The 57,671-nt window shown below is 32.1% G+C and carries 61 protein-coding genes, 2 pseudogenes and 1 riboswitch (1 of these 64 running past the window's edge); of the genes and pseudogenes, 8 read left to right on the top strand and 55 right to left on the bottom strand.

Annotated elements, in window-relative coordinates:
- The 23 genes from IDG65_RS01445 to cmk form a co-directional block, all read right to left on the bottom strand.
- Positions 1-468: the 5' end (the start) of a biotin--[acetyl-CoA-carboxylase] ligase gene (locus IDG65_RS01445; protein WP_000049913.1), read on the bottom strand. The gene continues 504 nt to the left of window position 1, outside the view; the window shows 468 of its 972 coding nt (coding positions 1-468); the start codon lies at positions 466-468; the stop codon falls past the left edge of the window.
- Positions 455-1,657, bottom strand: a complete 1,203-nt coding sequence (locus IDG65_RS01440; RefSeq protein WP_000361546.1) for a CCA tRNA nucleotidyltransferase — start codon at positions 1,655-1,657, stop codon at positions 455-457. Before IDG65_RS01440 ends, IDG65_RS01445 begins: the two co-directional genes overlap by 14 nt.
- Before the next feature lie 4 nt (positions 1,658-1,661).
- Complete coding sequence (bshA, locus tag IDG65_RS01435) at positions 1,662-2,804, bottom strand: N-acetyl-alpha-D-glucosaminyl L-malate synthase BshA (RefSeq protein ID WP_000690025.1); 1,143 nt, start codon at positions 2,802-2,804, stop codon at positions 1,662-1,664.
- Positions 2,805-3,041: 237 nt separating this feature from the next.
- Positions 3,042-3,359, bottom strand: a complete 318-nt coding sequence (locus IDG65_RS01430; protein ID WP_000839926.1) for a nucleotide pyrophosphohydrolase — start codon at positions 3,357-3,359, stop codon at positions 3,042-3,044.
- A 336-nt stretch (positions 3,360-3,695) separates the two neighbouring features.
- Positions 3,696-4,376, bottom strand: coding sequence for a zinc metallopeptidase (locus tag IDG65_RS01425; protein WP_001827022.1), 681 nt, complete (start codon positions 4,374-4,376; stop codon positions 3,696-3,698).
- 71 nt (positions 4,377-4,447) lie between these two features.
- Complete coding sequence (locus IDG65_RS01420) at positions 4,448-5,035, bottom strand: DUF1405 domain-containing protein (RefSeq protein WP_000154682.1); 588 nt, start codon at positions 5,033-5,035, stop codon at positions 4,448-4,450.
- Positions 5,025-5,600: a YpiB family protein gene (locus tag IDG65_RS01415; RefSeq protein ID WP_000005212.1), complete on the bottom strand. Its 576-nt coding sequence runs from the start codon at positions 5,598-5,600 to the stop codon at positions 5,025-5,027. Before IDG65_RS01415 ends, IDG65_RS01420 begins: the two co-directional genes overlap by 11 nt.
- Positions 5,601-5,613: 13 nt before the next feature.
- A complete protein-coding gene (locus IDG65_RS01410) occupies positions 5,614-6,858 on the bottom strand; it encodes a tetratricopeptide repeat protein (protein WP_000389524.1) in 1,245 nt (414 codons plus the stop codon).
- Between the two features lie 6 nt (positions 6,859-6,864).
- On the bottom strand, positions 6,865-8,163 hold the full coding sequence (aroA, locus tag IDG65_RS01405) for a 3-phosphoshikimate 1-carboxyvinyltransferase (RefSeq protein WP_000245908.1): 1,299 nt from the start codon (positions 8,161-8,163) through the stop codon (positions 6,865-6,867).
- A gap of 9 nt (positions 8,164-8,172) precedes the next feature.
- Positions 8,173-9,237 (bottom strand): 3-dehydroquinate synthase, encoded by a 1,065-nt coding sequence (gene aroB / locus IDG65_RS01400; protein WP_000776316.1) that lies wholly within the window; start codon positions 9,235-9,237, stop codon positions 8,173-8,175.
- Positions 9,238-9,262: 25 nt separating this feature from the next.
- Complete coding sequence (gene aroC / locus IDG65_RS01395; protein WP_206174015.1) at positions 9,263-10,429, bottom strand: chorismate synthase; 1,167 nt, start codon at positions 10,427-10,429, stop codon at positions 9,263-9,265.
- A 386-nt stretch (positions 10,430-10,815) separates the two neighbouring features.
- Positions 10,816-11,016, bottom strand: coding sequence for a hypothetical protein (locus tag IDG65_RS01390; protein ID WP_000789525.1), 201 nt, complete (start codon positions 11,014-11,016; stop codon positions 10,816-10,818).
- A gap of 209 nt (positions 11,017-11,225) precedes the next feature.
- A complete protein-coding gene (ndk, locus tag IDG65_RS01385; protein ID WP_052997609.1) occupies positions 11,226-11,675 on the bottom strand; it encodes a nucleoside-diphosphate kinase in 450 nt (149 codons plus the stop codon).
- 91 nt (positions 11,676-11,766) lie between these two features.
- Complete coding sequence (locus tag IDG65_RS01380) at positions 11,767-12,726, bottom strand: polyprenyl synthetase family protein (protein WP_001096484.1); 960 nt, start codon at positions 12,724-12,726, stop codon at positions 11,767-11,769.
- 1 nt (position 12,727) lies between these two features.
- Complete coding sequence (locus IDG65_RS01375) at positions 12,728-13,453, bottom strand: demethylmenaquinone methyltransferase (protein ID WP_000774684.1); 726 nt, start codon at positions 13,451-13,453, stop codon at positions 12,728-12,730.
- A 2-nt stretch (positions 13,454-13,455) separates the two neighbouring features.
- A complete protein-coding gene (locus IDG65_RS01370) occupies positions 13,456-14,028 on the bottom strand; it encodes a heptaprenyl diphosphate synthase component 1 (protein WP_000450555.1) in 573 nt (190 codons plus the stop codon).
- A gap of 430 nt (positions 14,029-14,458) precedes the next feature.
- Positions 14,459-14,731, bottom strand: coding sequence for an HU family DNA-binding protein (locus tag IDG65_RS01365; RefSeq protein WP_001043863.1), 273 nt, complete (start codon positions 14,729-14,731; stop codon positions 14,459-14,461).
- Between the two features lie 170 nt (positions 14,732-14,901).
- Positions 14,902-15,900 carry an NAD(P)H-dependent glycerol-3-phosphate dehydrogenase gene (locus IDG65_RS01360; protein ID WP_000161746.1) on the bottom strand — a complete coding sequence of 333 codons (999 nt, stop codon included), beginning with the start codon at positions 15,898-15,900 and terminating at the stop codon, positions 14,902-14,904.
- Positions 15,901-15,916: 16 nt separating this feature from the next.
- Positions 15,917-17,227: a ribosome biogenesis GTPase Der gene (gene der, locus IDG65_RS01355; RefSeq protein ID WP_000165530.1), complete on the bottom strand. Its 1,311-nt coding sequence runs from the start codon at positions 17,225-17,227 to the stop codon at positions 15,917-15,919.
- Between the two features lie 221 nt (positions 17,228-17,448).
- Positions 17,449-18,624: a 30S ribosomal protein S1 gene (rpsA, locus tag IDG65_RS01350; protein ID WP_000133951.1), complete on the bottom strand. Its 1,176-nt coding sequence runs from the start codon at positions 18,622-18,624 to the stop codon at positions 17,449-17,451.
- Positions 18,625-18,880: 256 nt separating this feature from the next.
- A complete protein-coding gene (locus IDG65_RS01345; protein WP_031789482.1) occupies positions 18,881-19,072 on the bottom strand; it encodes a hypothetical protein in 192 nt (63 codons plus the stop codon).
- 116 nt (positions 19,073-19,188) lie between these two features.
- Positions 19,189-19,305, bottom strand: a complete 117-nt coding sequence (locus IDG65_RS01340) for a hypothetical protein (protein WP_001805731.1) — start codon at positions 19,303-19,305, stop codon at positions 19,189-19,191.
- Positions 19,306-19,335: 30 nt separating this feature from the next.
- Positions 19,336-19,995 carry a (d)CMP kinase gene (gene cmk / locus IDG65_RS01335; protein WP_000644390.1) on the bottom strand — a complete coding sequence of 220 codons (660 nt, stop codon included), beginning with the start codon at positions 19,993-19,995 and terminating at the stop codon, positions 19,336-19,338.
- Positions 19,996-20,071: 76 nt separating this feature from the next.
- Between cmk and IDG65_RS01330 the strand changes: the two genes are divergently transcribed.
- Positions 20,072-21,040, top strand: a complete 969-nt coding sequence (locus IDG65_RS01330; RefSeq protein ID WP_052997608.1) for an asparaginase — start codon at positions 20,072-20,074, stop codon at positions 21,038-21,040.
- Between the two features lie 114 nt (positions 21,041-21,154).
- On the opposite strand, the gene ypdA is transcribed toward IDG65_RS01330, so the two are convergent.
- The 5 genes from ypdA to IDG65_RS01305 form a co-directional block, all read right to left on the bottom strand.
- Complete coding sequence (gene ypdA, locus IDG65_RS01325; RefSeq protein ID WP_001174260.1) at positions 21,155-22,141, bottom strand: bacillithiol disulfide reductase YpdA; 987 nt, start codon at positions 22,139-22,141, stop codon at positions 21,155-21,157.
- Positions 22,142-22,301: 160 nt separating this feature from the next.
- A complete protein-coding gene (locus IDG65_RS01320; RefSeq protein ID WP_031789483.1) occupies positions 22,302-22,418 on the bottom strand; it encodes a hypothetical protein in 117 nt (38 codons plus the stop codon).
- A gap of 125 nt (positions 22,419-22,543) precedes the next feature.
- Entirely contained in the window at positions 22,544-23,995 is a 1,452-nt protein-coding gene (gene ebpS, locus IDG65_RS01315; RefSeq protein ID WP_000069285.1) for an elastin-binding protein EbpS, read from the bottom strand.
- A gap of 152 nt (positions 23,996-24,147) precedes the next feature.
- A complete protein-coding gene (locus tag IDG65_RS01310) occupies positions 24,148-25,527 on the bottom strand; it encodes a RecQ family ATP-dependent DNA helicase (protein ID WP_000902100.1) in 1,380 nt (459 codons plus the stop codon).
- A complete protein-coding gene (locus tag IDG65_RS01305; protein ID WP_001163816.1) occupies positions 25,517-26,470 on the bottom strand; it encodes a YpbB family protein in 954 nt (317 codons plus the stop codon). Before IDG65_RS01305 ends, IDG65_RS01310 begins: the two co-directional genes overlap by 11 nt.
- Before the next feature lie 107 nt (positions 26,471-26,577).
- Here IDG65_RS01305 and IDG65_RS01300 point away from each other — a divergent pair, with 107 nt between their 5' ends.
- On the top strand, positions 26,578-26,826 hold the full coding sequence (locus tag IDG65_RS01300) for a ferredoxin (RefSeq protein WP_001151997.1): 249 nt from the start codon (positions 26,578-26,580) through the stop codon (positions 26,824-26,826).
- Between the two features lie 105 nt (positions 26,827-26,931).
- On the opposite strand, the gene IDG65_RS01295 is transcribed toward IDG65_RS01300, so the two are convergent.
- The 13 genes and pseudogenes from IDG65_RS01295 to IDG65_RS01240 all read right to left on the bottom strand — a co-directional run bounded on the left by IDG65_RS01295 (position 26,932) and on the right by IDG65_RS01240 (position 39,346).
- A complete protein-coding gene (locus IDG65_RS01295) occupies positions 26,932-27,477 on the bottom strand; it encodes an ECF transporter S component (RefSeq protein WP_001186912.1) in 546 nt (181 codons plus the stop codon).
- Positions 27,478-27,538: 61 nt separating this feature from the next.
- Positions 27,539-27,673: riboswitch (FMN riboswitch) on the bottom strand.
- A gap of 205 nt (positions 27,674-27,878) precedes the next feature.
- Positions 27,879-28,823 carry a DUF1672 domain-containing protein gene (locus IDG65_RS01290; protein WP_001805730.1) on the bottom strand — a complete coding sequence of 315 codons (945 nt, stop codon included), beginning with the start codon at positions 28,821-28,823 and terminating at the stop codon, positions 27,879-27,881.
- 77 nt (positions 28,824-28,900) lie between these two features.
- Positions 28,901-29,266 (bottom strand): annotated as a pseudogene (locus IDG65_RS15120) (hypothetical protein); the annotation flags it as partial.
- Positions 29,267-29,277: 11 nt separating this feature from the next.
- Positions 29,278-30,186: a DUF1672 domain-containing protein gene (locus IDG65_RS01285; RefSeq protein WP_001805732.1), complete on the bottom strand. Its 909-nt coding sequence runs from the start codon at positions 30,184-30,186 to the stop codon at positions 29,278-29,280.
- A 95-nt stretch (positions 30,187-30,281) separates the two neighbouring features.
- Positions 30,282-30,407 (bottom strand): annotated as a pseudogene (locus IDG65_RS01280) (hypothetical protein); the annotation flags it as partial.
- Positions 30,391-31,326, bottom strand: coding sequence for a DUF1672 domain-containing protein (locus tag IDG65_RS01275; RefSeq protein ID WP_024928067.1), 936 nt, complete (start codon positions 31,324-31,326; stop codon positions 30,391-30,393). The gene IDG65_RS01275 and the pseudogene IDG65_RS01280, both read right to left, overlap by 17 nt.
- Positions 31,327-31,416: 90 nt before the next feature.
- A complete protein-coding gene (locus IDG65_RS01270; RefSeq protein WP_031928815.1) occupies positions 31,417-33,588 on the bottom strand; it encodes a hypothetical protein in 2,172 nt (723 codons plus the stop codon).
- Positions 33,589-33,590: 2 nt separating this feature from the next.
- The gene (locus tag IDG65_RS01265; protein WP_001670353.1) at positions 33,591-34,508 is read right to left on the bottom strand and encodes a DUF1672 domain-containing protein; all 918 of its coding nucleotides are present in this window, start codon (positions 34,506-34,508) and stop codon (positions 33,591-33,593) included.
- A gap of 251 nt (positions 34,509-34,759) precedes the next feature.
- Positions 34,760-36,511 carry a two-component system sensor histidine kinase SrrB gene (gene srrB, locus IDG65_RS01260; RefSeq protein ID WP_200707841.1) on the bottom strand — a complete coding sequence of 584 codons (1,752 nt, stop codon included), beginning with the start codon at positions 36,509-36,511 and terminating at the stop codon, positions 34,760-34,762.
- Positions 36,492-37,217: a two-component system response regulator SrrA gene (gene srrA / locus IDG65_RS01255; RefSeq protein WP_000064078.1), complete on the bottom strand. Its 726-nt coding sequence runs from the start codon at positions 37,215-37,217 to the stop codon at positions 36,492-36,494. The genes srrB and srrA overlap by 20 nt, the downstream gene beginning before the upstream one ends.
- 132 nt (positions 37,218-37,349) lie before the next feature.
- The gene (locus IDG65_RS01250) at positions 37,350-38,087 is read right to left on the bottom strand and encodes a pseudouridine synthase (protein WP_000159577.1); all 738 of its coding nucleotides are present in this window, start codon (positions 38,085-38,087) and stop codon (positions 37,350-37,352) included.
- Positions 38,080-38,622, bottom strand: a complete 543-nt coding sequence (gene scpB, locus IDG65_RS01245) for an SMC-Scp complex subunit ScpB (protein ID WP_000368656.1) — start codon at positions 38,620-38,622, stop codon at positions 38,080-38,082. Before scpB ends, IDG65_RS01250 begins: the two co-directional genes overlap by 8 nt.
- On the bottom strand, positions 38,615-39,346 hold the full coding sequence (locus IDG65_RS01240) for a segregation and condensation protein A (RefSeq protein ID WP_000273371.1): 732 nt from the start codon (positions 39,344-39,346) through the stop codon (positions 38,615-38,617). The genes scpB and IDG65_RS01240 overlap by 8 nt, the downstream gene beginning before the upstream one ends.
- 91 nt (positions 39,347-39,437) lie before the next feature.
- Here IDG65_RS01240 and IDG65_RS01235 point away from each other — a divergent pair, with 91 nt between their 5' ends.
- Positions 39,438-39,944, top strand: coding sequence for a DUF309 domain-containing protein (locus IDG65_RS01235; protein ID WP_001183429.1), 507 nt, complete (start codon positions 39,438-39,440; stop codon positions 39,942-39,944).
- 77 nt (positions 39,945-40,021) lie between these two features.
- Here the strand turns inward: IDG65_RS01235 and xerD are convergent, their stop codons facing one another.
- The 3 genes from xerD to IDG65_RS01220 all read right to left on the bottom strand — a co-directional run bounded on the left by xerD (position 40,022) and on the right by IDG65_RS01220 (position 42,054).
- Entirely contained in the window at positions 40,022-40,909 is an 888-nt protein-coding gene (gene xerD, locus IDG65_RS01230) for a site-specific tyrosine recombinase XerD (protein ID WP_000447732.1), read from the bottom strand.
- A 48-nt stretch (positions 40,910-40,957) separates the two neighbouring features.
- Complete coding sequence (gene fur, locus IDG65_RS01225) at positions 40,958-41,407, bottom strand: ferric iron uptake transcriptional regulator (protein ID WP_000392691.1); 450 nt, start codon at positions 41,405-41,407, stop codon at positions 40,958-40,960.
- Positions 41,408-41,511: 104 nt separating this feature from the next.
- Positions 41,512-42,054: an NUDIX hydrolase gene (locus IDG65_RS01220; protein WP_000365246.1), complete on the bottom strand. Its 543-nt coding sequence runs from the start codon at positions 42,052-42,054 to the stop codon at positions 41,512-41,514.
- Between the two features lie 81 nt (positions 42,055-42,135).
- Here IDG65_RS01220 and IDG65_RS01215 point away from each other — a divergent pair, with 81 nt between their 5' ends.
- Positions 42,136-43,044 (top strand): aldo/keto reductase, encoded by a 909-nt coding sequence (locus IDG65_RS01215; protein ID WP_001171354.1) that lies wholly within the window; start codon positions 42,136-42,138, stop codon positions 43,042-43,044.
- Between the two features lie 215 nt (positions 43,045-43,259).
- Here the strand turns inward: IDG65_RS01215 and IDG65_RS01210 are convergent, their stop codons facing one another.
- Positions 43,260-43,508, bottom strand: coding sequence for a hypothetical protein (locus IDG65_RS01210; RefSeq protein ID WP_000995802.1), 249 nt, complete (start codon positions 43,506-43,508; stop codon positions 43,260-43,262).
- Positions 43,509-43,523: 15 nt separating this feature from the next.
- On the bottom strand, positions 43,524-44,279 hold the full coding sequence (locus IDG65_RS01205) for an SDR family NAD(P)-dependent oxidoreductase (RefSeq protein ID WP_000678231.1): 756 nt from the start codon (positions 44,277-44,279) through the stop codon (positions 43,524-43,526).
- 141 nt (positions 44,280-44,420) lie between these two features.
- Here IDG65_RS01205 and proC point away from each other — a divergent pair, with 141 nt between their 5' ends.
- Positions 44,421-45,236, top strand: coding sequence for a pyrroline-5-carboxylate reductase (gene proC / locus IDG65_RS01200; RefSeq protein ID WP_000779748.1), 816 nt, complete (start codon positions 44,421-44,423; stop codon positions 45,234-45,236).
- A 102-nt stretch (positions 45,237-45,338) separates the two neighbouring features.
- On the opposite strand, the gene rnz is transcribed toward proC, so the two are convergent.
- Positions 45,339-46,259 (bottom strand): ribonuclease Z, encoded by a 921-nt coding sequence (rnz, locus tag IDG65_RS01195; RefSeq protein ID WP_000454065.1) that lies wholly within the window; start codon positions 46,257-46,259, stop codon positions 45,339-45,341.
- Between the two features lie 312 nt (positions 46,260-46,571).
- Between rnz and zwf the strand changes: the two genes are divergently transcribed.
- Both zwf and IDG65_RS01185 read left to right on the top strand, forming a co-directional pair.
- Complete coding sequence (gene zwf, locus IDG65_RS01190) at positions 46,572-48,056, top strand: glucose-6-phosphate dehydrogenase (RefSeq protein ID WP_000105070.1); 1,485 nt, start codon at positions 46,572-46,574, stop codon at positions 48,054-48,056.
- Between the two features lie 229 nt (positions 48,057-48,285).
- On the top strand, positions 48,286-49,152 hold the full coding sequence (locus IDG65_RS01185) for an AraC family transcriptional regulator (protein ID WP_000382585.1): 867 nt from the start codon (positions 48,286-48,288) through the stop codon (positions 49,150-49,152).
- 80 nt (positions 49,153-49,232) lie between these two features.
- Here IDG65_RS01185 and IDG65_RS01180 read toward each other — a convergent pair whose 3' ends face one another.
- The 6 genes from IDG65_RS01180 to IDG65_RS01155 all read right to left on the bottom strand — a co-directional run bounded on the left by IDG65_RS01180 (position 49,233) and on the right by IDG65_RS01155 (position 55,308).
- Complete coding sequence (locus tag IDG65_RS01180; protein ID WP_001041918.1) at positions 49,233-50,882, bottom strand: glycoside hydrolase family 13 protein; 1,650 nt, start codon at positions 50,880-50,882, stop codon at positions 49,233-49,235.
- Between the two features lie 15 nt (positions 50,883-50,897).
- A complete protein-coding gene (locus IDG65_RS01175; protein ID WP_000256325.1) occupies positions 50,898-51,917 on the bottom strand; it encodes a LacI family DNA-binding transcriptional regulator in 1,020 nt (339 codons plus the stop codon).
- An 18-nt stretch (positions 51,918-51,935) separates the two neighbouring features.
- Complete coding sequence (locus IDG65_RS01170; protein WP_075583652.1) at positions 51,936-52,172, bottom strand: hypothetical protein; 237 nt, start codon at positions 52,170-52,172, stop codon at positions 51,936-51,938.
- The gene (locus IDG65_RS01165; protein ID WP_000413426.1) at positions 52,111-52,482 is read right to left on the bottom strand and encodes a VOC family protein; all 372 of its coding nucleotides are present in this window, start codon (positions 52,480-52,482) and stop codon (positions 52,111-52,113) included. Before IDG65_RS01165 ends, IDG65_RS01170 begins: the two co-directional genes overlap by 62 nt.
- A 218-nt stretch (positions 52,483-52,700) precedes the next feature.
- A complete protein-coding gene (gene gndA, locus IDG65_RS01160; protein WP_000193707.1) occupies positions 52,701-54,107 on the bottom strand; it encodes an NADP-dependent phosphogluconate dehydrogenase in 1,407 nt (468 codons plus the stop codon).
- A 67-nt stretch (positions 54,108-54,174) separates the two neighbouring features.
- Positions 54,175-55,308, bottom strand: coding sequence for a tripeptidase T (locus tag IDG65_RS01155; RefSeq protein ID WP_000606687.1), 1,134 nt, complete (start codon positions 55,306-55,308; stop codon positions 54,175-54,177).
- A gap of 262 nt (positions 55,309-55,570) precedes the next feature.
- Between IDG65_RS01155 and prli42 the strand changes: the two genes are divergently transcribed.
- Positions 55,571-55,750 carry a stressosome-associated protein Prli42 gene (prli42, locus tag IDG65_RS01150; protein ID WP_001789875.1) on the top strand — a complete coding sequence of 60 codons (180 nt, stop codon included), beginning with the start codon at positions 55,571-55,573 and terminating at the stop codon, positions 55,748-55,750.
- 126 nt (positions 55,751-55,876) lie between these two features.
- Here prli42 and IDG65_RS01145 read toward each other — a convergent pair whose 3' ends face one another.
- Together IDG65_RS01145 and brxB are read right to left on the bottom strand one after the other, a co-directional pair.
- On the bottom strand, positions 55,877-56,857 hold the full coding sequence (locus IDG65_RS01145) for an aromatic acid exporter family protein (protein ID WP_000916200.1): 981 nt from the start codon (positions 56,855-56,857) through the stop codon (positions 55,877-55,879).
- 13 nt (positions 56,858-56,870) lie between these two features.
- Positions 56,871-57,308 (bottom strand): bacilliredoxin BrxB, encoded by a 438-nt coding sequence (brxB, locus tag IDG65_RS01140; protein WP_000367419.1) that lies wholly within the window; start codon positions 57,306-57,308, stop codon positions 56,871-56,873.
- Positions 57,309-57,671: the final 363 nt, after the last annotated feature.

Genomic DNA, 57,671 nt, shown 5'->3' with positions numbered 1-57,671 from the left:
AAATAAATTAAATTTAGATATCATTGAGAATGCAACGTTAGGTCTTAACACGACAGACATCCAAAGTCCTTGCCCTTTTGAAGAACTCCAATGTCTATTAAATCGCCCACGACCTTTCGTTTGTTCATCACTCAAGATAAAAAATGAAGATTGATTTCCAACAAGTGACTTTTTCGCAGCAAGTTGTGTAGAATCTATTGAATCGTATACTTCACTAAAATCAAACAAAGCAGAACTTTTTGTATATTGGTCTATTATACCTTGATACCAAATATCTGGGAGCTGTTGTAATAAATGCCCTTTATGATTTACTGAATCTATTTTACATCCCTCTAATTTTAATTGGTCAATCACTTTTTTTACTGCAGTGCGCGATATATTAAGTGATTCCGCAATGCTTTGTCCAGATATATAATTCGGTTTATTTTTATAGAGTAATTGAAGTACATCTTGACTATATTTTGACATGATTATCCACCCATTTCAAAATTTCAGTTTCTTCGTTGCTTACTTTACCTGTTACAATCGCTATCTCAATTTGTCTTAGCACATCTTTTAACCATGGACCACTTTTGGCATTTAAATGTGCCATAAGTACACCGCCATTAACCATCATGTCTTTTCTATTATGCATAGGTAAACGATGTAATGTTTCATCAATCGTTTGAAGGTTAACGATTAATGGTTCATGTCCTTGAATATCATTTGCCTTTAACACGTCTGCTGCAACCATTACATTTTTAATGAGATTCGTATCATAATCATAAACAAACATTTTTAATTGTTCTTTTGTAATAATACTTGGTAATGCATTCATAATTTGAATATATTGATTGATATCTTTTACTTGTCGGTTACTTAGCTTTAAAGGCTTCAATGAGTAATTAATATCAAATTTAACTGATGCTATAGCAATCAATAATTCTAAATCAATTGCTTCAGTCACATTAATTTGATTCATATCAAGATGTTCGAAATATGGCATATAATTAAATGCTTTCAGCGATTTTAAATGATTAAAACTCTCTTCAACATTAATACCTCGCATTAATTTAGTTAGTTCAATCACTATACGCTCAATTGATAAAAATTTAATATCTGCCATTTGTGTACGCATCGCTTCGAATGTTTCCGTTGCAATATCAAATGATAATTGTGACTGGAATCTTAAACATCGAATCATACGTAAAGCATCTTCTTGGAATCGTTCCTCAGCTATACCTACAGTTCTTATTATTCGATTATTAATATCTTGTTGACCATCAAAATAATCATACAATTTGTATGCTGTATCCATTGCTATCGCATTCATCGTGAAATCTCTTCGTTGCAAATCTTCGTATAAATCACGAACAAATGTAACACCACTTGGTCTACGGTGATCGACATAATCTTCTTCAGCCCGGAATGTTGTCACTTCATAATTTTCATCATTAAAAACTACATTTATCGTGCCATGTTCTTTACCTACAGGTATCGTATGACTAAAGATTGATTCTATTTCATCCGGCGTTGCACTTGTTGTGATATCTATATCATGAATATTTCTTCCCATGACATAATCTCTTACAGAGCCACCTACATAATATGCTTCAAAACCATTGTCTTGAATTTGTTCTAATATAGGCCTTGCCTGTTCAAATAATGATTTATCCATATTATTACTCGCCTTTACTTTTGTTATGTTCATTTAGCATTTTTTGATAATAATACTCATATTGATCTGTAATGAGTTCTGATCCAAAACGTTCAGCAATATCTGCTAGCATGTTTTTCTGAAGTTTGTTGTATAACGCCTTATCTTCAAGTAATCGGATAGCATAGTCACTCGCTGAATCACAATCACCCACATCTACAACAAATCCAGTTTCACCATGTTTAATAACCTCTTTAATTCCACCGGCATTTGAACCAATTGGAACGACGCCTGTTTTCATAGCCTCAAGTAAAGTTAGTCCAAAGCTTTCTTTTTCACTTAATAATAATACTAAGTCAGATAATTGATAAAATTCACTTACGCAATCTTGCTTCCCTAAAAATAAAACATCCTCTTCTACGTTTAACTCTTTCGTCAATTGACGCATTGGCACTAATTCAGGACCATCTCCAAGTAAAATTAATTTACTAGGTATCTTTTCACGTACTTTTGCAAATGTTTCTATAATAGTATCTATGCGTTTTACTTGTCTAAAATTCGATACATGTATTAACACTTTTTCATCTGGTGCTATACCAAATTGTGATTTTAGTGCTGTGTTATGTTTAGTTGGAAACTCATTTTCACGTACAAAATTATAAATCGGTATAATTTCTTTGTTAGTTTCGATAATTTCATGTGTTTCTTGCGCTAAAGATTTACTCACACTTGTCACAATATCACTTTTTTCAATGCCAAATTTAATTGCACCTTGGAGTGAATGATCATAGCCCAAAACAGTAATATCAGTACCGTGTAGCGTTGTCATAATTTTTATATCTTTACCTGACATCTCACGAGCTAAAATACCACAAATTGCATGAGGTACAGCATAGTGCATATGCAACAAATCAAGATCATATTCTTTAATAACTTCAGCGATTTTAGTACTTAACGTAATATCATACGGTGGATATTGAAATACTGCATATTGATTCACTTCAACTTGATGAAAAATCATATTCGGTAATGGTTTTCTTATTCTAAACGGGATATTTGAAGTGATAAAATGTACTTCGTGACCTCGCTCTGCTAATTTAATTCCTAATTCTGTGGCAATAATTCCAGAACCACCCATGGACGGGTAACATGTTATACCTATCTTCATTCGCTTGCCCATCCTTTCTTTCTATTTCTATTATTCTCGATGCGTAGATAATTGTTTAAATTTAAGTTTATAGTAATGTTGAGTTTATAATTTCAAATATCTAAAAAACAGGTGTTGTATATATAATCATTCATCTAGTTATACTTACTTTAAAAATAATATGATTTCATGCGATGCAATTCATTGATGGATGTTTTTAATCTTAATCAAATCCAAATAAAGCATATATTTTTATATTCACTTTCTTTCGAATCGATTTTTATCTCTTGTATTAAACTTTTCCATAGTTTCATTAAAGCTCTCTGTCATATCTATTCCCATTGAATTCGCTAAACATAACAACACAAATAAATTATCACCTAATTCTGCTTTAATCGTATTTGCTTCCTCTGAATCTTTCTTCTTTTTTTCACCATAGGTATGATTTATTTCACGTGCAAGTTCGCCCACTTCTTCAGTCAATCTAGCTAAGTTAGCTAATGGTGAAAAATATCCTGTTTTAAATTGTCCAATATATTCATCAACTTCACGTTGCATTTCTACCATTGATTTCATTTCTACGTTCTCCTTATATTGCATTTCTAATATAGTATATATCAATTTGAAGTCTCATGCATGTTTAGTGCAATCTACTGACTCTAGCTAAACTAGATGACAAGTTGTTTATTTTAGAAGTTTAATAATTCAGTTTATATAAATGTAATGCATTCCTAACTAAATTAAATCAATTGAAATTGGGATTATAACTTTATGATACGTACTACTACAATAAAATAATATAGTGAATAATCTACCATGAGAAAAATAAGCACAAAAAAACTAGCAACCACACAAAAATGTGATTAGCTAGTTAATAAGTGTCTAATTTAAGTTAATTGTTAATCTATAAGATTAATCACTTGAACGCGCAATCAAAATAATACGTACAAGCTCTGCTACAGCGACAGCAGTTGCTGCAACATAAGTCATTGCTGCTGCAGATAATACTTTACGCGCATGCTTGTATTCTTTTTCATTTACAATGTTCAATGCCGTAATTTGTTTCATCGCTCTTGAACTCGCATCAAACTCAACTGGTAACGTAACAATTGAGAATAATACCGCTAATGACATTAAACCAGCACCAATCCATAAAGCAGTTGAACCAAATGCACTACCTATCGCTGTTAAGATAATACCTAACATGATGATCATATAACTTAATGAACTCCCTAGGTTTGCAACAGGTACTAATGCTGCTCTGAATCTTAAGAACCAATATCCTTGGTGATCTTGAATGGCATGACCAACTTCGTGGGCTGCAATTGCAGTTCCAGCAACTGATGGTCTGTCATAGTTTGCAGGAGATAGTGAAACAACTTTCTTTTTAGGATCGTAATGATCTGTTAAGAATCCTTCACCTTTAACAACTTCGACATCATAAATACCGTTTGCATGTAAAATTTCTAATGCAACTTCACGACCCGTTTTACCACTAGTTGATCTAACTTGTGAATATTTCTCATAGTTAGATTTAACTTTGTGTTGTGCCCATAAAGGAAGCACCATTAATATTACGAAATAAATTATCATAGTAAAAATTGAAGACAATAAACTCACTCTCCTTTATAAATATTTTACTGTCATTTGCCGTTTTTATCAAATCATTTACACTTTAATAATTTGTTTAATTCAATATAAAGCAAAAGTCCAAAAACACTTAGACAACATGATAATACACCAATTTGCCACACATGTGTAGTTATAAAATCATAATATGGAAATTGAAGGTGAAAATAGTCAATATAATCATTCAAAAATACCCAAATCATCGCTACACTGATTCCAATCATAGAACGTTTAAACCTAGGATAGAAGTAAATTGCCTGAACAGCCATTATACTGTGGGAAAACATTAATACCAAACCATTTACTGTAATATCACCTTGTTCAATAATAAATAATATATTCATTATAACTGCCCAAATCCCATATTTGAATAATGTTACAAATGCCAGTGCATCGATAATACTATTTTGTTTTTGAATTAATATCAATGAGATAGAAATAACTAAGTATAATATTGCAGTTGGGCTATCTGGAACAAAAATCTTAAAATGCCACGGCGTATGACTTAATTGTTCACCATACCATATATAACCATAAATCATCCCTAATATATTACAAATGAGTAGCATCATTAACCAAGAACGTTGATAAAGTGTATATTGCCAAAATGTATTAATCGTCATCTGCTAAGTCCTCAAATTGATTATGTTTATTTACTAGCTTGAGTGTATTTAAAATTTGCGTTAGTTGATAAAAACGTTGCTTTTCATTCATCTGTAAACTTAAATCAATATTGTGTAACAAGTAATCTATTAATAACGCATGTTTATGCCGATCTATAGCCATACTATTTAAGTCATGAAGATAAGTTTGATAACTGGGCGATTCCGTTAGTTGAGCAACTATTAAATCATCTAGCCTTTGCTCACGCTTTGACACGTTTGCGAAGTGAATTTGAATATCAAAAGCACAGTTATGATTAGCGATATAATCAAATATTTCATTTGTATTCATTAACTTTATATTACGCTTAGTAAATTGAATTGCAGAAGCGTGACTTCCCACTTCTGCAATTTCTAATGTTTCATGATGATTAATTTTTGTATCTACAAAATGAATGTTTGCCAATTTCGCCTCATTCACTTTTATATAGTTAAGCACCCAAACTGCAATACGCGACTTAAATCGATATTGAAAAAGTAAATATTCAATAAAACTTTCTTTAATTTGATTGAGTGTCTCTGACATCAAATACCCCATTTTAAGATTGCAATCTTGATAATTCGTCATGCCAATTTTCGTTACTTGGCTCTAGTTCCAACAATTGATTTAAAATAGTAATTGCTTGTTCCTTTTGACCAATTTCAATTAAATAGAAATAATAATCACTCATAAAATCAATATTTGTTTTCATCGTTGGATATGCTAATTCAAAGAAATGTTGAGCTTCTTTATCTCGCTCTTCTTGACCATAGGCGAACGCTAAATGCCACATGAATGTAGGATCCAAATCTTCTTCATCTACATATGTTAATAATTCAATGATTGCTTCATAATCTTCTTCATTACGATATAAATCGCTTAAAATCAATAAAGGTTCTTGGTAAGCATTATCAACCTCTAATGCTTGTTTTAACAATAATACACCTTCATTAGCATCGCCGTGTTCTATTTCCAAACATCCAGTTGTATACATTAACTCTTTATAAAATTGACTTAGTCGTAATCCTTCTTTACCCGTTTCAATAGCATCTGGATAATTTTTTTCATTTTCATATAATGATTGTAAATACAAGTAGCCTTGAATATAATCAGGATCTTTAGAAAGTAATGTAGTCATTATTTTAATTGCTTCTTGAGTGATGTCATTTTTATCGTAAGAAATGGCTTTTTTGAGATAATCTTCTGAAGTCATTTCATCTTCATTAATTTCATCGTATAAGCGAATCGCATCACTATAGTTACCACTTTGTAAACTACAATCTGCCATACGAGAGAATAAGTTTACACCATTAACTTGATATTCACCAGTTTCTAAAACGGTTTCGTATTCAGAGGTAGCACGTAAATATTGACCATCATAATATAACATTTCAGCCAATGCAAAATGGATTATTGGATCATTTGGCTCTAGTTCAAGTGCTTCTTGTAATTTATCAATAGCAACTTCCATCATATTAATTTGTTGATATAAATCTGCTTCTAACATCAACTTTTCAGGTGATGGTTCAACATAACTTAAATATTCTAACGCTTCGTCAGTTTGATTTTCAGACATTAAACCTTCAATAAAATAAATCAGCAATTCACTTTCGTCTGGATATTTGTGATATAACACGCGGAATACTTCCAAACCTTGTGGCATTAATCCAAAATTGTAAAGTGTCTCTCCTAGAATAAATAATGCGTCATCGTTGTCAGTAGTTATTGCTTCATTAACACGAGAGTCTAAATTTTCTAGTTTTTGTAGATTGATATCGTCTATTAATTTATAGATATCTTCCATTTTATATTATCCCTCATTTTCTAAAAGCTTTAGTTTTGGTAAAAATCCTGGAAATGATACATTTACGGCATCAAATTGTTTGATTTTGACTGGCTCGCTTGAAAGTAGAGAAGCAACTGCAAGCATCATTCCTATTCGATGATCAGTTAAACTATCAACTGTTGCATTTGTTTTAAATTCTGACGGATGAATAATCAATCCATCATTAGTTGGTTGTAATTCAAACCCTAACAAGTTTAACATATCAGCCGTTGTATCAATTCTATTTGTTTCTTTTACTTTTAATTCCTCGGCATCTTTAATTGTACTCGTGCCAACTGCTTGTGTACAAAGTAATGCTATTACAGGCAGTTCATCAATTGCTTTTGGCACTAATTCTCCTTCGATTGTTATTGGTTGAAGCATTGGTGTGTATTGTATACGAATAGAAGCAGTAGGTTCAGCACCAGTTGTTTGATTGAAAAGTTGAATATTACCGCCCATTTTTTCAACAATATCAATAATACCTGAACGTGTTGGATTGATTCCAACATTATGAATTGTTACATCACTTCCTGGTGTGATAAGTGCTGCAACAATAAAGAACGCTGCAGATGAAATATCGCCAGGAACATGAAAATCTGCAGGTTTAATGTATCGAATTGCTTCAGGGGTTGTAGTAATTGATAACCCTTCTGCTTCAATTGGAATATTAAAATGTCTGAACATCGTCTCAGTATGATTTCGACTTACATCTAATTCTTTAATGATGGTCGGTTCCTTAGAAAATAGACTTGCGAATAAGATGGCACTTTTCACTTGTGCACTTGCCACTTCCATCTTGTAATTAATACCTTTAATTACAGACGGTTTAATGATTAATGGGGTGTAATTGTCTTCAATTCCTTCAATATTTGCATTCATACTTTTTAACGGTCTTAAAACACGATCCATCGGCCTTTTACCTATGGAAACATCTCCAGACAAGACACTTTCAATACCTAAACCACTTAACAAACCTGCCAATAATCGTGTTGTCGTACCAGAATTACCTGTATACAATACTTGATGTGGCGTGTTAAAAGATTGATATCCTGGGGAAGTCACAACTAATTTTTCATCATCTTCTTTGATTTCTACACCTAACAGTCGGAAAATGTCCATCGTACGACGACAATCTTCGCCAAGTAGTGGCTTATATATAGTAGATACACCTTCAGCTAGCGACGCCAACATGATTGCACGGTGTGTCATTGATTTATCGCCCGGCACTTCTATTTCGCCCTTTAACGGACCTGAAATATCAATGATTTGTTCATTTACCATTTCATTCACCTACTTAAAATATGTTTTTAATTGTTCACATGCATGTTGTAATGTTAGTTGATCAACATGTTGTACAACGATATCTCCAAAATGTTTAATCAAGACCATTTGTACACCTTGCTTATCATTCTTTTTATCACTTAGCATGTATTGATATATCGTTTCGAAATCTATGTCGGTTATTGTTTCTAAAGGATAACCTAATTTCGTTAAATAATTAATATAATGTTGGATATCGTGATTAGAATTGAACAATATATTCGCAACAATAAATTGATATATTATGCCTATCATTACGGCATGACCGTGTGCAATTTTGTGGTTATACTCCACGGCATGACCAAATGTATGTCCTAAATTTAAATACTTTCGAACACCTTGCTCTTTTTCATCAGCAACAACGATATTTAATTTTGTTTCAATGCCTTTAGTTATATATTTATCAATTCCATTTAATGATTGTAATGACGCTCGATCTTTAAAATGTTGCTCGATGTCATGTGTAGCAGATTTACCATTTAATAAGGCATGCTTATATACTTCCGCATAGCCACTCAATATTTCATCAAATGGCAAAGTATTTAAAAAGTCTAAGTCATAAATTACAGCATCTGGACGATAAAATGCACCGATAAGGTTTTTACCTTGCTTTGAGTTAATACCCACTTTACCGCCAACGCTAGAATCATGCGCTAGTATAGTCGTTGGCACTTGTATAAAGTGAACACCTCGTAAAAGTGTCGCCGCAATAAATCCTGCAAAATCTCCTGTCGCACCACCACCAACAGCTATAATCGCTGTATTACGCGTTACATGATGTGACAAAATGTATTCTAATGTTTCTTGATATTGCTCAAATGTTTTCGTCTTTTCACCAGCTGGAATAATAACTTTATGTACATTTCCAAAAGATAAAATATCATTAAATTTATCAGCAAAATATTGATTTACATGCTCGTCAATTAATATAAAACTTTGATCAAACTGATCAATATACGTGCTAATATGGTCAATTGCACCATGTTCAACAAATATTGGATAATTGTTTGAAGGATAGGTTGTTTGTAATTTCATGATCACACCTCAATTGTTCTTGTTGTTAAAACTCAATATTTAATTGTCTGCGCTCAATAATTTGTTGTTTAAGTTGCTCAATATGATTTGATTGGAATTCTTCCAATAATGCTTTCGCAATTTCAAATGCTACGACATGTTCGCAGACGATACTTGCTGCAGGAACAGCACAACTATCAGAACGTTCAATTGTTGCCTTAAAGTCTTCTTTAGTATTTATATCAACTGAATTTAATGGTTTATATAACGTAGGAATAGGTTTCATTACACCATTAACGATAATTGGCATTCCATTTGACATACCGCCTTCTAAACCACCTAAGTGATTTGACCCACGATAATAGCCCAATTCAGTATTGTAGAGAATTTCGTCTTGAATTTCGCTACCAGGCTTTTCAGCTGCTTTAAATCCTTCTCCAAAACTTACACCTTTAAATGCATTAATACTAACGACACCCTGTGCTATTCTTCCATCTAATTTACGATCATAATGTACATAACTACCTACACCAACAGGCATATTTTCAACTACAACTTGAACTACGCCCCCTATTGAATCACCATCGTTTTTCGCTTCATCAATTTTATCGCGCATTGCTTGTGCGATGCCATCATCAATTACACGGACGTCATTTCGATCAAGGTTTGCTTTAAATATTTCTGAATCATAAAAATCTTTATCTTTAATGCCACCTATCTCAACAACACGACTGTATATTTCGATATCTAATTGTTCTAATAAAACTTTGCATAATGCACCGACAGCTACACGTGCTGCTGTTTCTCTGGCAGATGAACGTTCTAATACATTTCGTAAGTCACGATGATTATATTTCATACCGCCAACTAAATCTGCATGTCCCGGTCTTGGCTTCGTAATTGTACGTTTCATATTTTCTCGTTCTTCGTCGCTTATTGGCGCAGCACCCATAATTTTTCGCCAATGTGTAAAATCATCATTAGTAACAACCATTGTAATAGGGCTACCTAATGTATAACCATTTCTCACACCCGAAACAATCTCTACTGTATCTTTCTCAATTTGCATGCGTCGGCCACGACCATAACCACCTTGACGCTTGAACATTTCTTTATTAATATCTTCAACTTTAATTTCTAAATTTGCTGGTATACCTTCGACAATAACTGTTAATTGAGGTCCATGTGATTCTCCTGAAGTTAGATATCTCATACACACTCGCTCCTTTCATACTTCCGCAATAACATTATAATATGTTGTTAATCTTATCACATTCATTGTGGATTCATAAATGTTTGTTTTCAAGCTTAATTAAGAAAATGGATGACATCTCATTTTAAATGTCAGAATTATCTTAATATTAAACGAACTAAAATTAATTATAATATATTCGTCTGTAGAAAAGTATCATGAATTTCTAAACAGTTGCATCATATAATCATTAATTAAAAATGATTAGCCGTTTTAATATAATCGTATCGCAACTTTAGCAAATAATATACTGACTACATTTCTTAATACAAAAGAACGAACTGTTAATTATTAATAAAGTTAATCAGTCCGTTTAAAAAAATTATGATATTAAAAATATACATATGTTAAGCGCTTTCGTTATACTTTGACTTCAAAAATATAATCAATTCTTTTACTAATACATAAAAAATATAAATGAGAGTCAGTATAAAAATAATTTTTGTTATAGGATTAAGTGGTTTATCTAAAAATATAGCACCATATAATAATTCCATTGATTTTAAGAACATTAAAATCCCTAAAATAATTGAAATAATATTCTTCATTCTATCAACCCCTTCTTTTAGTTTAGTTTCATTTGATAAAGAATATTCCTCTCTTTTTAATACGTGTTACCAAAAAAACTATAAAATTTTTCAAGTAATTTACTACAACATAAAAAACGGGCCTTGTTATGTATAATCATAATGACTAACCACATAACAAAACCCTTTCTACCTTTATAAATAAATCGTAAAGGTTTACAGTTTAAATTTTATTCATATAACCATGCATCACGTGGTGAAGCATAGCTAGTAATTTCATTTTCATTAAACCATAGATTAATTTCACGTTCAGCAGACTCTAATGAATTTGAACCGTGAATGATATTTCTACCAACAGTTAAACCTAAATCACCTCTAATTGATCCTGGTGAAGCTTCTGAAGGATTTGTGCTGCCAATAATATGTCTAGATACATTAACTGCATCTTCACCTTCAACTACCATTGCGAACACTGGTGCTGATGTAATAAATGAAATTAAATCATTATAAAATGGTTTACCTTGGTGTTCACCATAATGTGTTTCAGCAAGTTCCATTGGTACTTGCATTAATTTACCACCGACAAGTTTTAGTCCTTTTCTTTCAATTCTTGAAATTACTTCACCAATTAGATTTCTTTGTACTGCATCTGGTTTAATCATTAAAAATGTACGTTCCACTTTATGTATCCCCCTGTGTTTAATAGGTTTATGTATATTACTATTATATATTAACAGGTTGGTAAAGCGCTTTCAATACTTTTCATAAATACTACGTGTTTCTTGAACCCATTTTTTTCGTCAAACTTAAAAGTAGTGATTTCGGATGTCCATCTGGTAACTCAGAAATCAAATCCAAAGCTTTACTTAAATACTTCGAACTTACTGCCTTAGCCTCATCGATGCTGTCAGATTTTCTAATGATTTGGATACATTCTTCAAATTCTTTACGTTCACTATCACGTCGTAATTGCTCAATTTTCACTTTGAATTCTGGATTTTTTCTCATTTCCAATAAAATAGGCAAAGTAATATGACCATTCAACAAATCACTTCCGACCGGCTTACCTAATTTCTTTTCGGTACTTGTGAAGTCTAATACATCATCAATGATTTGGAAGCTCATACCTATATAATGACCAATCATTTTCAATTTTCGTACAGTCTCTTTATCAGATTGAGATGTAATTGCACCAACTTCAGTTGATAATTGAATTAACAGTGCTGTTTTGCGATTGATACGTCGTAAGTAATTGATAATTGTCTGTTGACTGTTAAATTGGTCTTGAAATTGGAAAAGTTCCCCTCTACAAACATCAACTATAGATTCAGATATTAATTGATGTACACGATTATCTTTAACGGCCATTAAGTGTTCAAGTCCTAATGCCAATAAAAAATTCCCAGTTAAAATAGCAGTTGTCTGATCCCATTTCTTTGATATGGTTAACTTGCCTCGACGCTTGTCGCTTTTATCAATAACGTCATCATGAACAAGTGTTGCCATATGAATTAACTCTAATGCGACTGCAACTTGATACGTTTGTTCAGACGTTTGTTCATCTTTGCCAAATTGGCTACTCAGAATTACAAATGCTGGGCGTACTCTTTTACCACCAGAAGATAATAAGTGTAATGATGCCTGTTCTAATACAGAATCTTTACTTTTTATTGCCTTTTCAAGTCGTTGTTCCACTTTCTTAATTTCATTGTTCATGTTTAACTTTGCCACGTTAATCACCTTTGGTATTATCTTTTTCTTTATAGCCAAGGTGCATTGCAGCAACGCCCCCTGTAAAACTACGTACTCTTACATTTATGAAACCCGCTTCTTCAAACATGCGCTTCAACTCTTCTTTTCCAGGAAAATTAAACGTAGATTGCTGTAACCATTCATATTCTTCTTTTGATTTTGCAAATAATTTCCCAAAAATAGGCATAACAAATTTAAAGTATAATGCATACATTTGTTTAAAGACTGGCAAAGTTGGTTGGCTCGTTTCAAGACATACCACCATACCACCTGGTTTAAGTACTCTATTCATTTCTTTTAACGCGACTAAATAGTCTGGCACATTCCTTAATCCAAACCCAATTGTTACATAATCAAAAGAATTGTCTTCAAACGGCAATTCCATTGCATCACCATGAACAAGTTTAACATTTTCCATTGAAGCAGTTTTTTCTTTTCCTACTTCTAACATATTCTCACTAAAGTCAATACCAGTAACTTCACCTGTTGGTCCTACAGCTTTGCTTAATGCGATTGTCCAATCACCAGTACCACAACAAACATCTAATGCTTTCGTCCCTTTTCTAACACCCATGTCTTTCATGACGCGTTTTCTCCATACTTTATGCTGCTCAAAACTAATAATATTATTTAATCTGTCATATTTTTTTGAAATATTTTGAAAAACGCGATGTACTTGCTCTTTATTTGCTTTATTGTCAGCCATGCTTAATTACCTCTACTTTTTAAATAACTTTTTTGGATATCGTGTAAGTAATGCTTTACTTCACTTTGATTATATTTCTTGAAGTATGATGGATAGTAATCAGACATATCTTCAAATAAATAATTATATATTTCCGACTCATCAATATTGATACCGAAATGAGATAACGTAATATATGGGAAAAGTGTTTCAATTTTTACTATTGCTTGAGAAATTTCATAATCATTTAAAGCTTGATGATGTAATGAAGATTTCAATTCATTAATTTCAACAATTGCTTTACTAATTTCATTTTGAAATGATAAATCATTGATTTCTGCTAGTAGCGTATAAAAATGTGCACTAATTAAATCTCCAATCAAAATGGAATGTTTAGACAAATGATTATATGTAATGTCATCAAGGTGTCTCATTGATGTGTCAATTGTGAGGCATGCTACTTTGGCAACATCTGGAATATCATATGAATCAAGTAACTTACCTAACCGATGATTAATATTAATGGATTCATATTCTGATACACCCTTTAATCTTTCTTCTATTTGTCTTTCCAATTTGCTAACAGTTGTTTCCATGTCTACACCTCACGATATTATCACTATTCATATTAACATTATATGTAAGAAATTAAAATCTTTTGAAGCATTAAGATTACTTATCATTTTTAAATTTCAATTTAAACTAACAGTAATTTATGTAGCTTTTGTAATTCTCATAATAACCTTTACTTCATTTACATTATTCATCTTTTTAAATAACGTAAAATACTATAGTAGACATGGTTACCTTTTAAGTAAATTCAACGCTAACAATTAATCTCATTATTCATATGTATATTTTGTAGTTGCTATTTTTATCAAAACTATTATGTCATGTAATATTTTGAACGCTTAAACAATGAATGTTCCAAAGATTAAAAACTTAGAAGAACATTACAAATTATGTACAGGTTGTAAGTATTAAAAGCAAAATAAAAAGCCCTTATTCAGGGCTTTTTAAGTAAAATTATTTTACAGCATCTTTTAATGCTTTACCAGCTTTGAATGCTGGAACTTTACTTGCTGGGATATCAATTTCTTTACCAGTTTGAGGGTTACGACCTTTACGTGCAGCACGTTCACGTACCTCAAAGTTACCGAAACCAATTAATTGTACTTTTTCACCTTTAGCAAGTGAGTTTTGGATTGATTCGAATACAGCATCTACTGCTGAACCAGCTTCTTTTTTAGTTAAATCAGCTTGCTCTGCAACTGCATTGATTAAATCTGTTTTGTTCATTAGACATTCACCTCCTGAGGTTTGATAATGATATGTTTATATCATTATGGTAAAACTTTAACACAAGCATTACATAAATCGCAATCATTTATGTGGCAAAAACGTTGAATTTAAGCCATTTCTATTCATTTTACGTAATTATTAGCCGTATATGTGTAATAATACACATTTTATTCAGATTTTTTATCGCGCTCCATTAAATCTTTTACGCATTCTTTTACTGAGATATTTTCAAATAATACTCTATATAATGCATTTGTAATTGGCATATCGACATTTTTTTCTTTAGCTAAATGATAAACTGATTTAGTTGTATAAATACCTTCAACAACCATATTCATTTCAGATAATGCTTGATCCATTGATTCACCTTGTCCAAGTTTATATCCTAATGTGAAATTTCGAGAATGTGTTGATGTGCAAGTAACGATTAAGTCACCGATACCACCTAAACCTAGAAATGTCATAGGATCGGCACCTAACTTTTCACCTAATCTACTAATTTCCGCTAAACCACGAGTCATTAACGCAGCTTTTGCATTATCACCGTAGCCAATTCCAGCTACGATACCACTTGCTACTGCGATGATATTTTTCAATGCACCACCAAGTTCAACACCAATCAAGTCATCATTCGTGTACACACGCAAATAATCATTCATAAATAAATCTTGCGTTAATTTACTTACACTTTTATCTTTTGATGATGCAGCAACTGTAGTTGGTTGCTTGACTACAACTTCTTCCGCATGACTTGGCCCTGACAACACGCCAATACCTGCATTATATTCGGGTGAAATAGAATCTTCAATCATTTCTGACACACGTTTAAACGTCCCATTTTCAATACCTTTAGCAACATGTATAAAAGTCTTTTTAGAGGTCAGCTTATCATTAATTTGAGTAGCAACTTCTCGCATTGCTTTAGTAGGTAAAGCCATTAAGTAAATATCTGCAAATTGAATTGCTTTGGTCATATCTGAAGTAGCGATGATGTTAACATCTAATTTCGCGTATTTTAAATACTTTTTATTTGTATGACATGTATTTAATTCATCAACAGCATCTTGATTTTTACCCCACATCAAAACATCATGTCCATTTTCTGCAAGAACATTGGCAAGGGCTGTCCCAAAACTTCCCATACCAAAAACGGTAATTTTAGTCATTGTTATCCCCCAATCGTTAATTTCTCTTTCGAGCTATAATATGAATTGGTGTACCTTCAAAACCAAAAGCGGCACGGATTTGATTCTCTAAATAGCGTTTATAAGAAAAATGCATTAATTCTACATCATTAACAAATACAACAAATGTCGGTGGTTCTATAGCAACTTGTGTTGCATAAAAGACATTCAAACGTCTACCTTTGTCTGTTGGTGTAGGGTTCATGGAAATTGCATCAGTAACGACTTCATTTAAAGTTGAACTTTGAACACGTTTTTTATGGTTTTCACTTGCTTCATTAATGTAAGGGAATAATGTACGTAATCTTGTGCGTTCTTTAGCAGACACAAAAGCAATTTGTGCATAATCTAAAAATTGGAATTCTTTACGTACTTCATCTTCAAATTTCTTCATCGTTTTACTATCTTTTTCCACAGTATCCCATTTATTTACGACAATCACGACTGCTTTACCTTGTTCATGTGCATATCCTGCAACGCGTTTATCTTGTTCAATGATGCCTTGTTCTGCATCAATGACCACTAAAACAACATTTGAACGTTCAATCGCTTTTAAAGCTCTTAGTACTGAATATTTCTCAGTTGATTCATATACTTTTCCTTTTTTACGCATACCAGCAGTATCGATTAAAACATAATCTTGTCCATCATAACTATACTCTGTATCAATAGCGTCTCTCGTTGTCCCTGCAACATTAGAAACGATAACGCGATCTTCACCTAAAATAGCATTTACTAAACTTGATTTACCTACGTTTGGTCGTCCAATAATGGATAGTCGAATTGTATCTTCATCATAAGGATCTTCTTCCTCTTCACCAAAATGAGAAACAACTGCATCTAACAAGTCACCAAGACCTAAACCATGTGACCCTGATATCGGATACGGTTCACCAAATCCTAATGAATAGAAATCATACACGTCTGTACGCATTTCCATATTATCTACTTTGTTAACCGCTAATACGACCGGTTTTTTAGATTTGTATAAAATTTGAGCGACCATTTCATCGCTTTGTGTCAATCCTTCACGCACGTTAACCATAAAAATAATAACATCCGCTTCATCTATGGCGATTTCTGCCTGCGCTCTAATTTGTGTTTGGAATGGTGCATCACCAATTTCAATACCACCTGTATCAATAATATTGAAATCATGTGTTAACCATTCACCTGAAGAATAAATACGATCTCGTGTTACACCTGGCGTGTCTTCCACAATCGAAACACGTTCTCCAACTATTCTATTAAAAATTGTAGATTTACCTACATTAGGCCTACCTACAATAGCTACTATAGGTTTAGTCATAAGCTAACTTCCTCTCTTTCTTATATCTTTTTAATAATATCACATGAGACTGTGTATTCAAAATGAGTTTATTACTGTAATGATAAAAATCAGCACTTAAAACTTTATCTCTTTAAACACTTAGTTAAATTTGTCCACGTTATCATTCCGAGTATATTTTGGTACAAAAAAATACTCCACATGCAATCATAAACATGTGGAGTTGACTATTAAATATTAAATTATAGTTTAAGATTTTTAAGTTTATCACCAATCATATCGCCAATTGTTGGATTATCTTCTTCTTCGTTTTCTAAGTACGCCTTAGTCGTAGAAGGATCACTTTCAACAACATCTTCGTTTGGTAATGTTGCTTTAATAGATAGTGATACTCTTTCATTCTCTTCATCAATACCTAATATTTTAACATTTACTTGTTGACCAGGTTCTAACACTTCACCTGGCGTACCAATGTGTTTGTGTGCAATTTCAGAAATATGTACAAGTCCTTGTACACCTGGTGCAATTTCTACAAATGCACCAAAGTTTGCCAATCTTACTACGACACCTTCAATGACATCATTTTCGTGGAATTGACCTTTAATATTTTCGAAAGGTGTTGGTAACGTATCTTTGATTGATAATGAAATACGTTCTGTATCTCTATCAATAGATTTAATTTTAACTTTAACATCTTGACCAATTGAAACTACTTCTTCTGGTGTTTGAACATGTTCGTGAGAAAGTTCAGATACATGCACTAAACCATCAACACCGCCAATGTCTATAAATGCACCAAATTGAGTTAAACGTGCTACTTTACCATCAATAACATCGCCTTCATTTAAAGATTGTAATAATTGATCTTTTTTAGCATCATTTTCTTCTTGTTCAACTGCTTTACGGCTTAAAATGACTCTATTATTTTCAGGATCCAATTCTTCAACTTTAATATGAATTGTTTGTCCATCAAATACAGAGAAATCCTCAATGAAGTCTGTTGAAATTAGTGAAGCTGGAACAAAACCTCTTTGTCCTACATCAACAACCAAACCACCTTTAACTACTTCTGTTACTTTCGCTTCGATGATTTCATTATTATCTAATTTTTCTTGTAAATAACTATAAGACTTCTCAGTTTCAAGTTGTCTTCTAGATAAGATGTAAGCTCCAGTTTCATTTTCTTCATCAAACTCAACTTTAGTGACATATGCTTCAACTTCGTCGCCCTCTTTTACAACTTCACTTGGGCTATCAATATGATGCGTAGATAGTTGACTAATAGGAATAATCCCATTAAATTTACCACCGTTGATATGAACAACAACTTGCTTGTCTTCAACTTGCTGTACCTCGCCAGTGACTTTGTCACCTTCTTTAATATCGTTAATCATTGATTCATTGAATTCTTCAGTCATCTTGTTTGCCTCCTTATACACTACATATTTATAACATCTTATAAACTGACAGAATTGTCAAGAAATTCTACCTTTATTACATTTAGTAAATTAGTTGTATCCATAAATATGTCACTTAATCTCATTCTGTGAATTAGTTGGACATATATTTATTACAACCATATATTCAAACAAGTAATAAAGTCCGCTATGTTTATACATATTTTTTGTATAAAAATTAGCATAGCTTACTATTTTGTTTTATAAGTCTGTCATTTCATTGTTCTCTACAAGATATATTATAGTAAAATTTTATACTTTTATAAAACAAAAAGCCACGCAAATAAGCAACTTTTACATTTGAATAGTAAGAAGACTGTATATAGTGCATCTTTCTCGAATTATTACATAGGACATTTTTTGTGACTAAATCAGCTTCTTTTGCAATATTTAGATTTGTAACACTCATTTTCTTACCATTTGTAAAATGCTTTATGAATGTAATGAATTATTTTTGGAATTCTAATAATTCACCTTTATTATTTCTTTTTACTTTTTGAAAAACTTACACAATTCACTGACGCATTAACTTTTACCAAAAATAAAAAGGCAACTTTCATTCATCATTGAATAAAAATCACCTTTTAATTTGAGTAAATCATTCTCAGCACATTCATTTTGTATATGCGTTAAGCGTTGCACATTACAAATAGATAGTTATGACTTATTAGATTATTTAATTTTACTCACCATCGCTAAAATTTCGTCAGTAACTTCTTCAATCGACTTGCCTGTCGTATCTAATGTCACTGCATCATCTGCTTTTCTTAATGGTGATATTTCACGGTTCATGTCATATTGATCACGAGCTTCAATATCACGTTTTAAATCTTCAAAATTTGATTCGATACCTCTTAATTGATTATCTTTATATCTTCTTTCTGCTCGCTCTTCAACTGATGCAATCATATATACTTTTAAATCTGCATCTGGTAGCACTACAGTTCCGATATCGCGACCATCCATTACGATACCTTTTTCTGCAGCTAACTCTTTTTGTTTTTTAACGGCGAATGAACGTACTGGCTCTTTAGATGCAACGTATGAAACATGTTGCGTCACATCATTATTTCTTAAAAAGTCTGTTACATCTTCGTTATCTAAAATGACACATTGACCTTTATCTGCTTTATAAGTTAAATCTAATGTTGTTTGGTCAACTAGTTTTGCAAAGTCCTCAGTTTTGTTTAATTTTAAATATTTGTATGTTAATGCACGATACATTGCTCCTGTATCGACATAAATCATTGATAGTTCGCTGGCTACACGTTTCGCAATTGTACTTTTTCCGGCAGCAGCTGGACCATCTAATGCAATATTAATGGCTTTCATGCGTCATTTCCCTTCCTTGTCGTTTTATGAATAATATTTTATCATAATTAGGTAAATGAAATATAGGAGGAAATATATGAAACATCTACTGGTTATTCATACTGGTGGCACCATTAGTATGTCACAAGACCAATCTAATAAAGTAGTAACAAATGATATCAACCCTATTTCAATGCATCAAGATGTCATAAATCAATATGCACAAATAGATGAATTAAATCCTTTTAATGTACCATCACCTCATATGACAATCCAACATGTTAAACAATTAAAGGATATTATTTTAGAAGCAGTATCAAATAAATATTATGATGGTTTCGTTATCACGCATGGTACCGATACGTTAGAAGAAACTGCCTTTTTACTTGATTTAATATTAGGTATCGAGCAACCTGTTGTTATTACTGGCGCAATGCGCTCGTCTAATGAAATTGGTTCTGACGGATTATATAATTATATTTCCGCTATTCGCGTTGCCTCTGATGAAAAGGCTCGTCATAAAGGCGTGATGGTTGTATTTAATGATGAAATTCATACGGCGCGTAATGTTACCAAAACACATACGTCTAATACAAACACATTTAAAAGTCCAAATCATGGTCCGCTAGGTGTATTGACAAAGGATCGTGTGCAATTCCATCATATGCCATATCGCCAACAAGCATTGGAAAATGTCAATGAGAAACTAAATGTACCATTAGTAAAAGCATATATGGGTATGCCAGGTGACATTTTTAGTTTTTATAGTCGTGAAGGTATCGATGGTATGGTTATTGAAGCGTTAGGACAAGGCAACATACCTCCAAGCGCATTAGAAGGCATTCAACAATTAGTATCTTTAAATATACCTATTGTGCTAGTTTCACGTTCCTTTAATGGTATTGTGAGTCCAACTTACGCATACGATGGTGGTGGTTACCAACTCGCACAACAAGGTTTTATTTTTTCTAACGGTTTGAATGGTCCAAAAGCAAGATTAAAATTATTAGTTGCGTTAAGCAACAATTTAGATAAAGCTGAAATCAAATCATATTTTGAATTATAATGATTACGTAATATAAAAAGGTCTATGTACAATAATTAGTCATCAACCTCATTTGACATATCATGAATGTCAGTCGTTGTAAAACTAAGTTATCTAGTACATAGACCTTTGTTTTTATGATTCTAACGGCGTTTGTTTCTTAGCTAGCATGCTTTGAGCAATAATGCCACCGTGGAATTTACCATTTTCAATAAAAATGGTATTCGCATCATTCCCTGCAGCAATCACACCTGCAATGTAGCAATTTTCGATATTTGTTTCGTATGTTTCTTTATTATACATAGGCGCTGTTCCAAATTCATTTGTATTAATTTGAATGCCTACAGATTTTAAAAATTCATAATCGGGATGATAACCAATCATCGCAAATACATAATCATTGTGTATCGTTTTACTTTCACCATTTACTTCATAAGTCACAGTATCTTCAGTTATTTGGGTAACATTAGCATTAAATTCCATGTCAATTTTTTCATGATTTACTAATGCTGTGAAATTTGGAAGTATCCACGGTTTAATTGAAGGTGAATAATCTCCACCACGATATAGAACCGTCACGTTAGCACCAGCTTTTTCCAACTCCAAAGCAGCATCGATAGCCGAATTCTTACCACCAATAATAACAACATCTTGATCAAAATACGGATGTGCCTCTTTAAAATAATGGAACACTTTAGGTAAATCCGCACCTTCAACTTCTAATGTATTATGCTGACCATAATAGCCTGTCGCGATTGTTAAAAATCGACATTCATAAACATCTTTCGTCGTAGTAATTGTAAATTTATTATTCATTTTTTTAACAGTTAATACTTCTTCAAATGCATTTACTTTTAATTGATGATGTTTTACAACTTCTCGGTAATAAACTAGCGCTTGATTACGTCTTGGTTTACTTTCTTCAACGATAAACGGTACGTCCCCAATACTTAATTTATCACTTGATGAGAAAAATGTTTGGTGAGTAGGATAATTGTAGATTGATTCAACGACATTACCCTTTTCAATAATTAAGGTATCAATACCTTTTCTTTTTTGTTCAATAGCCGCACTTAATCCGCATGGCCCTCCACCAATTATGATACTTTCAACTTTTTGCATTGTTTCGGCCTCCTTTAATCCCAAACTATTATAACAGTTCAGTGATTGATACGCTAAGTCTGTGCTTGAAGATTTATGATATATTTTTGACAATTTGTTTAATGTGCATAGAGAATTGTTAGCTACGGAGTTGAATAACACTACAATTTAATATGTTGATTTATTTTTTATTCTTCCTCGTTAAATTTGTTGATTGTAGTGTTTTATCTTTTTGATGACTATTTGAAAAGTTTAATTTATATGTCAATATCCGAGACAACACCTTGTTAAATAACAAACTTTGAAAAAGGAAAAAACCGCTACATACTTATAAGCGCAATTTAAGTTCTCTAAAATATTTAGAGTTACTTTATATTATGCACGTTTGTATATAGCAGTTCAGTTACAATTTATATAGTTATATTATGGAATAACGATTTGTTGACCGTTTCTAATATTGTTACCACTTAAACCATTGGCACGTCTAATTTTTTCAACATTTTCCGGTGAACCTGAACCGTAGTATTGAATTGCGATACGGTATAAGTTTTCTTGACCATTCACTGTATGTCTTTGGCCACCACCTTGACGTTGTTGTTGCTGTTGTTGATTTTGATTAGCTTGTTGTTGATTTTGATTATTTTGTGCTTGGTTGTTCGCTTGATTAGCGTTGTTTTGATCATTATCAGTTTCATCTTTAGTCGCTTTGTCTTGATCATCTTTTGATTTATCACTGTCTGTAGATTTTGATTTATCTTTAGAAGCGTCTTTAGATGTGTCTTTGTCTTTACTTTCATCAGCATTATTTTTATTTGTATTCGCGATTTTATTTTCTTTTGTACCATTATTATGATTGTTTAATGCCATGCCTCCAAATATCGCTAATGCACCGATAATTAGTACAGCTGCAATTAATGGTAACAATACTTTGGCCATGCCACCTTTTTTACGTTCTTTATCTCTGTCATGATGGTCATGTTCATCATGGTTTTGGCTTGCATTATTAGAGGCATGTGGTTTTGAAGCGGCAGAAGCACTTTTACTTGCTGCGCCTCCAGCCAAACCTGCTGTTCCAGCACCGATCGCTGCACCTTTTTTGCCATTATGATGATCTTTAGACTTATCTTGAGACGCTTTATCCTCAGTCGAGTTATTCGCCTTGCCAGAATTACTTTTGTTTTGAGCGTCATTTGAATGTTTCTTAGCTTTAGAAGCAGCCATTGCACCTGCTACACCTGCTGTTCCAGCACCAATAGCTGCTGCTTTTTTACTATTATGATGTTCTTTAGGTTCATCTTGATCTTGTTTTACAGAATCATTATCATGTTCATTTTTTGATGTTTCTGATTGGTTAGCACCTGTTGTAAAATATGGTTTAGGTTGCTGAGATTGTTCAACTTCACTCTTATCAGAAACTGTTGAATGCTCAGTGTTATTTTCTGCATTTTTAATAGTATCGTGTTTATCATTGTCTTCGATTGGTTCTGGATGTGATTTATCCATTGCAAAAGCATTCTTATTATAATATTCCTCTTCATGTTGAGGTGTACTGTCTTGATGGCTAGGTTCTTGACTTTCAGTACTGTGTGATGATTCAACTTGACGATCATCTATTGTGCCAGCCTCATTTTGAACATTGTCTTCAGATGTTTGTGATTCATTGTGAACTTGTTTATTATGATTCGTTGCTAAATCACGGCGTCTTTTTCTTCTTTGGGCATTTCTTGGCGGAAACTGTTGCTCCGTATTCTCTATTGTATCCTGATGTTCTAATTCTGATTGGTCTTTTTCAACATCTTCCGTATGGTCTTGATGTGAATTTGTGTCTATCGATTGACGATTTTTTTCAAAGTCATCTTTAAAATTATTAGACATAGCCATCTTCCTTTCTATTCTATTACAATGATTTTACATAAAATATACCCACATGACATATGTTTATGTATATTTTTCAAAATTATTTCAATCATTTTTCAATTGTGTATACACTAATTATAGCTTGTCAATTTTCTTTTAGTAAAGTAATACTATCTGAGAAATAAATTTTGCAACTTTTCATCAAATCCAATACTTCTAATTACCTTCTTCTTATTTAAAATTACGATATCAGTTATATTAGAATCATTGTCACAACATCGATCTTGTGCCGGTGGATATTCACCGAAAAATTCTAATAAATACTTTCGTCTACATTGATCTAATTTGCAATAGCCAATCATGCGAAAGAATCCTAATTGCTTTCGTTTAAATGATTGCTTAAATATCTGTTTCAAGGCGCCGATACTATAGAATGAATGCAACGTTGTCAAAACGTCTTGTTTATCGGGTGCTAAAAATTCTCCTATTTCGAAATTTTGTACATCTTCTTCTGTTATCATATCTGCAAATAATAATGTTTCTAAAATGTATTTATCGTCCGGTTGAAATAAACTAATTGCCTGACTTAGTTCACCATCGCGACCCGCACGGCCAATTTCTTGAATGTAGTTAGAAGGACTTGTTGAAAGATGAAAGTGAATGATTGTGCGAATATCTTTTTTATTAATTCCCATACCAAAAGCACTCGTTGCGACTATAATCGGAATATCATTATTTAAAAATTGTTGTTGAACTGTGTGTCGCTCTTGATAATTCATATCACCATGATAAATGCCTGTAAGAAAACCTGAATCATAAATAAGGTGCGCTAAATTCAGACACATCTTTTTCGATGAGACATAAATAATCGTTGGTCCCGACTGTTGTAGAAACGGCAGCAACCATTCAATTTTATCTTCATCATCATGAAAATTAAGATGCTTAAAGCTTATGTTTGGGCGATTCATTGTAGTTTTAATAACTTTGAATTGAATCGCTAACATTTCCGTCAAATCATCTTGTAAATGCGGTGGTGCAGTTGCTGTCAATGCTAAGACAACCGCTTCTTTAAAATGCTTTGTTACTTTTCCTATTAGAGCATAATGTGGTCTGAAATCATATCCCCATTCAGATAGGCAATGTGCTTCATCTAGAACAATCATGCCAAAGTCTATCATAGATATTAATTTAAAATTTGACGGTTGCAGGAGAAATTCTGGACTTAGAAAGATGAAGCGGCTATGTCGTAAACATTTAATATTATGCTTTTTCTCAATTTCATCCATACCAGAGTGAATACATGTTACACGTTTTTCTCCATTTATTTTCAACTGCATAACTTGGTCATCCATTAAAGATATTAACGGTGAGATAATTAATGTCGGCTTACCTGATAAATACGTAGGTATTTGATAACACAAACTCTTTCCACTTCCAGTTGGAAGAATACCTAGAGTGTGTTGTTGAGACATTATACTTTCTATAATTTCCTGTTGTCCCGGTTTAAAATTCTCGAAGCCAAATTTGTTTCGTAAAATATCATGCAACATTCAGATCACCTCTTTCAAATCCAACGATTAATACTTTTAATTGAAAATATGATAACGTGTCAAATTGTTCTTTGTAAAATTTTAATCGTTCACCACGATGTTGTTGATAAAAATTTAAAAATTGCAGTTGATCTTCTTGTTCAACATAATCATCGTAATTAGACATATAACCTTTGATTAAGATTTCAAGTACATGATCTTCGATAGTATTGATTTTAACTTGTTGTTGAGCCGCTATATCTTCCATCGTGAATTGTTCAAGCAATCTTGTATAAGTAATATAAGTTTGGTTTAATAATGTAGGTTTCATTATTATTTTTGATAAAATAGTATATTCTCCACTTTCTAATTCAAACATCATTGTCACTAAATTATTCATTTCGTATTCAAACAATTGCTGTTGAGATAGCTTTTCTATTAAACTAACTTGCTGTCTCGTATACATTGGTTCATCATAGCCTTGCAAATAATAATGTAAGTAACATGGCCCTTTTAAAGTTATTGCTTTAAACAAGTTATGTAGTTCATTTTCAAAATCAATTTGTAATTGGTTTTCTTTAATATAGTTATAGACAATCTTTACAGTTTCTTGTATCTTATTATTTTGAGAGATTGGTACGAAACGAAAATCTTGCTGCATAGTATTAGACATGGTTTGCACTAATAGTTGAATTGCTTGAAATGTTTGCCCCATACTTTCAAATGTATATCTAGGATGCAACATGATTTCCATTTCAGCATTAAATTCAGTTATATTTTCTAAAAATAGCTCAAAAGACGGATATTTTAATAGTGGTAAACTGTGATATAATGACAACTGTTGTTGACTACAAGCGTCAAAAAAGGTTTGGTGAGATTTCTTACCAACTAAGATATTGTAAATACTTTTATTTGTTTTATAGTTAAATGTTTGTTGTAATGCTGTTTTTATAATGTGTTGCAAGTTTAACCCTCACTCTGTAAAACGGATAATTTGAAAATAAAAATGATGCTGTCTAAAATTTTAGTCACATTACTATTTTAGCATTTTTATCAAAGGAGGCGAAGACATTGGCAAAATATACAATCGTTGATATGGATACTTGTATTGCATGTGGTGCATGCGGTGCAGCAGCGCCAGATATATATGATTACGACGACGAAGGTATTGCTTTCGTAATCCTTGACGATAACCAAGGTACTGCAGAAGTGCCTGAGGAATTATATGAAGATATGGAAGATGCAATTGATGGATGCCCTACAGATTCTATTAAAATTGCAGACGAATCATTTGATGGGGACGCTTTAAAATTTGAATAATTGATTTTTTAGACAAATGTTCCATAGAAAAAGCAGGCAAGCTATCGTTTATTGATAGTCACCTGCTTTTTATTATTATGTGTATATTATTTTGCTTTAATTTGATTAAATTCTTTTCAAGAAATTCGCAAGCCTTCTATATAGTAAAATAAATACAATAGAAATAACGATACCTTTAATAATATTGAATGGTATAATTCCTGAAACAATGATTACTTTAAGATTATTTGCGATATCAGCTAAGTTAAATATCATACCGTACAAAGGTAATAGAACGAAATAGTTCAAAATACTCAACACGATAGTCATAACGATTGTTGCAATGATTAATCCAGTAATCAAAGATTTTGTTGAACGTTTATTTTTATAGATGGCGTAAGCAGTTAATAAGAAACTTGCGCCTGCTAAAAAGTTAGCAAATGGTCCAACTGGATCGCCCATACTAAATAAGTAGTTCAATAAATTTTTAACCAGTGCAACTACGATACCGGCAACTGGTCCAAACGTAAATGTAGCTAGTAGTGACGGTACATCACTAAAATCTAAAGTTAAGTATGGTGGCAAAAATGGTATAGGAAACTTGATAAAAGTTAACACAAACGCAATCGCGCTCAACATACTTATTGTGATAAGACGTTTATTTTGTTGCATATTCAATTTTCTCCTTCCATTCATCTCGTAAGAATAGGAGGATTATTGCACAACAAAAAACCTCCATCTTCTCCCATCCAGACTATACTGTCGGCTCTAGAATCTCACTAGATCAGCCACTAATATGATACATACTAGCAGGTCGCAGGCTTTATTTACTGCCGGTTGGGAATTACACCCGACCCCGAAGATGAATTTTACATTATTAAATTTAATTCTCATTAATTTTATACTATATATCACAAAACCTCAATAACTATGCTTAAATAAGATCATAGTTACGTTATCGGAGAGTGATGCATTGGTGATTTGAGTTCATTGGTTGGGTAGGTTTGATTGGTTTGTGGTTTTGTCTGTTGTTAGGATGGCTTTTTTGAACCTATCTTTTTATTGTTTTTAGTTTAATCATTCGTGTTAGCTTTTTCATGATTAAATACACCTATTTCTATTACATCCTTCTTACTATAATTAGGTCTTTTTGTATTTATATATTTATTAGAAATTTGAAGAGAAACATTCAAATCACGAGGAATATTCTTTTTCTTTTTTAGTACTTCAGAAAAATCAATCATCTCGTCTATTGTATTATCTTTAGTAAAATTATCTTTAGTACTAAATAAAGTTGTAACAATATATGGACGAGATTTATCTTTAAGTTGTTTTTTTGAGTTTTTCATACCGTCCCTAAAAGACTTATCATCCTCTTTGATTAAGGGTTGAAAATACTTTTTATATTCATCTAAAGTATATGGAATTGCAGTCAAATAATAATACTCATTTCTAAAACCACTATTCTGCGTTTTCATAATTGCATTTTCAGTATAACCAGTATATTTATATTTACTTTTATATTCTTTTAAAACTTCTGTTAAATTATCCAACTCTTCCTTATGTGCTCGATATTCAAAGCCACTCAACACTGTACCAACTAAAGTACTCATATCATCGCCTTTATCCTTACTTCTTAATGAACTATCACTGTCAATAATTGATTTATCAAATGGAATACTTGCATTAAATACGATGTCGTGGTCATCACAATGCACGAATACTTCTACACCGTCGCCACTACCTATAACATTTGTAGCTTTAACTTTTAGACCGAAGTTATCCATAAAAAATTGTTCGCCTCGCTTAGCAATTTTATCTTTATGCTTCTTCGAAAATTCAATCGCATCTTTTTCTGCAGATGGTTGGAATCCTTGTCCTACATATTTTGAAGCATCCATTTCTTCTGGTACAGATTTAGTTTCTGTATTCGTGTCTTTACTTGATTCATTTTTCATCATGGAACATCCTGATAGTAGAAGTGTTGCTATTAATATTAATTTTGCTTTTTTAAGCATATATCATCACCCATTTATGCGCTTTTAAAACTCTCATTTTGCAAATAATTATACTCTCTTAATTTATTTACGTCTTATAGTTTCTCTCTATATAAATCTTCAAATACATCTACTTGCGTTAAACAATGTCTGATTTTTATTTAATTATCCGTTGATTTAGCATTTTGAAGCCAATCATCTCCATTACCTAAAGATTTCAATGGGTTATTAGGATTTACTGCCTCATTTGAAGTTCCTTGATAGATTATTATCTGTTGACAAGTTAGATTCCCCTGATCATCAAGAAACTCGTATATTTCTATATTAAGGTATGCCTTTCATATTATGATTTTCTATTTGTTTGAACCGTTTTTCATTTACTTTAAAATCTATCATTCATTTATATCTTGATAAACCCAATAACCGTTCAATTCTGCTATGTCCCTATCATTTATTTTATTCACTTTATATTCACTTACCCTTCAATTGGATTTATATCGTCATAAAATGGTTTTTTAGTATTTATACTAGATTTTCCTAATTGAATAGTAACTTGAGATTTTTGAGGCATATTGGGTTTATCTTTTAATTTATTACTCAATTCAATCACATCATCTACTGTATTATCTTTAGTAAAGTTTTTCTTAGTAGAAAAAAGCGTAGAAACTACATCAGTATTTGCAGTATAATTTAGCTCTTTTCTGGCTCGTTGCATACCTTCTTTAAATTCTTTATCATTTTTACGAATCAATGGTTCATAATATTTACGATATTCTTTTAAGTTTCTTGATAAATATGTAATATAAAAGTATTCATTTTGATACCCGACGTTTTGTGTCTTGTTAATTGCCTCGTTTGTAAATCCTGTATATTGATATTTCTTTTCATTCTCTTTGAAAAATTTATATAAATTGTCATACTTTTCTTTTTGCGCTCGATATTCAAAGCCACTAAGCACTGTACCCACCACCATACTCATATCATTACCATTGTCATTACTACGCATTGATCCTTTTTGATGGATGGCATCTTTGTACAAGGGCAAACTTGCATTAAATACAATGCCATGATCATCGCAATGCACATAAACTTCTACACCATCATCTTTACCTACAACATTGGTAGCTTTAACTTTTAGACCGAAGTTGTCCATAAAAAATTGTTCACCTACTTTTTCAAATTCTTTACGATGCTTCTTCGCAAATTCAATCGCATCTTTTTCTGCAGGTGGTTGGAAACCTTGACCTACATATTTTGAAGCTTCCATTTCTTCTGGCACAGATTTTGTTTCTGCTTTTGTGTCTTTTTTTGATTCACTTTCCATCGCTGAACATCCTGATAACAGTAGCGTTGCTATTAAGATTAATTTCGCCTTTTTAAGCATATCTCATCACCCATTTATGCGCTTTTAAAAGTTTCATTTTGTAAATAATTATACTCTCTTAATTTATTTGCGTCTTATAGTTTCTCTCTATATAAATCTTCAAATTCATCTGCCTGCTTAAATCGTTTTTCGTTAACTGTAAAGTTATTATCTTTATTGATGTCTTGATAAACCATATAACTACTCAATTCTGTTAAATCTCTATCATTTATTATATTCATCTTCAAATGCTCCAAACGACACTACTTTCTTATCATCAAAACGAGCTTTTTTTGTGCCAATAAGTTTATTTCCTAATTGAGTAGTTATAGTATTCTTGATTGGCATATCTTTTGTTCTTTCAATTTTCTCGGATAAATCTATTACATTATTTATCTTTTCTTTTCTATTCCTTTCATCATTCGTACTAAATAACGTTGCTACAGTATTTGTATTAGCAGTATAGTTTAGCTCTTTTCTAGCTTTTTGCATACCTTCTTTAAATTCTTTATCATTTTTATGAATCAATGGTTCGTAATATTTACGATATTCTTTTAAGTTTCTTGATAAATATGTAATATAAAAGTATTCATTTTGATACCCGACGTTTTGCGTCTTGTTTATTGCTTCTTTAGTAAAACCTGTATATTGATATTTCTTTTCATTTTCTTTAAAAAATTTATATAAATTATCATACTTTTCTTTTTGCGCTCGATATTCAAAGCCACTCAGCACTGTACCCACCATCATACTCATATCATCACCGTTGTCATTACTACGCATTGATCCTTTTTGATGGATGGCATCTTTGTACAAAGGTAGACTTGCATTAAATACAATACCATGATCTTCACAATGCACATAAACTTCTACACCATCATCTTTACCTACAACATTTGTAGCTTTAACTTTTAGTCCAAAGTTATCTTTAAAGAATTGTTCACCTACTTTTTCAAATTCTTTACGATGCTTCTTCGCAAATTCAATCGCATCTTTTTCTGCAGGTGGTTGAAAGCCTTGTCCTACATATTTTGAAGCTTCCATTTCTTCTGGTACTGATTTTGTTTCTGTATTCGTGTCTTTTTTTGATTCACTTTCCATCGCTGAACATCCTGATAGCAGTATTGTTGCTATTAAGATTAGTTTTGTCCTTTTAAACATAGCTCATCACCCATTTATGTGTTTATAAAACTTTTGTGTTTGAAAAAGCTACTTATTCTCAATGAAAACAAGTAGCTTTTAATAAATTAATTAGTAAACTGCTAGTTTTTCTAATTGTTCTTTAACTTGAATTAAGTTTGAACGAATTAACGAGGCAGATTGATCCATTGTTTGAATAGCTTGTCCTTCATTTTCGTTCAAGCCATTACAAACAACTTCAAACTGTTGTGCCATTTGATCAAGACGAGCATGAGCTTGTGTGTTTAAAATAAACATATCGTCATAATGTGATGGTTCAAAAATCTGATTAACAATTAACGGTTTCATATTTCTAACTATATCATCTAAGTGATTTTCTAAAATCGGCGAAGCTATTTTTAAATTATTTAAAAATTCGTCTAAGTTTTTAAGTTTATTTTTTAAAACTTCAAGCATTTTATCAATTTCGTCAACATTTATTCCCATTGCCTTTATCTTTATTTTCATTCCTGATTTGTATATTAAACTGCTTATTTCATAAATATGTCTCACAGCTGTTTCTACCGAATGTATAACTTCAAGAATGTAGTTTAATACTGGTTCAAAATAATTATTGTAAGTTTCTTGAACATAATCACTAATTTTGTTAACTGCATTATCAATATGGTTTTTTAAAATTGTCATTTTTCTGGTTAAATAATTAGAAGATTGTACTTGACCCGAAATCATATGTTCACCGCTATAATTAATAGATAAGTTTCCATCCATTACCGTTGCATCTTGATGAGACATTATATTTTTAATATCGGTTATCTGCTCTCCATATACATCATTTTGCTTTTTCACAAAATTTATATTATTATTCACAACATTTAAATGCTTCATCATTTCCTCTGTCACGCCATCTTCAAAATCATGATCTAAATTTTTAAACATTTCTTTAATTACGTTATCAAGTGAATCATGTAAACTTTCTATGCCACGTTGTAATTTTTTATCTAAATCTTCAAGAATTTCTTCAATAGTATTTAATTCAAGAATAAGGACTCCAGCTGCTGGAGCTATTAAGATTATTACAACAAGATTTTTTTTGACATCATCAATTGCGCTAAATACATCCTGTTTAAAAGAAGTTAATTCCCTACTCATTCCTTCAAGGATATCAACTTCGACAATCTTTTTAAAATCTTGTTTAAGTTTATGTTTTCTTTCTCCAAAATTAGAATTTTCAACCTGTGAAATATTATAGCTCTCATTCAAATAATTTACACAATCGGTTAACATATTACTTGTTTCACCAGTTACCAAATTACTTAATGCACTAAGATTTTCTAGATTTAATTTTATAGGAGTCCCTTTACCCGTTCTCGCTATTGAATCTCCTGTCCACACATTAATTGGAATTCTATCATCCATATTTATATCGATTTCAATAGTTTTTTTGACTTTTTTACCATTTTTAATCATAGTATCTTTAACTGATTTAATTTTATAAACTGCTAAATCTTTATAAGTATTATATCTTGGATTTAATTTTCTTTTATAACCTAAATGACTATTTACTAATCCATCCATCGTTGGCACACCAGTTTCTAAATTCACTCGTTTTCCTAGTGTCGGAGTGGCAAATGGATCCTGCAGCCAAGATAAAATATCAAACTTACTATGATAATTAATCATATTTTCAAAGTTTTGAGATTTGAAATTTTCCCATATTGACTTTGGTAACATGGCAGGGTTTGTAGAAACTATATTTTTATTCGGGTTAATCAACCCTTGGTGGTTAGCACTTGCTCCCCCTTGAGAATTGCCTCCATCAGACTTAATAGTTTTGTTTTTATACGTAGACGGATTTTGCTTATATTTCCTTAAAAAATCAGAGCTTTTAAGTGTATCTGCATCTTTTAGTTTCTGTTCATACGATTTAATATAAGCATTATTTTGTTCTAATAAAGAAGTTGACTTATTTTTATCATTCATTAACTTTATATTTTCAATCCAATCATCAGCAACCTTCCCACGAAAAGGATTGCTTTTCACATCACTCTTTTGGTTATCTGTACCTTGAAATAATAATACTTGTTTGCCTGTAGGTGTTTCATTTTCATCCAATAGTTCATAAACTTTTATATCTGAACTATTATTTTTATTAGCTACTTTCGTTATCTCTTCGACTTGTTTGAATTTTTTATCGTTAACTCTAAATTTACTACCATCTTTAATATCTTGGTAAACCCAATAACCACTTAACTCAGTTAAATCTCTATCGTTTATATTGTTCATTTTCACTCAACCTCAATCTTGATAGGTTTGTTATCACTATAATTTACTTGTTTAGTATTAATGGTAGATTTCGTTAGTTGTAAAAATATTTTCGTGTTTTCTAAATTAAGGTTTAACTTTTTCACGCTTTCGGATAAATCTATAGCATCATCTAATTTCTTGTCCTTTGAAAAGTTTCTACTTTTCGAAAACAGTGTTGTATATAATTCGATTTCAGCTTTGTAGCCTACTCCTCTTCTAGCATCTTTCATACCTTTTTTAAAATCTAGATTATTTTTTTTAATCAGAGGTTCGTAATATTTTCTATATTCTTGAAGTGTTGGTATATTTGCAACGATATAAAAATATTCATTTTCATATCCACTATTTTGTGTCTTGTTAATTGCCTCTTTTGTAAATCCTGTATATTGGTATTTCTCTTCGTTATCTTTGAAAAATTTATATAGGTTATCATACTTTTCTTTTTGTGCTCGATATTCAAATCCACTTAGTACTGTACCAACTAAAGTACTCATATCATCGCCCTTATCCTCACTTCTTAATGAGCTATCACTGTCAATAATTGATTTATCAAATGGAATACTCGCATTAAATACGATATCGTGGTCATCGCAATGCACATAAACTTCTACACCGTCGCCACTACCTACAACATTGGTAGCTTTAACTTTTAGACCGAAGTTATCCATAAAAAATTGTTCGCCTCGTTTGGCAATTTTATCTTTATGCTTCTTCGCAAATTCAATCGCATCTTTTTCTGCAGGTGGTTGGAAGCCTTGTCCTACATATTTTGAAGCTTCCATTTCTTCTGGTACTGATTTTGTTTCTGTATTCGTGTCTTTACTTGATTCATTTTCCATCATGGAACATCCCCCTAAAATTAATGTCGTGGTTAAAACTGATCCAATGAACTTTTTCATATGACACCTCGAATAATTTAATTATTACAATATATCTATATTTTACCCTATTTTTATAATCAAATAAATAACTTTATCAAACTTTATATTTTTGTATAAATTAGTAATATATTTAATAGTTGTTATTCGCAAAAATCATAAATCCTATTTCCTAATTCACTTACAAAATTCCCCACTTCAATCAAAAAACGCATGCTATAAATTAGAATCTCTAATCAATAACATGCGTTCTTAAATAACTATATTCAGTTTTATTCTGGTTTTGGTAGTTTAATAATAAATGTTGTGCCTTTTCCTAATTCGCTTTTAACATCAATGGAACCACCATGCTCTTCGATAATCATTTTACAAATGAACAAACCTAAACCGGTACCTTGTTTACCTCGCGTTCTCGCTGCATCAACTTTATAAAAACGATCAAATACTTGTTGTAAATGTTCTGGTGCAATGCCCGTGCCTGTATCTTTAATGTATAAAATATCTTCGCTTTTATTTTCATCACAAGTAATTGCAATTTCATCTCCAGGTTTCGTATAACGTGATGCATTATCAATTAAGTTCGTTAGTACTTGGTCCATGCGATCCATATCATAACTCCAAACACGCTTCTTACAATAATTAAAAGTCATATTTAGACCTAAATCATCAGATTGTTGGCGATACTTAATTTTCATCTTATCTAGTAACGCTGCAATAGGCTGAACTTCTTTATTTACGGATAACCCTTCAGCATCCATGCGAGCAACATTTAACAATTCATTAACTAAACGATTTAAACGTTTCGATTCATCAAGGACAATGGCAAGCGATTCTTTTATTTCATCCGGTTCTGTAACAATACCATCTACAATTGATTCAGTATAACCTTGAAGTAATGATATCGGTGTACGTAATTCATGTGATACATTAGCAATGAAATCTTTCTTCATTTGATCTAGATTGTGCTCATTAGTCATATCACGAACTGTCACAACAACACCACTTTTACCTCCCTGTTCAATCTTGTCGATATAGCTTGTAGTCACAACAAAGAATCGTGCATTCATTTCTAAATCGCGCATTTCAGTTTGTTTTGATTTAAAAGTATCTTCTATTTGTCTTAATAAGAAAGCTTTAGCATCTTCATCAATATTGTCCATAATATCATTCGCCATCTTATTAGATAAGATAATTTGTCGACTCTCATTAATACCTAGGACGCCTTCTACCATAGAGTTAATTAAGCTGTCTCTAATATTTTTAGATGTGGATAATGCGTCGACATGCTCTTCGATTTCTGTACTCATCTGATTAAATGCCTGCGATAATTGACCAATTTCATCTTTCGTTGTGACAGAAGGTTTATAAGAGTAATCCCCTTCAGATACACGTGTAGCTTGGTCTCTTAAACGTCTTAAAGGTTTTGTAATTCTTGACGATAAGAAAAACGCAAAGACTGTTGTAATTGTTAAGAAAATAACAGCCGTAATTATAGTGATAATCGTAATAGCATTATTTGTATCTTCGATTGATTTCAAGTCTTTATATATAAATACTCCACTATATTTGCTATGACTATTCTTCTGTGCTTTTGTTGGATAGCCTAACAAAATATAAGTTTGAGATGAACCCTTTTCTTTAATCGTTACATTTCGAGTAACAGATTTACCTTTATCAAACACATCGTCAAAATGGTCGTTGTTGACTACTTCATTCAACATTTGCTTTTTAATATTAGAAAGTGAAGCCGTTGATTGACGATGTTTATTGTTTATAATCATCAACCCACCAGGATTTTCAATTAATGTTTGACTATATTTTATTGCTTCTTCTTTATTATGTGATTGTTCGACCAGTGAACTTATACGTCTAGCATCTTCTCTTATGGCATTTTCAGTTTCTTGTGTGAAATAGTATTGCATAAAGGTAATTAAAGCAATACTTAATAAAATTAAAACTGTCGTCACTATTAAAATAATAGTTAACCACAGTTTAATTACGACACTATTTAGCCGGCTCATCATTAGATTTAACCTCAAATTTATACCCAACGCCCCAGACTGTTTGAATCATATGCGCAGCTTCGCTAGACACACGATTTAACTTTTCTCTAAGTCGTTTAACATGAGTATCAACTGTTCTTAAATCACCATAGAATTCATAATGCCAAACTTCTTTTAATAATTGTTCACGGTCAAATACTTTATTTGGTGTTTTAGCTAAATATATTAATAATTCGTACTCTTTAGGAGTCAAATTAACTTCTTGATTATCAGCAAGTACGCGATGTGCATCATTATCTATTTCTAAATGTTTAAATTCAATCACATCACGTGCGTGAGGTTCGCTTTGTTCTACAGTTGTAGATTGCGTTCTTCTTAGAAGTGCTTTAACTCTTAAGACTACTTCTCTTGGTGAAAATGGTTTGACGATATAATCATCTGCACCAGATTCAAAACCTTCAACACGGTTTGTTTCTTCACCTTTAGCAGTCAACATAATAATCGGTGTTTGTTTATGTTCACGCAATTTAGTTGCCACCTGGATACCATCCATTTCAGGCAACATTAAATCTAGTAGTATGCAAGCATAATTATTCTCCATTGCAAGTTCATAAGCCTCTTGGCCATTACTTGCTTCATGGATTTCAAAAGATTCTCTTTCTAAATACATTTTAAGTAATCTTCTGATTCTATCCTCATCATCTACGATAAGTATTTCGTTCGACATACAGGTCATACCTCCCACACATGCTTTTCTTTACAAAAGTATTATATCACAGGAAAGCGCATACAGTTATTAAAAACCTAAAATTTTGTGAAAAAATTCTCAAACTTTGTGATAAATACATATTTTATTTAATTATTTCCCATGTTCTGCTAAATGACGCATCACTTTTACTTCATGAGGCGTCAATACACGTCCTTCACCAGCATTCAAACCGACAACATTTAAAGGCCCATATTCAATACGAGACAGTTTCGTCACTTGATGACCAAAATGTTCGAACATTCTTCTGACTTGGCGATTACGACCTTCTGTAATTGTAATTTCAACCAATGTTGTGTTTTTATCTTTATCTTGTTTCTTAACTTTCACTTCAGCCGGTTGCGTCATACCATCTTCTAATTCAATACCTTTTTCTAGGGCTTTCACTTCTTCTCTCATTAAGTAACCTTTTAATTTTGCTACATATTTCTTCTTAATTTGATATCTTGGATGTGTCATTAAATTAGTAAATTCACCATCATTTGTAAGTAATAACAATCCAGAAGTATCATAGTCTAAACGACCAACAGGATAAATACGTGCTTCTATATCTTTAAAGTAATCCGTAACCACTGTACGTCCTCTATCATCTGATACACTTGTTATCACTTGAGTTGGTTTATGGAATAAAATGTAAATTTTGTCTTCTAGTTCTATTTTAATACCTTCAACTTCAATCGTATCTGATGGCTTTACTTTTGTTCCTAATTCAGTGACAGTCGTACCATTCACTTTCACTTTTCCTTCAGAAATTAAAGTTTCTGCCTTACGTCTTGAAGTATAACCGCTATTAGCTATACGTTTTTGTAATCGTTCTAATTCTTTAGTCATTATTTTCTCCTTTTTGATTGACTAGATTACTGAAGAAAGCATCCATTTCTTCATCGTCTTCTTCAGTTGTCGGCAAATCTTCTATATTGGAAATACCAAATACATTTAAAAATAAATCAGTAGTAATTAACTGTTGGCTACGCTGTTCATTAACCACTTTAGCCTCAACTAGTCCTTTGGCAATCAAAGTCTTGACCGCACCATCTGAATTGATACTACGAATTAATTCAATATCACTTCTTGATAATGGCTGGTTATAAGCAATAATTGATAGTACTTCCATTGCTGCTTGTGATAATTTCATTTGTGACTTTTGTTCAATTAATTGTTCAATATACGTTGCCGCTTCTTTTTTAGTCGTTAAAACATACGTCGTTCCAAATCGTTGTATCATTAATCCATGTGATGAATAATTTTCAATTAATTCAACGAGTTGGTCTTTCGACATATCTAATATTTCTAATAGTTGTTTTTCATCTAAACCTTCATCGCCAGCTGTAAATAAAAGCGACTCTAATATACCATGATTATCCAAAATGGTAGTTCACTCCTCTAATAATGTTAATATCTTCAAAATTACGTTGTTGCTCAATATTAATTATTCCTGCTTTTGACATCTCTAAAATAGCTAAAAAGTGAGTGACTACTTGTTCAATTGGCTCAGAAAACGTAAACAGACTAAAGAAGTTAAAATGATCTTTATCTTTCAATCTCGATGTCACTTGTTCTGTAGCTTGTTGAATGGTAAATGTCTCTTTTCGGATTTCAACAGATTTAGGTGTATTTAACTCAACTCTATTTTTAACTCTTTGATAAGCTACAATTAATTCAGTTAAATCAATCGTATGATTTGGATCCCAAGATTCATCTGTTTCCAAATGAGATAAATCTGTCGGTCTTTTTGTAAAATAAAAATCTCTTTCTTCTTTCATGTCATTTAAAATAGCAGTATATTCTTTATAATTTTGATATTCTATTAAACGCCCAACTAAATCTTCCCGTGGGTCATCATCAACATCCATATCTGATGTTGATTGTGGTAATAGCATCTTACTTTTAATCATTAAGAGTTCTGACGCTAATACTAGGTATTCACTTGCAATATTAATTTCAAGCTGTTTCATTGCATGAACGTACTGCATATACTGCTCTGTTAATGCTTGCATAGGAATATCATAAATATCTATTTCAAATTTTTGGATAAGATGCAGCAATAAATCTAATGGTCCATTGAAAGCATCTAATTTAACTTCATACATAATATCTACCTCGTATTGCGTCATATGTGCATAATTCTCTAAAATATTATAGCATGAAAATAACTTACTTTTAAATTGGGGTGATAACAAAATGCAACAGGCACTGATAAATTTCTATTATCAATTTCATACTAAGCAACATTATTTCCTATGTCATGACATTTTAGAAGATGCATGGAAAGCTGAAAATAACTACAGTAAGCAAGATGCAGTTGTTAGTTTAATCTTGTTTGCAACTGCTTGTTACCATTATCGCCGCAATAATTTAAAAGGCGCCTATAAGTCTTTTAATAAATCTAAAGAAATAATACAAAATGCTAAAGACAGAGATGCGTTATACCTTAATTTAAATGATTATCAGTTGTTAATTGAGCAACAGATTGCAAAATTGAATGCAGCAAAGCCTTTTTCATCTGTTATATTACCAATAACTCCAGTCTTTGAACGCATCATCAAGGCCAACTATCCAGACTATGATTATAATCAGGAAACAGCAACAGATCCTTTTATTGTAGACCATCACATGCGCCGTGATCGTTCAGAAGTGATTGCAGCAAAAGAAGAAGCGATTCAATTAAGAAAACATAGACGTAATTAATCAACCAATTTAAAAAAGCCACAATAGCACAGACATTTTTAGTCATATGTATTGTGACTTTTGAGTTATTGTTCACTTTATGCTCTAGGATGAAATTGGTTATACATTTTTCTAATTTGAGATTTCGAAACATGTGTATAGAGTTGGGTAGTAGATATGTCAGAGTGACCTAACATCTCTTGCACTGCTCTTAAATCTGCGCCATTTTCCAATAAATGTGTCGCAAAAGAGTGGCGTAACGTATGTGGCGTTAACGTCTTTTTAATGTTTGCCTTTACACCATTTTGTTTAATCATTTTCCATATTGCTTGTCGCGATAAAGGTTTACCATGCATATTTAAAAATAAGACTTCGGTAATAGTCTTTTTTAAAAGTTGCGGTCTAATCGTTTCAATATAAGTAGTTAAGTACTCAATGACTGCGTCGCCTAATGGTACAATTCTTTCTTTATCGCCTTTACCAAATACGCGTACAAATCCCATTATTAAGTTCACGTTCTCTAACTCTAAATGTATCAATTCAGATACACGCATTCCCGTTGCGTACAGAAGTTCTAACATCGTACGATCACGATAACCATTAATTTTATTTAGATCCGGCGTTTCTAATAAAGCCAACACTTCGTCAACATTTAAAACGTCAGGCAATTTTTTGTCATATTTTGGTGAATCTAATAATACCGTTGGATCTTTCGCCGCATATTTTTCTCTTATAGCAAATTGATGAAAACTACGGATTGTTGAAATAAATCGCGCAATAGATTTAGCAGATTGCCCTTGGTCTATTAAATGCCCCAAACACTCTTGAATTAATTGTCGATCTATAAAATCAATATGCGAGATATGATGTTCAGTCATATAATCTTGATACTTTTTCAAATCACGTCTATAAGCACCAATTGTGTTAGAACTTAGTCCTTTTTCAATTTGTATAAAACGCAAATATTCTTCAATAATTGTTTCCATAACCACACCTCTAAAAAAAGCGAAGGTTAATTTAACCTACGCAATTTACTATCCTTTACCTTTAGCTTGGCACGTTTCACACACACCATGGAAAGTTAAACGATGATCTAAAATTTTAAAATTGAACTCATTTTCAACTCGATTTTCAACTTCTGGTAACAAATCTTCATCGATTTCATCTACACGACCACATTCCATACATACTAAATGATGGTGGAAATGTTTTGCGCCTTCTTTTCTTAAATCAAAACGAGCGACGCCATCACCAAAGTTAATTTTGTCGACAACTTTTAGTTCAGCTAACAACTCTAACGTTCTGTATACTGTCGCCAAGCCAATTTCAGGCGCTTTATCTTTTACTTTCAGATATACGTCTTCAGCACTTAGATGATCTTTTTCATTTTCAATTAGAACTCTAACAGTAGCTTCGCGTTGTGGCGTTAGCTTATATGATGATTGTTGTAATTGTTGCTTAACGCGATTTAATCGTTCTTCCAACGATGTCCACTCCCCTACTAATAATTAAAATCATTACAAATTATTTCAAACTTCACAATTAAAACTAACAGTTTTCTCAATAAAATGCAAGCTTTTCTCATTTGTTATTTAGAATGATTATAATTTAATAATAGGTGTTGCAATGCAATGATAGTCTTCGCATCTTCTATTTCTTTATTCATTAGCATCGATTTAACATTCTCAATCGGAACTTTAATGACTTCGACAAATTCATCTTCATCTAAGTGAACTGTACCTTCTTCTAAATTATCCGTAAAATATATTGATAATTGTTCATCGCAAAAACCTGGTGAACCATACATATCTACAACATGTGTTAACTCTTTGGCAATATATCCTGTTTCTTCTTCTAATTCACGTTTTGCCGCTTCGACTCTATCTTCATCATCTTCTAATTTACCAGCTGGAATTTCTAGCAATGGTTTTTCTACTGGTTTACGATACTGTTTCACTAATACGACTTCTTTTTTAGGTGTCACTGCACAAACAGCAACTGCACCATTATGATAAACTAATTCTCTTGTTGACGTTTCACCGTTTGGTAATGTCACTGTATGAATTTCTACATCTACAATTTTGCCATTATAAATAACTGTTCGATCAATTGTTTTTTCATTTAAATCCATTATAATCACGTTCCTTTAAATTCATATTATATATTGATACACTATGCTTGTTAGCTAAAGTGTATCGAAAGGAGAACAGACATGCAAAAAAATATATTAAAAAGTGGTATTTCATTATCTGAATTAGGTCTAGGTTGCATGAGTTTAGGTACAGATTTAAAAAAAGCCGAACAAATTATAGATTGTGCTGTTGAAAATGGTATCACTTATTTTGATACAGCAGATATGTACGATAAAGGTATAAATGAATCAGTTGTTGGTAAGGCACTTCTTAAATATCAACAACGCGATGATATTGTCATTGGTACAAAAGTAGGCAATCGTTTAACAAAAGATGGCAGTACAACATGGGATCCGAGTAAATCCTATATTAAAGAGGCAGTTAAAGGTTCACTAAAGCGTTTAGGTATCGATCATATCGATTTATATCAACTTCATGGCGGAACCATTGATGACCCATTAGACGAAACAATAAGCGCATTTGATGAATTGAAACAAGAAGGAATTATACGTGCTTACGGTATTTCTTCTATTCGCCCAAATGTAATTGATTATTATTTAAAACATAGTCAAATCGAAACGATAATGTCTCAATTCAATTTGATTGATAATCGTCCAGAATCATTATTAGATGCAATTCACAACAATGATGTTAAAGTATTGGCAAGAGGACCTGTGTCTAAAGGATTATTAACTTCAAACAGTGTTAATGTGCTAGACAATAAATTTAAAGATGGTATTTTTGATTATTCTCATGATGAATTGGGTGAAACAATAGCCTCTATTAAAGAAATTGAAAGTAATTTATCTGCATTGACATTTAGTTATTTAACATCACATGACGTGCTTGGTTCCATCATTGTAGGTGCAAGTAGCGTCGACCAATTAAAAGAAAATATTGAAAACTATCATACTAAAGTTAGTTTAGATCAGATTAAAACAGCAAGAGCTCGTGTAAAGGATTTGGAATATACCAATCATTTAGTGTAGAAGTCATTTTCAGTAATAAAAACAGCAGCATGAGGCGTTTCATTATAAAAATGCCTTACTGCTGTTGTTTATGTACAATTCGCTATAATTTATGATTAAGATTACTCACTTATGATAGAAATTAAAGCGTTGTCCTCACGCATCAGTATTTAGTAATTTCGCCCTGCGGCAGTGCCTTAAGCAAACTTCTCCCACTTCATCTTTTAATAATTTTATTAAAACATCTTTCTATATTTCACTTCGCATGTTGATTCATCATTATTAGTTATTATTTGTACACCCAGCACATTTCCTTGCAACACAAGTAGTTTGAATTTTTCACAAGTATAATATAATGTACTGTCTGAAATTTGGTCTACAGAAATATCGCCTAAAATATCCAGCACTGTAAATTCTTCAAACACTGATAGTTGTTCCGCATATCGTACACAAAGTCTTACCACACTCTCCGATTGACAGTTCATTGCCATCCCACCTATTTATGCTTTATTTTTAAATAATTTAGGAAAACATCGTTCAAAAAATCTAGGCGCAATTTGATACATTTTCAACGCATGGTGCATCCATTTAGGGCGATTAATTTCCAATTGTTTTGTTTTAATGCCATAAATGATATCTTCTGCAAGCTGATTAGCATCAAGCATAATTTTCCCCATCTTTTTAGCATACTTCATTGATGGATCGGCTTTTTGATGAAAAGGTGTATCAATCGGGCCAACATTAACTGTCATGATATGTATGTTTGGTGACTCTAGTCTTAAAGCATTCATTAATGCATAAAACCCTGCTTTCGATGCCCCATAATGTGCAGCATTTGCTTGAGTGGAAAATGCAGCTTGACTTGAAATACCTACAATATGTGCGTTAGATGTTAAATATGGTCTCAACACAGTATATAAAACATTAAAACTAATTAAATTAAGCTGATACGTTTCAATCATTTCTGAAAAACTATGGTCTGAAATAGATTTGAAATAACCTAAACCTGCACTATAAATGAATCCATCGAATGATGTATTGTCTTCAAATTGCAGTGCCTGTATCGACTTCAAATCATTTAAGTCACAAGGAATAACATTTATAGTTTTCCCCAATTCTTGTTCAAAGATTCTAGTTGCTTTATCAACATCACGCACCAACAACGTTACATGCACTTTATTTTCAAGTAACTTTCGGACAATCGATAAACCTAAACCACTCGTACCACCAGTCACTATAAAATGTTGTCCTTTCATCAATTAACCTCCCTTTTCAATTATATAGAATGCAATTTATCAACTTTACATAATTGAGACAAGTTGATTATCTTTCCTAATATATATACAATAATAAGAAAATATAACATACAAATCAAAAACTAAAGGGATGTGACGTTAATGAAACTCGTATTTTATGGAGCTGGTAATATGGCACAAGCTATATTTACAGGAATTATTAACTCAAGCAACTTAGATGCCAATGATATATATTTAACAAATAAATCTAATGAACAAGCTTTAAAAGCATTCGCTGAAAAACTAGGTGTTAACTATAGTTATGATGATGCGACATTATTAAAAGATGCAGATTATGTTTTTTTAGGTACCAAACCGCATGACTTTGATGCTCTAGCAACACGCATCAAACCACATATCACAAAAGACAATTGCTTCATTTCAATTATGGCAGGTATTCCGATTGATTATATTAAACAACAATTAGAATGCCAAAATCCAGTTGCTAGAATTATGCCAAACACAAATGCGCAAGTCGGACACTCTGTTACTGGCATTAGTTTTTCAAACAACTTTGACCCTAAATCTAAAGATGAAATTAACGATTTAGTTAAAGCATTTGGTTCTGTAATTGAAGTATCAGAAGATCATTTACATCAAGTAACAGCTATCACCGGAAGCGGCCCAGCATTTTTATATCATGTATTCGAGCAATACGTTAAAGCTGGTACGAAACTTGGTCTAGAAAAAGAACAAGTTGAAGAATCTATACGCAACCTTATTATAGGTACAAGTAAGATGATTGAACGTTCAGATTTGAGCATGGCTCAATTAAGAAAAAATATTACCTCTAAAGGTGGTACGACACAAGCTGGCCTTGATACATTGTCACAATATGATTTAGTATCTATTTTCGAAGATTGTCTAAACGCTGCCGTCGACCGTAGTATTGAACTTTCTAATATAGAAGACCAATAAAAACAAACCCGCCAACACATGTATGCATCATCGCATACATAGTTGGACGGGTTATTTTTATAAATTATTACTATTTGGCAAGCATTGTTTATTACTTTGTCATTAGACTTTAAAACTATCAAAATCTTTTACAAAATTAAAATTAGGTGTATCTTCATTTTGTATCAATGTTTGATAAATTTCATTTATATCTTCTGTATTATAGCGATTGCTCAAATGTGTAATCAACGTACGTTTAACATTGGCTTCTTTTATCAATGCAAATACGTCTTCAATATGGCTATGATGATAATTGTTGGCTAAATGCTTTTCACCATCTATATAGGTCGCTTCATGTACCATCACATCAGCATCTCTAGAAATCACACGTTCATTAGAACATGGTTTTGTATCACCAAAAATTGCTACAACTGGACCCTGTTTGGACTCACCTCTAAAATCTTTTGATTGATAAACTTGACCATTATGTTCAAATGTATCATGAGATTTTACTTCTTGATATTTAGGACCTGGTTCAAGACCAATGTTTTTTAACGCTTCAACATTGATTGTACCTGTAGTTTCAGGTGCCATTACTCTATATCCATATGATGGAATACCATGATTAAGTAAATGCGCCTCTACAGTAAAACCATCATGATGATATGTCAGATGATCATCGATTTCAATATATGTAATTGGATAGTTTAAATGTGACTCTGATAAATTCATAGACATTTCCACATATGCTTTAATTCCTTTTGGTCCAACCAATGTAAGCGGCTTCTGTTCACCGCCCTGAAAAGAACGACTAGAAAGTAATCCTGGCAAACCAAAAATATGATCGCCATGCATATGAGTAATAAATATATGTGTCACTTTTCCTAATTTAATTGCATGATGTAAAATTTGGTGCTGTGTACCTTCACCAACGTCGAAAAGCCATATGGAATTGGAATATGGTTCTAAATTTAAGGCGATTGCTTGTGTATTTCTCTCTTTTGTAGGCAAACCTGCACTCGTTCCAAAAAATGTAACTTCCATATATGCCCCTCCTTTTCTTCAATTCATTTTATCATAAAATTTGTATCAATTTAGTTTTAATTTATACTTGAATCAAAATCTGTTAAAAATTCGTCTTTGCTAGTTAATTTTTCTAACTTTAACGTAGACAAAACTATATAAATTTTGATAATTACGTTATACTTATCATTAATAAGTATCACATTAAACATGATACATGAATCGATATTTCATTTAAGACACTGCATACTGTCGAGCATATTGAATGACCTGCTGAATGGATTATCTTATAATAATAAATCATATATCTAATTAAGAATTGAGGTTTTAATCTTGAGTACTAAAAACAAACACATCCCTTGTTTAATCACAATCTTTGGTGCAACTGGTGACTTAAGCCATCGTAAGTTGTTTCCATCAATATTCCATCTCTACCAACAAGACAATTTAGATGAACATATTGCCATCATCGGTATTGGACGTCGTGACATTACTAATGATGATTTCCGTAATCAAGTAAAATCATCAATTCAAAAGCACGTAAAAGATACAAACAAAATTGACGCGTTTATGGAACATGTCTTCTATCATAGACATGATGTTAGTAATGAAGAAAGCTATCAAGAATTATTAGATTTTAGTAATGAATTAGACAGCCAATTTGAATTAAAAGGTAATCGACTATTCTATTTAGCAATGGCACCACAATTCTTTGGCGTTATTTCTGATTATCTAAAATCTTCTGGTCTTACTGATACAAAAGGATTTAAACGCCTTGTTATCGAAAAACCATTCGGTAGTGATTTAAAATCAGCCGAAGCATTAAACAATCAAATTCGTAAATCATTTAAAGAAGAAGAAATTTATCGTATTGACCACTATTTAGGAAAAGACATGGTTCAAAATATCGAGGTATTACGTTTTGCGAATGCGATGTTTGAACCATTATGGAATAACAAATATATTTCAAACATCCAAGTTACATCTTCTGAAATACTAGGTGTTGAAGATCGTGGTGGTTATTATGAATCAAGTGGCGCGCTAAAAGATATGGTGCAAAACCACATGTTACAAATGGTTGCATTATTAGCTATGGAAGCACCTATTAGTTTAAATAGTGAAGATATCCGTGCTGAGAAAGTAAAAGTACTTAAATCACTGCGTCATTTCCAATCTGAAGATGTTAAAAAGAACTTTGTTCGTGGTCAATATGGCGAAGGCTATATCGATGGTAAACAAGTTAAAGCATACCGTGATGAAGATCGCGTTGCAGATGACTCTAACACACCTACCTTTGTTTCAGGTAAATTAACAATTGATAACTTTAGATGGGCTGGTGTACCATTCTATATTCGTACTGGTAAACGTATGAAATCTAAAACAATTCAAGTTGTCGTTGAATTTAAAGAAGTACCAATGAACTTATACTATGAAACTGATAAACTATTAGATTCAAACCTATTAGTAATCAATATCCAACCTAATGAAGGTGTATCTTTACATCTAAATGCTAAGAAAAATACACAAGGTATCGAAACTGAACCTGTTCAATTGTCTTATTCAATGAGCGCTCAAGATAAAATGAATACTGTAGATGCATATGAAAATCTATTATTCGATTGTCTTAAAGGTGATGCCACTAACTTCACGCACTGGGAAGAATTAAAATCAACATGGAAATTTGTTGATGCAATTCAAGATGAATGGAATATGGTTGATCCAGAATTCCCTAACTATGAATCAGGTACTAATGGTCCATTAGAAAGTGATTTACTACTTGCTCGTGATGGTAACCATTGGTGGGACGATATTCAATAATTGAATTAAAACGCACATGTTAAACAAAAATAAATGAGCGAATGACAAGGATTGATTACGAATCAAGTAAATCAATTGTTCTATCATTCGCTTTTTTTCTAGACTATATTATGAAATTATATTTTACAATGCCCAAAACTATTTTAATAATCATTGAACAAATGGGTGTATAATTTATAGAAATAATGTAGAATAAAAATAAATGATTGAATTAATTGGAGTGAAAGTTTTGGACGTTATCAAGCAAATACAACAGGCAATTGTTTATATTGAAGATCGTTTATTAGAGCCTTTCAATTTGCAAGAATTAAGTGATTACGTTGGTCTTTCGCCATACCATCTTGATCAATCATTTAAAATGATTGTCGGCTTATCTCCAGAAGCTTATGCACGCGCGCGTAAAATGACACTCGCTGCAAATGATGTGATTAATGGTGCTACACGACTTGTAGATATCGCTAAAAAATATCACTATGCAAATTCAAATGATTTTGCAAATGATTTTAGTGATTTTCACGGCGTATCACCTATTCAAGCTTCTACTAAAAAAGATGAATTACAAATTCAAGAGCGATTATATATCAAATTATCAACTACTGAGAGAGCACCCTATCCATACAGATTAGAAGAGACAGATGATATTTCATTGGTTGGATATGCACGATTTATAGACACTAAGTATTTGTCACATCCTTTTAATGTTCCGGATTTTTTAGAAGACTTGCTCATTGATGGTAAAATTAAAGAGTTACGACGATATAATGACGTTAGTCCATTTGAACTATTTGTTATTAGTTGTCCTCTTGAAAATGGTTTAGAAATATTTGTAGGTGTACCAAGTGAACGTTATCCTGCACACTTAGAAAGCCGATTTTTACCTGGCAAACATTGTGCGAAATTCAATTTACAAGGTGAAATTGATTATGCAACTAATGAAGCTTGGTACTATATTGAATCAAGTTTGCAGTTAACATTGCCATATGAACGAAATGATTTATATGTTGAAGTGTACCCTCTCGATATTTCATTTAATGACCCATTCACTAAAATTCAGCTTTGGATTCCTGTTAAACAGAGTCCTTATGACGAAGATTAAAAATTAAAAACAAAGAAGCCTCCTAATATATCTATAGGTCTACAAATGGCCTTAGATTCTATTAGGGGCATATTAATATGTTAATTTAGTTCGATAACACATGCTTCATATGGACGTAACTGTTTTAAATTAACTTTGGCATCATAATTAAATAGCTTTACTTCTCCATGGCTTAAATCAAATGGTACAGTTAATTCTGCTTCGTGGTTAGTAAGATTACCTACAATAAGAACTTGCTTTTCATTTAATGTTCTCGTGTACGCAAAAACTTGTGAATTTTCAGCATCTACTAAATCAAATTGACCATATACGTATACATCATTAGACTTTCTTAATTGAATTAAATCTTTATAAAATTGTAATACTGAATGCTCATCTTCTAATTGTTGTGCAACATTGATAGTTTTATAATTCGGATTCACTGGGAACCACGGTTCACCATTTGTAAATCCTCCATTTAACGTATCATCCCATTGCATTGGTGTGCGAGAATTATCTCGGTTCTCATCTTTATATTTCGCAAGTAAAGCGTCTACATCTCCACCTTGAGCTTTCACAATTTGATAGTCATTTTTAACAGCAACATCGTTAAACGTTTCAATACTTTCAAATGGATAATTCGTCATACCAATTTCTTGACCTTGATAAATGAATGGCGTACCTTGTTGCAAGAAATAAACAGCTGCATGACTTGTTGCTGATTCATACCAATACTTGTCATCGTCACCCCACGTCGATACACGTCGTGGTTGGTCGTGATTTTCAATAAACAACGCATTCCAACCTTTATTTTCAAGTTGTTTTTGCCATCTATTTAATACAGATTTATACGAATTTACATCAAAGTGAGAATCACCACTATTCCACAGTCCCAAATGTTCAAATTGGAATATCATATTAAATTTACCATTTTCTTCCCCGACCCAGTCATCAGCATCATCAGGGCTTACACCATTCGCTTCACCAACAGTCATAATGTCATACTTACTTAATGAGCGATCTTTCATCTCTTGTAACCAAGTTTGTATACCTGGCTGATTCATATCTACATCAAATGCTGGGGCATATGTTTTATCCTCAGGTACAGGTAAGTCACCCGCTTCAAACGTCTTTTTAATATGCGTAATTGCATCTACTCTAAATCCATCAATGCCTTTATCAAACCACCAGTTCATCATTTCAAATACAGCATCTCTAACTTCTGGATTAGCCCAATTCAAATCAGGTTGTTTTTTACTGAATAAATGGAAATAATATTGCTCAGTATTAGCATCATATTCCCATGTAGATCCATTAAAGATACTTTCCCAGTTGTTAGGTTCAGAGCCATCTGGCTTTGGATCTTGCCAAATATACCAATCACGTTTGGGATTGTCTTTACTAGATTTAGATTCTATAAACCAAGGATGTTCATCAGATGTATGATTTACAACTAAATCTAAAATAAGCTTCATGCCTCTATCATGAACACCTTTTAATAAACGATCAAAGTCTTCCATCGTTCCAAATTCATCCATAATTTCTTGATAGTCACTAATATCATAACCATTGTCATCATTAGGTGATTTAAACATTGGACTGAGCCAAATGACATCGATACCTAAATCTTTTAAGTAGTCCAATTTATCAATCATTCCAGGTAAATCCCCAATACCATCGTGATTACTATCATTAAAACTTCTTGGATATACTTGATATGCTACTGCTTCTTTCCACCATTGCTTATTCATTTTAAAACTCCTTTGCTATCGCTGTGTTGATTTTCTTATTTTTAATTCTGTATCTATAATGACGAGTTCAATAACATCCTGTGCTTTATTTTTTAATATATTTAAAATTGCTGCACCAGCCTGTTGACCTAACATTCGAGGCTCGATGTCAATACTGGTTTGAGGTGGTGACGCAATTTCGGTTAAATAAGAATCATTGAACGTTGCTGTCATTACATCTTTCGGAATTTCAATATTAAGTTCATATAGGACACTTAAAATCGCTAAATGTAACACAGCATCTAACGAAATGATTGCCTGTTTAATATTTGGGTCCTTCAAACGCGTATGTAGATTTTGCATGTAATTAAAAATAACTTCTCTTTCATTACTAGTCTCAATAATTTGATAATTAATTTTATTTTGAGAAGCTATCGTTTCAAATCCTTTTATTCTATCTTTTGAAACTTCAAAATTTCCTTTTTCTGTAATAAATATTAATTCATCTACACCTTGTTCAATAACATGTCGTGTCAAATTTTCAGAAGCTAATATATTATCATTATCTATGTGTGTAAATTGATGATCTATATCCGATGTAGGCTTACCAATCACAATAAATGGCATGCTTTCATCAATTAACATTTGTTTAATCGGATCATTTTCTTTTGAATAGAGCAGTATAAACGCATCAACCATTCGTTGTTTAATCATTTTATAAACTTCATCCATTAAATCATTCAAATTATTTGAGACTGTCGTTTGTGTACCATAGCCATGCTGGTTACACGTTTCAGAAATTCCTAGCAATACATTGATGTAGAATGGATTCAGTCGAATAGGCTCCTCAGACCCTTTTAACACTAAACCAATTTTATATGTTTGGTTAGTAATTAAAGTTCTAGCAGCAGTATTAGGAAAATAATTCAATTCTTCCATAACTTTCTTCACTTTTGAAATTGTCGCTTCGCTAATACGTTGATTTCCTTTTATAACCCTTGAAACTGTCGAAGGAGAAACACCGGCTTTTAGTGCAACATCTTTAATCGTAACCATTTAATCACCTCCTGTTAATCACTGCGCTGGAAAACGCTTCCAACCATTGTATAATACCAGTTTAGTCACACTTTCTAAAAAAGTCAAAAGATTTGTGCAAACGATTGCATAAAACGATAAAAATAAAACCTTCATACTGAAATTCAATCCGAAAATCAATATAAAGGTTTGTATAAATATTAAAATCGATTGTTTAGTCACTAACTGCAAAATAGTTACCTTGGCCATCTTGGAAATTAAATGCACGTTGACCATTCATTTCTACTATATCATGCCCAGTTAAACCTAAATCATTTAATTTTGAGTATAATGCATCAAAGTTTTTCTCTTTAAACATTAAAGATGGTGTTCCTAGGTTCACCTCTGGACTATACTTTTCAATAAATTCTTTTGCCATAATCGTCAACGACGTTTCAGCATCTTTCGTAGGTGATACTTCAACTGCAACATAGTCCTCAGCTAACGGTGTTTCACTTACAACAACAAATTCTAAAGTTTCTGTCCAAAATGCTTTCGCTTTGTCAACATCATCAACATATAACATAACTTGATTTAACTTTTCCATAAGTTAATACCTCTATTTCTCTATAGTACATGCTATCATAACACAGTAAATATTTTATTACTTCACAAAATGCTTAAAAATATGTCGGGATGCTTTTAAGGTCAAGGATAATACTTGTGTAATTTTTTATAGGTTGTAGATACTCTATCACACTCTGTTTTATATTTATCAAAAGATATAAAAAAGGATAGTATCTTTCAACTATCCTTTAATCAATATTATTCTTCAATCCATTGTGTATGGAATACGCCTTCTTTATCTTTTCTTTCGTACGTGTGAGCACCGAAGTAGTCACGTTGTGCTTGAATTAAGTTTGCAGGTAAATCAGCTGCACGGTAACTATCATAGTAATTAATACTTGAAGAGAAACCAGGTGTTGGTACACCATTTTGAACACCAGTTGCGACAACATCACGTAGCGCATCTTGATATTCAGTAACGATGTTTTTAAAGTAAGGATCTAGCAATAAGTTTTGTAATCCTGGATTATTATCGTAAGCATCTTTGATCTTTTGTAAGAATTGTGCACGGATAATGCAACCTTCTCTCCAAATCATAGCTAAATCACCAAGTTTTAAATTCCATTCATTATCTTCACTTGCTTTACGCATTTGCGCGAAACCTTGTGCATAAGAACAAATTTTACTCATATATAATGCTTTACGAATTTTTTCTAAAAAGTCTTTCTTGTCACCATCAAATGATGCTTTTGGACCATTTAATTCTTTAGAAGCATTTACGCGCTCTTCTTTGATTGAAGAGATAAAACGTGCAAATACAGATTCAGTAATGATTGTTAATGGAATACCTAATTCTAATGCGTTAATTGAAGTCCATTTTCCTGTACCTTTTTGACCTGCAGTATCAAGAATTTTTTCAACTAATGCTTCTTTATTTTCATCTAATTTCATGAAAATATCACCAGTGATTTCAATTAAATAACTTTCTAATTCACCAGCATTCCAGTCTTTGAACGTTTGAGCAATGTCTTCATGAGACATGCCTAATAATTCTTTCATCATAGCATAACTTTCTGCAATTAATTGCATGTCAGCATATTCGATACCATTGTGTACCATTTTCACATAGTGTCCAGCACCATTTGGACCAATATAAGTAACACATGAAGCACCGTCTTTTGCCTTAGCAGCAATTGCATCAAGAATATCTGCAACTTTGTTATAAGCTTCTTCTTGTCCACCCGGCATTAATGACGGACCAGTTAACGCTCCAATTTCACCACCAGAAACGCCCATACCAATAAAGTTGATTGCACTTTGTGCTAATGCTTTATTACGTCTGATAGTATCTTGATAGTTTGTATTACCACCATCAATTAAAATATCTCCATCATCTAATAAAGGTAACAAACTATCAATCGTTGCATCCGTAGCTTTACCTGCTTGAACCATTAATAAAATTTTACGTGGTTTTTCTAAAGAATTAACAAATTCTTCCAATGAATACGTTGGATGAATATTTTTCCCTTTTGATTCTTCAACCATTAAATCAGTTTTTTCACTTGAGCGGTTAAATACAGATACACTATATCCGCGTGATTCAATATTCCAAGCTAGGTTTTTACCCATAACGGCTAAACCAATAACTCCAATTTGTTGTGTCATATTACTTACCTCACTTGTTGATTTTTCATTAGTATTGTATCACAAAATAGACATACACTACACTAAATCATTTCGATTGTCGCGCAACTATTTTGATTATTTCTAACACTTGACTTGCAAGCAAGTTCAATGATTTAATCGGCATTCTCTCATTTGTTGTATGGATTTTTTCATAACCCACTCCTAAAATGACTGAAGGAATACCAAATGTATTAATAATACTGCCGTCTGAACCGCCACCAGAAATAATTGTATTTGCAGATAATCCTAAATTACGAGCACTTTCTTGTGCAATTTTAACAACCGCTTCATTATCATTAATTTTAAATCCTGGATAACTTTGCTCCACTGTAACTTCTGCTTTCCCACCTAATTCTGATGCAGTAGTTTCAAACACATCAGTCATATGTTTGACTTGTGTTTTTATTCTTTCTGGATCGTGAGAACGTGCCTCTGCTTCTAAAATGACTTCATCTGCAACAATATTCGTAGCTGAACCGCCATGAAACTTACCAATATTGGCAGTAGTTATTTCATCAACTTGTCCTAATTTCATTCGACTAATTGCTTTCGCCGCAATATTAATAGCACTAACACCCTCTTTTGGCGTACTTGCATGAGCTGTTTTGCCAATAATTTTAGCTGAAATTAACATTTGCGTCGGTGCACCTACAACCGTAGTGCCGACATCAGCACTTGCATCAATAGCATAACCAAAGTCCGCGTCCAACAACTCTGAATTTAATTCTTTAGCACCAATTAAACCTGATTCTTCTCCAACAGTAATCACAAATTGAATTTGTCCATGTGGGATTTGTTGTTCCTTAATCACTTGCAAAACTTCAAGCATCGCTGCTAATCCTGCTTTATCATCTGCACCTAGAATAGTCGTACCATCAGAGTATATGTAGCCGTCGTCTTTTACAATTGCCTTTACATTAATTGCGGGTACAACAGTATCCATATGGCTCGTCAAATATAATTTAGGTACTTCGCCTTCTTCGATAGTACTATTCATTGTACACACTAGATTATTGGCACCTAATTTAGGATGTTTAGCCGCTTCATCTTCTTTAACATCTAACCCTAATGCTATGAATTTTTCTTTTAAAATAGGTTGGATTGTTGATTCATTCCCTGTCTCAGAATCGATTTGTACAAGTTCTAAAAACGTATTAAGTAATCTTTGCTCATTAATCATAATGGAACCCCTTTTATCAAAATTTTCAAGTACGCCAAACGGTAAAAATTGATGAAATAAAATGTTACAGTAATTGACGTTACACAGATTTATCAGGCTTGTAAATTGTGTCATATTATTTTCAATTTAATATATATATTTATTGTAACTCAAACTAAGCTTTGTCAAAAATATATTGATTGATTTTTCAATGATATCGTATAATGAGGAAAATGACATAAGCAAACTTACTCATGTTTTTTATTATATTCCTTTATGATGATTGCTAGTTATATCGTCTCAAGTTAAAAGTTTTATATCTTATGTCGTAATTATTAATACAAAGGTTATTCATTTGGAGGCACACAAAATGCAAAATAAAGTTTTAAGAATTATCATTATCGTTATGCTTGTATCAGTTGTATTAGCATTGTTATTAACGAGTATCATTCCAATTTTATAAACTATATCTCAACTACCTATACAAAATCATACAATTAAAAATCCATCCGTTATAAACGCATGTATTAATAAGTTATCGTATTGCAACGATTACTTTCATACATGGGTCATACGGATGGATTATTTTTTAAGCTACTTCACTATGCATTTTCAATGAACCAAATTGCGATTTGATTTGTAAATATTCTTCTAATTCATTTAATATTTGAATAATACTTGCTCTCGAGTTAAGCGCTTTGTGCGTTGTTGGCAATGGCAGTTCATCCAATTTCAAACGCGTCTCATACAAATTGTGTAAACGCATTGCTGTATAGTCATTACTATTCACATTTAGACCAATTTCTTTCAGCAGTGACGCAACATCATTTAAAAGTGGATCTTTATGACAGATACTTTCGATGAGCGGTTTCATTCTCATTAACAATTCCACTTGCTCTTCTCGCATATCAAAATAATGATAGTATGAATTTTCGTTTCTAACAAAATGATTTTTAACATCTCGGAACGCGATAGACTTCGCCTTTTTAATATTTAAAAGTAACGCTTCAAATTCAATCGCAATGGTATCTTCATATTTTTCACAAATATAACTATATTTACTAAAAATATCAGCAATTTGTTGCTCAATTTTACATTTGTATTCGTCTAGTTGTTTGTCTAAACTTGGCATCATTAAATTCATTGTAAATGCAATGCTTAGTCCAATTAACAGTAATAATGTTTCATTAACAATTAAATGTACATCAATTGATTTTGCATTAAAAACATGAAGTAATATAACGCAACTCGTAATGACACCTTCTTGTACTTTTAATACGACAGTTAATGGTATAAATAACAATACGATAATACCGAGTACAATTGGACTCTGGCCTAATAAACTAAATATTGCTGAACCTAAAAACAATACTAAAAAACATGATACTAATCTTGAAATAATCGCTTGTAGCGAATGTACTTTTGTATGTTTAATACATAATACGACTAATATGGCGCTTGAAGCATAATTATCTAAACCTAACAGCTTACTAATAATTACACCTAAAGTCATACCCACTGCTGTTTTTATTGTTCTAAATCCAATCTTGTAAGGATTTAACTTTAACATGGGTTAGCGCCTCTTATCTTTCTTCACAATATTTATTGAATAATGTTTGTAATTGATTAATTACGTTCATCACATCATGACCTTCGATTTGATGTCTTTCAATCATTTCTGTAATCTTTCCATCTTTTACTAATGCAAATGACGGACTTGAAGGCGCATAACCTTCGAAGTATTCACGCGCTCTTTGTGTCGCTTCTTTATCTTGTCCAGCAAATACTGTCACTAGACGATCAGGTAATACGTCATAATGTAAAGCATGTGATGCTGCTGGTCTTGCGATACCACCTGCACATCCACATACAGAATTGATCATAACTAGTGTTGTACCATCTTGTTTAAGAACTTTGTCAACATCTTCTGCAGTAGTTAATTGCTCATATCCCGCAGATTCAATTTCATTCCTTGCTTGTTCTACAACACCGTTCATGTATAAATCGAAATTCATGTCCATAAGTTCAATCACCTATCCCTTTATATTTAAACTATCCTCATTCTACTAATTAATAACATATTGTTCAATAAACTAATCTGAATCACACCTATATTTAGACACAATTTTAACAATATACCAAACATTATTGTGCTTAAAATCATGGAAACTAATTTGTTCACCTGTTTTCATTAATATGTTTCAAGTATGATGTCTTATTTTGACTTTACTGCAAAAATTCATTCAACCATGTTGATTGTCAATAGCGGTTTAAAAATGCTGTTTTATGGCGGTTTGAAAATGTCGTTTTTTAGCGGTTTAAGATTGTCGTATATTTAATGATTTTTCGGTTTTATAATCTTTTAATCGATATGATTCTCCAGT

The organism is Staphylococcus sp. EG-SA-17, assembly GCF_017151845.1.
GTDB classification, from domain to species: domain Bacteria; phylum Bacillota; class Bacilli; order Staphylococcales; family Staphylococcaceae; genus Staphylococcus; species Staphylococcus aureus.
The sequence above is the reverse complement of the archived record's forward strand: the minus strand, read 5'-3'. Positions and strand labels throughout refer to the sequence as shown.

Bases quoted from the DNA above. Each gene is read 5' to 3' on its own strand.
- aroA (WP_000245908.1), bottom strand. From the start codon at position 8,163: ATGGTAAATGAACAAATCATTGATATTTCAGGTCCGTTAAAGGGCGAA.
- IDG65_RS01265 (WP_001670353.1), bottom strand. From the start codon at position 34,508: ATGAAAAAGTTCATTGGATCAGTTTTAACCACGACATTAATTTTAGGG.
- proC (WP_000779748.1), top strand. From the start codon at position 44,421: ATGAAACTCGTATTTTATGGAGCTGGTAATATGGCACAAGCTATATTT.
- cmk (WP_000644390.1), bottom strand. From the start codon at position 19,995: ATGAAAGCCATTAATATTGCATTAGATGGTCCAGCTGCTGCCGGAAAA.
- IDG65_RS01375 (WP_000774684.1), bottom strand. From the start codon at position 13,453: ATGGCTGACAATAAAGCAAATAAAGAGCAAGTACATCGCGTTTTTCAA.
- bshA (WP_000690025.1), bottom strand. From the start codon at position 2,804: ATGAAGATAGGTATAACATGTTACCCGTCCATGGGTGGTTCTGGAATT.
- IDG65_RS01390 (WP_000789525.1), bottom strand. From the start codon at position 11,016: ATGAAGAATATTATTTCAATTATTTTAGGGATTTTAATGTTCTTAAAA.
- IDG65_RS01365 (WP_001043863.1), bottom strand. From the start codon at position 14,731: ATGAACAAAACAGATTTAATCAATGCAGTTGCAGAGCAAGCTGATTTA.
- IDG65_RS01250 (WP_000159577.1), bottom strand. From the start codon at position 38,087: ATGACTAAAGAATTAGAACGATTACAAAAACGTATAGCTAATAGCGGT.
- aroC (WP_206174015.1), bottom strand. From the start codon at position 10,429: ATGAGATATCTAACTTCAGGAGAATCACATGGACCTCAATTAACAGTT.
- IDG65_RS01180 (WP_001041918.1), bottom strand. From the start codon at position 50,882: ATGAATAAGCAATGGTGGAAAGAAGCAGTAGCATATCAAGTATATCCA.
- rpsA (WP_000133951.1), bottom strand. From the start codon at position 18,624: ATGACTGAAGAATTCAATGAATCAATGATTAACGATATTAAAGAAGGT.
- IDG65_RS01410 (WP_000389524.1), bottom strand. From the start codon at position 6,858: ATGGAAGATATCTATAAATTAATAGACGATATCAATCTACAAAAACTA.
- IDG65_RS01285 (WP_001805732.1), bottom strand. From the start codon at position 30,186: ATGCTTAAAAAGGCGAAATTAATCTTAATAGCAACGCTACTGTTATCA.
- IDG65_RS01210 (WP_000995802.1), bottom strand. From the start codon at position 43,508: ATGAACTGTCAATCGGAGAGTGTGGTAAGACTTTGTGTACGATATGCG.
- brxB (WP_000367419.1), bottom strand. From the start codon at position 57,308: ATGGACATGAATTTCGATTTATACATGAACGGTGTTGTAGAACAAGCA.
- IDG65_RS01215 (WP_001171354.1), top strand. From the start codon at position 42,136: ATGCAAAAAAATATATTAAAAAGTGGTATTTCATTATCTGAATTAGGT.
- IDG65_RS01370 (WP_000450555.1), bottom strand. From the start codon at position 14,028: ATGGAAACAACTGTTAGCAAATTGGAAAGACAAATAGAAGAAAGATTA.
- ypdA (WP_001174260.1), bottom strand. From the start codon at position 22,141: ATGCAAAAAGTTGAAAGTATCATAATTGGTGGAGGGCCATGCGGATTA.
- IDG65_RS01270 (WP_031928815.1), bottom strand. From the start codon at position 33,588: ATGAACAATATAAACGATAGAGATTTAACTGAGTTAAGTGGTTATTGG.
- IDG65_RS01170 (WP_075583652.1), bottom strand. From the start codon at position 52,172: ATGGTCAACGTGCATTTAATTTCCAAGATGGCCAAGGTAACTATTTTG.
- IDG65_RS01425 (WP_001827022.1), bottom strand. From the start codon at position 4,376: ATGATAATTTATTTCGTAATATTAATGGTGCTTCCTTTATGGGCACAA.
- IDG65_RS01415 (WP_000005212.1), bottom strand. From the start codon at position 5,600: ATGTCAGAGACACTCAATCAAATTAAAGAAAGTTTTATTGAATATTTA.
- IDG65_RS01440 (WP_000361546.1), bottom strand. From the start codon at position 1,657: ATGGATAAATCATTATTTGAACAGGCAAGGCCTATATTAGAACAAATT.
- IDG65_RS01345 (WP_031789482.1), bottom strand. From the start codon at position 19,072: ATGAGTGTTACAAATCTAAATATTGCAAAAGAAGCTGATTTAGTCACA.
- IDG65_RS01235 (WP_001183429.1), top strand. From the start codon at position 39,438: ATGCAACAGGCACTGATAAATTTCTATTATCAATTTCATACTAAGCAA.
- IDG65_RS01295 (WP_001186912.1), bottom strand. From the start codon at position 27,477: ATGCAACAAAATAAACGTCTTATCACAATAAGTATGTTGAGCGCGATT.
- gndA (WP_000193707.1), bottom strand. From the start codon at position 54,107: ATGACACAACAAATTGGAGTTATTGGTTTAGCCGTTATGGGTAAAAAC.
- IDG65_RS01145 (WP_000916200.1), bottom strand. From the start codon at position 56,857: ATGTTAAAGTTAAATCCTTACAAGATTGGATTTAGAACAATAAAAACA.
- IDG65_RS01220 (WP_000365246.1), bottom strand. From the start codon at position 42,054: ATGGATTTAAATGAAAAAACAATTGATCGAACAGTTATTTATAATGGC.
- IDG65_RS01310 (WP_000902100.1), bottom strand. From the start codon at position 25,527: ATGTTGCATGATATTTTACGAAACAAATTTGGCTTCGAGAATTTTAAA.
- rnz (WP_000454065.1), bottom strand. From the start codon at position 46,259: ATGGAAGTTACATTTTTTGGAACGAGTGCAGGTTTGCCTACAAAAGAG.
- der (WP_000165530.1), bottom strand. From the start codon at position 17,227: ATGACTAAACCTATAGTAGCTATTGTAGGTAGGCCTAATGTAGGTAAA.
- IDG65_RS01240 (WP_000273371.1), bottom strand. From the start codon at position 39,346: ATGTATGAAGTTAAATTAGATGCTTTCAATGGACCATTAGATTTATTG.
- IDG65_RS01275 (WP_024928067.1), bottom strand. From the start codon at position 31,326: ATGTTTAAAAGGACAAAACTAATCTTAATAGCAACAATACTGCTATCA.
- IDG65_RS01175 (WP_000256325.1), bottom strand. From the start codon at position 51,917: ATGGTTACGATTAAAGATGTTGCACTAAAAGCCGGTGTTTCTCCTTCG.
- IDG65_RS01430 (WP_000839926.1), bottom strand. From the start codon at position 3,359: ATGAAATCAATGGTAGAAATGCAACGTGAAGTTGATGAATATATTGGA.
- srrB (WP_200707841.1), bottom strand. From the start codon at position 36,511: ATGATGAGCCGGCTAAATAGTGTCGTAATTAAACTGTGGTTAACTATT.
- IDG65_RS01165 (WP_000413426.1), bottom strand. From the start codon at position 52,482: ATGGAAAAGTTAAATCAAGTTATGTTATATGTTGATGATGTTGACAAA.
- aroB (WP_000776316.1), bottom strand. From the start codon at position 9,237: ATGAAATTACAAACAACCTATCCTTCAAACAATTATCCAATATTTGTT.
- IDG65_RS01290 (WP_001805730.1), bottom strand. From the start codon at position 28,823: ATGCTTAAAAAAGCAAAATTAATATTAATAGCAACACTTCTACTATCA.
- ebpS (WP_000069285.1), bottom strand. From the start codon at position 23,995: ATGTCTAATAATTTTAAAGATGACTTTGAAAAAAATCGTCAATCGATA.
- srrA (WP_000064078.1), bottom strand. From the start codon at position 37,217: ATGTCGAACGAAATACTTATCGTAGATGATGAGGATAGAATCAGAAGA.
- IDG65_RS01205 (WP_000678231.1), bottom strand. From the start codon at position 44,279: ATGAAAGGACAACATTTTATAGTGACTGGTGGTACGAGTGGTTTAGGT.
- IDG65_RS01420 (WP_000154682.1), bottom strand. From the start codon at position 5,035: ATGACGATTAATACATTTTGGCAATATACACTTTATCAACGTTCTTGG.
- IDG65_RS01155 (WP_000606687.1), bottom strand. From the start codon at position 55,308: ATGATTAATGAGCAAAGATTACTTAATACGTTTTTAGAACTTGTACAA.
- IDG65_RS01360 (WP_000161746.1), bottom strand. From the start codon at position 15,900: ATGACTAAAATTACCGTTTTTGGTATGGGAAGTTTTGGGACAGCCCTT.
- IDG65_RS01330 (WP_052997608.1), top strand. From the start codon at position 20,072: ATGAAACATCTACTGGTTATTCATACTGGTGGCACCATTAGTATGTCA.
- xerD (WP_000447732.1), bottom strand. From the start codon at position 40,909: ATGGAAACAATTATTGAAGAATATTTGCGTTTTATACAAATTGAAAAA.